This window comes from Desulfatitalea tepidiphila, assembly GCF_001293685.1.
Taxonomy (GTDB): domain Bacteria; phylum Desulfobacterota; class Desulfobacteria; order Desulfobacterales; family Desulfosarcinaceae; genus Desulfatitalea; species Desulfatitalea tepidiphila.
Map to the genome: position 1 here is coordinate 2,445,515 of NZ_BCAG01000003.1, position 57,671 is coordinate 2,503,185.

Here is a 57,671-nt window from a genome sequence, read left to right on the forward strand (position 1 = left end):
TCCGGACCTCTCCTTGAGCCTGGCATGGGTTTCATCCATGCGCTTCATCAGGGCATCGACTTTCTTAATCGACTCTTGGTTCGCCTTGATAGCCATCTCCACCATAGCCTCCACCTGCCAGAACCGATTCGCTGATGGACTCTTCCATGAATCCCTGGGGTGCAACGATACGGACCTTTTTATTATCCGCATCCTGCGCTGGAATGACTGCCGTGGCGTCCCCAAAATGATCGATATGGCTGTGAGTGAAGATCATGGCCACGACCGGTTTGGGTTCCAGATGCTTCCAGGCCAATTCAAGGGCCGCCGTTGCCGTCTCTCGACATGTCAGCGCATCAACGACGATCCACCCGGTTTTGCCCTCGATGAGGGTGAGGTTGGCCAGATCGAACCCGCGCAACTGATAGATGCCTTTGGCCACTTCGAACAAACCATGAATGTTGTTCAGCTTGGCCTGACGCCAGAGGTTGGGATGGACGCTGGGCGGCGCCTCGCCGTCGACGAATCGATAGGCCGTCTGGTCCCAGGCCGCGGTGCCCTTGGGATGGACGATTTTCAGGTCGGAGACACTTGCGATCCATCCCCGACGGGCATCTTCAAAGTCCTGAAGGTCATCCGCAGCAAGATCTTTTAGTGCCTGGGCGTTAATGTCGATGGTGGTTTGCGTCGGTGACGTGTGGCCGTAGACGTCAGCCTCATTGATGGTTGATCGTGACATCTTAATGACTCCATCTATGTTTTTGCATACGGCACGCTATTGATTTTGCGGGAGGCCTTTAGATTCCTTGAGCAGCGCCCGGACGATGGTATTGCGCTGGATCTCACTGGTGCCGACGACGATTCGATACATGCGCAAGGTCCTGAAAAGGACTTCTACCGGATGGCCCTTCGTAATACCGACATTGCCGTGAATCTGGACGGCCAGATCCGACACTTCAAAGGCCTTCTCAGAACAAAAGACCTTACACATGGCCGCCTCCTTCCGAATGTCTTGACCCGTGTCGGCTTTGGCAGCGGCCGCCAGAACCATGCTCCGCCCCGCATAAATCCCAATGGCCATGTTGGCGAGCATATGTTGGATGGCCTGAAAATCCCCAATGGACCGACCGAACTGCTTGCGGTTTTTTGCGTGGGCGATGGAGCGGTCCAATAGATTCTGGGCCAAGCCGATCATTGTGGGACAATGGAGAAGACGGTTGACGTTGATCCGGTCCATGGCCATCAGAAAACCGGCCCCCTCCTTACCCAACAGGTTGGCGGCCGGCACGCGGCAGTCCTTCAGGTAAATGTTGCAGTCAAAGTGTGTTCCGGACATGGGGATCACCGGGTCGCTCAACTCGTAGCCCGGTCGATCGGCCTCCACGAGAAACGCGCTGACACCACCAGGCCCTCGGTCCGGGTCCGTGACCGCCAGGATGATGGCAAAATCGGCGATGGGCGCCATGGTGATATACTGCTTGCATCCGTTGAGGACATACTCCTCGCCTTCCTTGACGGCGCTTGTCTGGATGCCTGTGGCATCGGAAACCGAGGCCCATCAACTGACCAACTACATCGGCTGGCAGCTGCACGGCACTTGGGGCGGCATTGCTGACCACCAATGTCACCTTTGTGCCCTGCTTTTTCTTCATCTTTGCCGGTGCGCCGTTTATCGAGGCCATGGCCGGTAACCAGCGGCTGCAGGCCGCGCTCACCGGGGTCACCGCGACGGTCGTGGGGGTGGTGCTCAATCTGGCGGTCTGGTTCGGACACAAGGTGATGTTACCTGACGGCAGCGCAGACATATTTGCGATTGTCTCCGCGGTCGTATCCCTGGTGCTGCTGCAGAAGTTTCACTCCCCAATCCATTATCTGGTCCCCATTGGCGCGGTGATGGGGGTGATTCGAAACCTATTTCTTTGACGTCTGGCCACATATATTTACCCAGCCTGAACTGTACATCCAGAGACGATGGCACGGTCCGCGGGTGCTCTGACCGAGGAAAACAACCGGTAAGAAATATGAGGTTGCATATGCGAATATGCAGCCAGGACCGTACAAAATGTGATTTAATGTGATCAAATAGTAAATTGATATCGACAACTTGCCGAATTCATGATCAATCTAGGAACTCCGGCCTTCGGCACCATCGATTTCGAAGCCTGCTATATCAATAGTAGGCTTTCGTTTTTGTTGGAAATTCCGCCTATTTTGACCCGATCCGTCTCTTACACACCAGGCTTACATAATCTGGCAGACGGAGGTGATCAAATGAAGCGCCCCACCCCTTCCCCGTTGCTAAGAAGCAAACTTGCAAAAGTGTGGCAGATGTCATGGAAACGCAATTCTCTGATACCGGCCCTTTTTAGCACCCTTTTGAATACCCTCCGGACATGATTTTGTTCCATGGGCTTTCCGTCGCGATGGAAAACGACCTCAATCGGTTCACCCTTCCCCAACTTACCGGAAATAAAGTTGATTAATCCCATGAACTCCAAGCAGAACCCCTGTGATTTCAAGATCGCTTTCCCGCACTCCAGAGATCAAGAAAGTCGATGGTGTTTTAGGTTCTGAGTGAGTTGCACGAGTCCGGTCTGGTGAATTCTACTGGCACCGCCCAGGGTAAGCAAAAAGGGGAAAAGGGTGCATATAGGGTGTAAATTGAAGCATAAAACTCGCACCCTTTCCGTTTTCACCATAATAATTTCAGCATGTTATAAGCCCCATAGCAATCCGACCTTCAGCACTATTTTTTAATAATATCAATTTGTTATTAGTTATCTCTGAGTGCCCAAACGGAAAGTGGTACCTTTTGATGATCCCAATCACTGGTACCTTTTCGGATGACACGAGGGGAGATACTAATGCCGGTTTATTTGTTTCAGAGGTCAACTCGCTATTACCTTCGGGCCCACATCCCGGGGGACCTTCAACCCCTATTTCAAGTCGCTGAATTCCGCTATTCCCTGAAAACCGCAGAGCTTCGGCAAGCCCGTCACCGTTGTCGGTTGATCATTCCCTTCATCCATTCTATGTTCACAACCCTAAGAGCAGCTGTTTTCAATACGGAGGATTCAATGCCCAGCTCGTTATCGCCTGAAAAGCTGAAACGAATGATTAGCAAGTATGTAATTGACTCGCTTGCCTGGGAGGATAGCTATGGCGGGGCGGCGGTTGGCTATGTCACCGCCATTCAAATGATCGGTGCGGCCAAGACAGTTCTGGTCACCACCACGGCTCCCATCCTTGTATTGCCGTTTTGGATCATATTTCTCAAAGAAAGGCCCGGCGACACCACCGTAGCAGGTGTTTTATCCTGCATTGTCGGCATATGTTGCGTAGCCTTATAGGCCGACCAAGGCTTCGACCCCTGGCCGGCACATGATCGTGCACGCTGACAGAGGATATAGTATGATGTCCAAGTCAGTTGCCGAACTGCAATTGGATCTGGTGATGATCGAATCCCTTTTTCGACCGCAAGTCAGCGATGCAAACCTTTTTTTCGAGGCTCAGTTCAAAACATTAAATTACTGCCGCAGTATACGGAATGCATCGACTCGATCCAGGATGTCTCATTTTTCATTGACACATTCCGGTTCAAGATAGATGCTTCACATACTGTAGAACGGCACCCTTTCAATGTCTTACATGAATTGAGGCATGGCGTCGATGCTGCGAATGATTGTAGTGGCGGTCGGGATGTCCATACTCACATTTCTCGCGGGCTGCGTGATGCATGAATCCTACGGTGGCCCCGAAGTACCAGGAGCCGACCTTGCTGTTGTTAAGGGATATTGGCGGTATATGGTCCTTTATGACGAGGAGTTGCATATCGTGTCGGTCGACGGGAGTCGTGAGGACCGGAAGAGCGGCTGGCCTTACGCCTACTCTATTAGCCTGCCATCGGGCCGACATTGGCTTCAACTTGCCATCCTGCGCAATAGTGGCCTGATTGCCCGGTGCGCATTCGAGTGGACATTCGAGGCAGGGCATCACTATAAGCTGCAACGCGTCCAGCATGATCAGCTCCTTCTGGCGCATCCCACTTCGGCACATTTCCCCGCCTCGATATCAATGGTTGTTACCGCCCCATCCCAACCAACGCAGCAGCTGAGCGCGCCTACAGTGTGCGGTAATGGGCCGTTTTGTCGCCGGGACTCGGACTGCCCAAAGCAGTCCTGCTGTCAATTTGACGAAGGCTTCCAGTTCGGAATCTGTGGACCCCGCGAACGCTAACATCATGCTTTGCTCGGACAGGTGCTCCGCTGCCGCCGCGCACCTGCCGGCAAGCGCGACCGTTGGGCTAATTGTCGGAAATGCATATGACACGGTACTTCATCTCAATTACAGCGATAGCCTTGTTGGGTTGCGCGGCGCTCTCGGCCTGCGGCACTACCGGAGTCACGTCGCACTTCACTTTGCGTCTGGACCTGCCCAGAGACGGGAAAGTCGCTGCCGATGTACATGTCGCGTCGGCTGCAATGGCTGAGGATGCCGCTTTTCTCAACGTTGTCAGGGTCCAACCATGGGGTAGGTTCGGACCCGATGACTTGAGGAATATTGAGCAGTCCCTACGGGATACGATCGCACCACACCTTGCGGAAACGTTGCGCCCCGGAGATGTAAAGATAGACCTTCATCTCGTGGTACGACGTTATGTTGTCAGCATTAGCAACACGGCCGGAGCTGTGATAGCCTGCGTGGTGTGGGCGGCAACGACCCCCAAAGGCTCCGTGATCTATGAGGAGCAATTCTATGCATCGGACGCAGCCTACTTAGTCACCACCATCGGGCTCATCAAAGACTCTGTCCACAAAGCCATTGTCCGTAGGATTGCGACAACGGCCTTGGCGATAGCTCAAGATTCTGCCGCTAACATACAGTCGATAAAGTTCGATAAGACCTCAACATCGTTCGAAGAGTCAGCTGCCCGCCTGCCGAAGACGATGGTGTCGCTGGGTGATCCGAGCCTTATGGTGTTCCCTGAACTCGCCTTAGGCGTGGTCGGGCTGCTTACCCCGTCGGGAGTCTCGACAGTTGAATGGAGGGTGGCTGACCCGTCTGGGGCTTTCGACTGGACTGGGTATTTGAATAAGCTCTACGGGCCATAGCATATCTGTAACTTCTGCAGGCAGCCAGGGCCGTGCCAATTTAGACAGGTCAAAGCAGGTTGAAATCAAATTTCACAAGGTCCACGGTAAAACTGGCTGCTGCTGACCTTAACGTTCGGCAATAGGAGGAAAAATGCGAAACGCGACTTCTATGAAGTGTTTATCGATCTTCTTCTTTGCCGCAGGAGGCGCGTTGTTGTGGACCTTCGCCGGGAGACCAATCGAACATCTCCTAATAGATTATGGTTTCTCTTATTCACCTGACTTCGGCCAGACTCTATCGCTTTTGGTGTTGTACTACATCCTTTGGTTTCCCACGATTTCCATCGGTATAATCCTCTTCCCAGCAGCTCTCTCCGGCGAGTGTCCTCTCATTCTCTATAGTACCAATGGTGCCTTTTGGGGATTCATAAGCTTCATGGCTTTGCGAATTTTTGGAAACCGGAGGAGAAGAAGGAACGTGAAGGAGTGAATCCTTAATGATCTCAGTGAGCAACCAATGCCGAACATAACGCTCCAGTGGGCGCCATAATGCCGTGCAGCTTAGGCAGAGCGTTCGGCCTATCCTGATATAAGCGCACCTAACTTATGCAGGGCCACTCTATTTGTCTTTCCCCCGGCATCACCTTGCGGTATGAGTGAAAGATCCAAGGAGGATCCTGATGCAGAAGCATGACTCAAAATTGGTCCGCGAGAAGATCCACATGCCGGCAATCCTGATAGCCAAGATCGATCGCATCGCCCGGGAGAAGGGCATATCGTTTTCTAAGGTCGTACGACAATCACGACAGCGTCCGTTTGAATAGCATGATGGCCGTAGACATCATCAAGGCGGTAAATATTAGAAGAAAAAGCAAATCGGCCCAGACGGCCCCTACACCAATCCCCTTGAAAAGAACCGACTTCAGGGCCGCTACTGCATAAGCTTAGGGATTAATTGTAGCAAAGAGTTTCAACCATTCAGGAAAGCTGGCAATGGGATACACCGCCCCGCTTGGGAAAAAAAGAATTACATTCATAAAACCGCTGATGATGCCCACGACTCTTGGATGGCGCAGGCGGCCCAGTAGGACGAACATCAAGCTTAGCAAACTCATGGTCGTTAACACAATTATAAGCAGCAGCAAAGCGAAGTGGCCGAAAGTTCGGGAAAAAGATATGCCGGTGATCAGCATGCCGACCGTCATGATGAAAACGGCAATAATTGTGGTCACTGTAAGCCCGCTGATGATGAGGCCTCCCACGATGTCGCCTTTGGACAACGGTGTCAACATATAGCTTTCATCGACGCCGAGAAAGCGATCCATCACCAGGTTAAAGGCTCCCGTGGTCTGGGTGCCCAGAAAAATGGCCATGATGATCACGCCTGGCACAAGGGACTGGCGGTAGTCCACCTGCTGATACAAGTTGATATCATTGAGTTGGGGGCTGCCGAAATCCTCCCTTAGGGGTACATAGGTCAAAGCGATTGCCCGCAGCGCGCCGGTCACGACATTGCGGATGGTTTCCGAAGAAATACCGTCTGTGTTGTCCAGGAAAAGCGCCACTTCCGGGGCGGCCTTGACCGCTTTTTTTTTGCTGAAATCCATGGGGATGATCAGGCAAGCCTTGTAGCGCCCCTGACGGACATTGCGAATGGCCTGGTTTTCGTCGCTGGTCTGATCCAGCGTCACTGTTTTAGGACCTTTGACCAAGGCACGCAGGTTGTCCATCAGGCGTTGCGACCATTCTGCTCCGTCTTGGTCGACCACTACTATCGGTAGGCCTTGCAGCTTGCCCTGGAAAGAATTGCCCAGAATAACCAGGTAGATAATCGGCAGCAGGATGCTCATGGCCAAGGTGATCGGATTGCGTCGGAATTTTTTCAAATCCCGTTCGATGACAGCCAACAATCGGATCATAGAGCCTCCCGGTATCTCGGCCTACGAAAAAAGTATAGAATTACATCATGCACCAGATGTCAATCTCATCTCCCCAACTTTTGGGGCAACCCCGCCCCGATGAGCCTGCTGACTTTGCGGGCTTCTTCTTCCCGGATGGATTTGCCGGTATAATGAATGAAAACATCTTCCAGGGATTGTTCATGGGCCGACACCGATGCAAGTTCACCCCCTGCCGCAAGAACGGTTTCGATAAGAGCGGGCAGGTGGCGGGCCGCACTATCTACAAACACACGAATGACACCGTCTTCTGGAGCGACTTTATGAACGAAGGGCAAGGCTGTAATGCTTTGCGCAAGGATGTCGGAAGAGTTTTCAACCGCCAGTGCGATTACATCGTTTCCCGGTATGGCTGCCTTGAGATCGGCCACCGTTCCAAGAGCGATGATTCTACCGGCATCGATAATGGCCACGCGCTGGCAAAGGCTTTCGGCCTCATCCATGTAATGGGTGGTCAGAAAAATCGTCATGCCTTCTTCCTGTTGCAGGTCGCGCACAAACTGCCAAACCACCCGCCTAGACTGGGGATCCAGGCCGATGGTCGGCTCATCCAGAAAGAGGATTTTGGGATGATGCACCAAAACACGGGCAATCTCCAGACGCCGGCGCATACCACCTGAATATGTGGCCACCAGGTTCCCGGCCCTGGCGGTCAACCCGACTTTCTCGAGCAAAACGGCGATCCGCTTGCGCCGCTCTTTTGCAGGAATGCTGTAAAAACGGCCGTAAATATCCATGTTCTCAATGGCGGTGAGATCCAGATCGCTGGTCATGGCCTGCGGCACCACGCCGATCTCCCGCCTCACCGCTGCTGCCTGCGTAAGGACATCCCAGCACCCCACCCGTGCTAAGCCGGAACTGGGCTTTAGCAGGGGTGTCAACATGCGGATCAAGGTGGTCTTGCCTGCCCCGTTTGGACCGAGAAAACCGAAAATTTCTCCGGCCGGTACTTCGAAGCTGATATTGTCCACTGCTTTCAGCGCACCGAATTTTTTGGTCAGGGCGGAGACCTCGACGGCTTTTGGCGGCTGGTTCATGGGCGTTCCTTTAGGGCAGTGTCCACCATCACACTCATGCCGGGCTCGAGGACCCCGTCATTGCGGTCGATGCCGATTTTAACCTTGAAAGTTTTGATGTCCTGCCGCCCTCTGGATACATCCCGCTGTGTGGCAAAATCGGCGAGCTGGCCGATCTCAACGACCCGGCCGGCAAATTCGGGTTCATCCTTTGACTGGACACGGATCACGGCATTGGCCTGCAATGTGAGGTCCGCCACAATGGATGCTTCGACATCCACACGAACGTATAGGTTCGCCATGTCGACGAGGGTCATCAACGCCACGCCAGGGGCGGTCGTTTCCCCAGGTTCCACAGCAAGGTAAACCACAGTAGCGTCCATTGGACATGTGATCAGGGCTTGGGCAAGCTTGGCTTGCGACACCGATAGTTGTGCCTCGATCACGTTCAGGTTCGCCCGGGCCGATGCCAGCAGGTCTACGGCGTTCTGCAGCCGGGCGGTCGCCTCCGTCTTAGCCGCTCTGGCGGCGGCCAATCCCGCCCTGGCGGCATCCGTATTGGCGGCGGTCTGGTAGGCCGTGTCGGATAGATCCAGGGCTGCCCTGGAGATCACTTGCCCCTTAAAAAGTTCTTGGGCGCGCGTCCACTCGCGTTCGGCGTCCTCAAGATTGATCCGAGACTTTGCCAAATCAGCGGCGGCGCTTTTTATCTTGGCCTCGCTAGCAGCAACCTCCGCTCGGGCACTCTCAACCGAAGAAGCATACACCTGGATGTCGACCCGGGCTTTTTCCAACGACGCTTTGGCTTGGGACACAGCGGCTTCCAGCTCATCGTTTTCTATCTCTATCAAGACCTGATTCTTGCGTACGCGGTTCGAAGGCCATTGATATAGAAGCGGTAAGTTGTATTGTTGTATTTAAAAGTCATTTGAGGCGAATTGAATACCAAAGATGACCGCAATGACGCTGTCAAAAGGATAAAAGATGTTAAAGATGCGGGCCATTTCAAATGGATCGCCGCAAAAAATTATCGGCCAACTAAAGGCATTTTTTGGAGATAAGGGATTGGGCTTGAAACTGGTGTTGGATACGGACTCTCATCTTGTTTTTAGAGATCCTGTAGGGTACGTCATCACTACATTGCACACCGCTGACAATCAGACCTCCGTGATAATTGAGACACGCGAATGGGAATACTTTGTACGCAGGTTTTTGGACCGCCTTGAATAATAGATTGCTGGACGATTCTTTTTTGCCTCGATCTATTGAATCCTAACCAAACGGTGACAAAACCGGAATATAGAGGCGCGCCTCAAGTTCAGATGCCGTCCCTGCCTTAGTAGATATTTAAAATCTAACGGTTCATTTGGTTTGCTGAGTTCAGACAGACTGGAACTGTGACACCGGTTTCTTTGATGCCTGGGCACCCCTAAACCGCAAACAGTCAGCGAAGAGCAAGGCGTTTATCCCCTGGGAACACAGCTCATTTGAAATACTTGGCCACTAACCGAAAAACCGACATGATCAGATACCCACCGTCCAGTGCATGGATGAAACTGTTGCAGATATCGGTATATGTTGCGCAGCCTCATAGGCCGGGTGGGCGCTTCGGCCGGTGCCAGACGACGTTCGTTGATCAAGGGAGCCAGTTGCATTTCTCATCGTTTTTGAATTAAATGGTGTCCCAATCGGTCCACCATGATTGTTTACCTCGTTTGGGATATGTCAAAGAAGGGATTCTTTCAGAGTTCAGAAAGGAAAACCGGTATGCCTACAGTACATGTCAATCACTGCGATATCTACTATGAAATCCACGGTCAAGGCGATCCACTGGTGATGATCATGGGCCTGCGCCGCAATATCGAGTGGTGGTACCGTCAGATCCCGACTCTGGAAAAACACTTCAAGGTCGTTGTCTTTGACAACCGGGGGGCCGGACGTTCCGAAAAGCCGGCCATGGACTATTCCATCGGGCTGTTTGCCGACGATACGGCGGCGTTAATGGAGGCACTGGACATCGATTATGCCCACGTGTTGGGTGTCTCCATGGGCGGGTACATCGCCCAGGAACTTGCGATCAATCATCCACAAAAGGTGAAGGACCTTGTGTTAGGGTGCACCGGTTGCGGTGGTGAAAAGGCGGTATTGATGAGTGCCGACAGAATGGAAAAGTTCACGGCCAACCAGAACCTTACGCCCGAGGAGATCCTCAAAAAGGACATGGACATTTACTTTTCCAATGAATACGTTGCCGGAAACCCGGCGGCGATGGCGCAGTTCAGTGAAATATCTATGCGATATTACCAGCCCGCCGATGCCTTTTTAAGACAGTATGCGGCTTGCCGAAAGCACGATACAGTCGCACGGATCAATCGAGTTACCCAGCCCACCCTGATCATGACGGGTGATGACGACCCCCTGGTTCCGCCGGAGAACTCTTTCATCCTCAAAGAGCTGCTTCCCCATGCGCAGCTGTCTGTTTTTCCAAAGGGGAGGCACTGCTTTTTCATGGAATTCGCCGATCGGTTCAACGAGGAGGTAGTCGATTTTTTCAGATAAGCCGCATGTTATGCTTTCATCACTTTCCGATGGCATACGCCTGCCGCCGCGGGTCGGCATCCGCTTTGAGGACGCCGTTAGCACGGTCGATCACGATGATCTGCGATCAACCCATCATTCAGGGTCCTTCTGACGAGCAGGTTCGACCTGAATATGATGGTATTCCTGGTTCAGCGCAGGACGATAGCTATTGAGTTTATCTGTGACGACCATGCTGCCGGTTTCAATGTTGTGGTTGATAAAGGTTTCCAGTGAATAGGCCGAACAGTCCAGGGCAACCTGCAAACGAACACGGCCAATTTGCCAACAAGAATTCAAGGTTTCAGGGTCTTGAGCAGTGTATCTTTCAATACCAGCCAGGACGATTGTTTTGCCTTCAGCCCCGCGACCCCGTTTGCCGGACTTTTGGCCGCCGATGAAAAACTCATCGACCTCGACACGGCCCGATAATTTTTCGCGATCTTTGCGAACGGTGCAGCGTCTTAGCTTTTGCAACCAGGACCATGCCGTATGATAGCTGCCCAGGCCAAGCAGCTCTTGCAGGTTAACGGAACTGACGCCGGATTTGCGAGTCGTAAACCACCACATCGCTTTGAACCAATAGGTGATCGGTTTTCTCGTTCCATGCATAATGGTACCGGCGGTCAGCGAAACCTGATGTTCACATCTTTTGCAGATGTAGAAGTTGTTTGAACTGAGCCAATAGGCGTTGTGACCACATTTTTCACAAATATATCCATCGGGCCATTTGATCCGGGCTAAATACTCGTAACAGGCTTCGGTGTTGCTGAAACGTTGGTCAAACTCGATTTCGGAATTGGGGAATTCCTCTGTAAAAGCAAAATTGGTCATGGCGACCTCCTTTGATTTAATTGAGGCCATTGTAGCAACCACCTGTGACAGATACGGTCACACCACGCCAGATTTTTTATCATTAGGGTTTTGTGGCTACCCGCATATCTTTTTATCTTTCAAGGTGAGGGAGACGCGGTGTGTCCCAAGATAGTTTTGGCTTTCTGAAGCTTTCTGTGTTAGGCTGCTGGACATATTACTTTTGCGTTTTGCCGCCAATTCTCTGGACAATCCTCTGATTGATTCATCGTTGTCGCGCGTTGTCACATCTTAAGCCACTGCCATTGACCGACCCTGTTCTGATTATCATTATTGAAAACAGTATTTAAACCGGCGATTGATGCAGGACGCAAACGAGTTAGGCTTTCTTACGATTGACACTTCGCCCATCCAGGGGCGCTCAACCATTTCCCGTACGCATGCCGGGAAAATCGGGAGAGTCGTCAATGGAGATCACGATATTGACATATGGCTTGCAACAGAGCCAAGACAACCCCATTCGGCAGGGTTTTGCCCCTCCCCGCTTTCGTGTAGTGCAAAGTTCCAATGACACCGATCTAGTTGATATGCTGAGAGAAACCCGAGCTCAGATCATCGTCTTGGGCCTTTCCGGTGCCGATGGGGACAAAGTCCTGGAGCAGGTGCGCCGCATTCGCGCCACCCATCACGATTTGCCCATTGTGGTGATCTCGCGCATGAGCAGTGAGGCGCGCGCCACGGCCGCCTTTCGCGCCGGGGTGGATGATTACTTCAAAGAGCCAATCTCCCGGGAACAGTTGCTGGGACGTATCGGTGATCTGCTTCTTCACCAAAGCGCGCCCGGGGTAAGACCGCCGCCTCAACCGCCCTTAATGATCGGCACCAGTGAGACCATTCGAGCCACCCGCGATTACATCATCAGGGCCGCCGCCACCCAGAGCACGGTCCTGATCACCGGCGAGACCGGCACAGGCAAGGAACTGGCCGCCCGTCTGATTCACCATTACAGCTGCCACGCCGCCAAACCCCTCATTGCCGTCAATTGCGCGGCCCTGCCCGAAAGCTTGGCCGAAAGCGAACTCTTCGGCTACGAACGCGGTGCCTTCACCGGCGCTTTGGAAGCGCGCAAGGGCAAGTTCGCCCTGGCCGAAGGCAGCACGCTGTTTCTTGATGAGATCGGCGATATGACGCCCTACATTCAGGCCAAGATCCTGCATGCCATCGAAGAGAAGGTGGTCTACCCCCTGGGCTGTAAAAAGCCCGTGACCCTGGATGTGCGCGTGGTGGCGGCCACCAATCGCGATTTGGAGCACCTGGTGGAGCAACAACAGTTTCGCGGCGATCTATACTACCGCCTCAACATCGCCCGGGTGCACCTGCCGCCCCTGCGCGACAGAAGAGAAGATATTCCCGACCTGGTACAACACGGTATTTGTGATCTCAACCGACGCTTCGGACGACGGGTGGCAGGCATGACCGATGATGCCCTGGGCTTTTTACATAACTACCCCTGGCCCGGCAATGTGCGCGAACTGCTCAATCTGCTGGAGTCCACCTACATCAGCCTATCCGGCGACGCGGCCAGCGAGAGGATCGGCTTGGACGATCTGCCTCCGCGCTTCAGACAGCAGGCGGCCCGGCGCTATGGTTCGCCTGAATCCGAAGTGCGCCAGGTGATCGTTTCGGCCCTCACCCAAACCAACTGGAACAAAAGCCGGGCGGCGCGCAAGCTCAACTGGTCGCGCATGACCCTTTACCGCAAGATGTCGCGGTTGAAGATCTCCGAAACCCGGCCCCCCGATCCCCATAAGACCTTCAGCTCCATGTAACAGTGTAACGCGAAGTGTAACATGTTCTTATCTGACTAAAATTATATGAATTTATTCATTCCTGGCTGAAGGCTTCGCTACGTTTTATCAAAACCAGCGCCATACCTACCGCGGGGCCGGCAAGATCGCACGCTTCACGTCGAAAGTCTGGTACAGATGATACACTTTTCCGCGGGTGGTTGGGATGCTTTTCTTCAGGTCGCAGGCCCTCAATGCTTTGCGACGCATGCGCCCGCTTGGCTTCGACGTGGGTGGTAGAAAAACTGGCATCGAAATTGCCGTACTTCTGGTCAGGCTTCAAACACAGCTGCATTGAATCCGCGTCAAATCCTCTTCTACCAGAGGCAGGGGGCACTGCGTCACATGGATGCCAACACTCCGGCCTTGCAAAAGGCGTGCACACCCACGGGCCATTACGCCAACAGCCTGCGCGTGGGCTATAACGCCTATGAGTTTGTCTTCGATTTCGGGCAGGCCTTTGGAGAAGAGGGCTGTATCAGCGGGTGCACCCGCATCATCACCAACCCGGGGTATGCCAAGGCCATGATCGCGGCCCTGCAAAACGCACTGGAAGCCTTTGAAGCGGAATTCGGACACATCGGAAGCGAGCGCCAGGACGCGGCCGAAGGGAGTCAAGCCAATAACGCCGAAAACGAGTGAATCGACGAGAAGAAGGAGGGCGAAAGATGCCTGTCACAACAACCTATCCGGGCGTGTATATCGAGGAGATCCCCAGTGGCGTGCGCACCATCACCGGGGTGGCCACCTCAATCACGGCTTTCATCGGCCGGGCCAAGCGCGGACCGGTCAACAAGGCTGAAACCATCAACAACTTCGGGGATTACGAGCGCATTTTCGGCGGACTTGACCTCAATTCCAGCATGAGCTTCGCCGTACGCGACTTTTTCCTCAACGGCGGCGCCCAGGCCATCATCGTGCGCCTCTACCACACCGACACGGCCGGCGGCGCCGATCCGGCCAAGACCTCGCTCACCGTTGGCAACGTGATCATGGAGGCGGCCAACGAAGGTTCGTGGGGCGTCAACCTGCGCGCCGAGACCGATCTCATTGTCTCCGAGGATGTGGCCGTCAACCTGGGGTTGGCCAAGTCCGATCTTTTCAACCTCACCGTGCGCGACGCGAGCACGGGGGCTTCGGAGAAGTATTTGAACCTCTCCTTTAAAGAGAGCCCCCGCCGCGTGGACCGCGTGCTGGCGGCTCAGTCGGCCCTGGTGCGCTGGAAGGGGTCTTATCCCGGGACACCCCCCACGCCGGCGGCCGATAAGGATGAGGTCACCGAGGGTGAAACCGACTTAAAGGCCGCCACCAACCAGACCGAAATCGACGCGGCCAAGGCCAAGATCGCGGCAGGCCTGGCGGCCCTCAAGGCTTCGGACGGTCTGGCCCTGACCAAGGCCGAGGACTTCACCCCGGCCAATGCCGAGCGGGATAAAAAGGGTCTCTACGCCCTGGCCCAGGCCGATTTGTTCAATCTGCTGTGCATCCCACCCTACAAAGACACCGCCGGCATTCCTAACCAGGACGTGGACGTGAGCCTGGTCTCGGACGCGGCGGCCTACTGCGAGAAGCGCCGCGCCATGCTGCTGGTGGACGCGCCCAGTGACTGGACCTCCAAGAGCACCGCAGTCTCCAAGTTCACCGACGCGGCCACGGACTACGTGGGCGCCCGCTCGCGCAATGCCGCGCTGTTTTTTCCGCGTTTGAAAAAGCCCAATCCCCTGCGCGACAGCCAGGTGGAGACCGTGGCGCCCTGCGGCACTATCGCCGGGCTCTTTGCCCGCATCGACACCCAGCGCGGCGTGTGGAAGGCGCCCGCCGGACATGATGCCTCCCTTAAAGGCGCACCCGAGTTGTCGGTGAACCTCACCGACGATGAAAACGGCGAACTCAACCCCCTGGGCGTCAACTGCCTGCGCGCCTTTCCCATCATCGGCCGGGTGGCCTGGGGATCGCGCACCCTGCGCGGTGCCGACGTGCTAGCCGACGAATACAAGTACATCCCCGTGCGACGCCTGGCGCTGTTCATCGAGGAGAGTCTCTACCGCGGCACCCAGTGGGTGGTCTTCGAGCCCAACGACGAGCCCTTGTGGGCCCAGATCCGCCTCAACGTAGGCGCCTTCATGCACAACCTTTTCCGCCAGGGGGCCTTCCAGGGCACCACCCCGCGCCAGGCCTACTTCGTCAAGTGCGATAAAGAGACCACCACCCAAAACGACATCGACCGCGGCATCGTCAACATCGTGGTGGGGTTCGCCCCCCTGAAACCCGCGGAATTTGTCATTATCAAGCTCCAGCAGATCGCTGGGGATCTCGAAGTTTAAAGGAGGGGGGCGACCATGGCTCAATTCAGCGTCAATCCACAACGATTCGATCCCTACAAAAATTTCAAGTTCCGCATCAAATGGGATGGCCGCTTCGTGGCCGGCGTGAGCAAGATCGGTGCCCTGAAGCGCACCACCGAGCTGGTGGAGCACCGCGAGGGCGGCGATCCCAGCACCGTGCGCAAGTCACCGGGCCAGTCCAAGTACGAGGCCATCACCCTGGAGCGCGGCGTGACCCACGACACCGAGTTCGAGAAGTGGGCCAACAAGGTGTGGAACTTCGGCTCGGGCCTGGGCAGCGAGGTGTCGCTTAAGGATTTTCGGAAGGACGTGATCATCGAGGTCTACAACGAGGCCGGCCAGCTGGCCATCGCCTACAAGGTTTTCCGCTGCTGGGTGTCCGAGTATCAGGCCCTGCCCGAACTGGACGCCAGCGCCAATGCCGTGGCCATCCAGATCCTGAAGCTGGAAAACGAGGGCTGGGAGCGCGACTACGAGGTGACCGAACCCACGGAGCCGCAGTTCACCGAGCCTGAAGGATAGATCAGAGCATGCGACCCCTCACAGCCGCGGAGTTGTTGACGGTGTGGGAGCGCGGACTGAATCAAACCCCTTTGGAGCGGATGTTGGGCTTGCTGGCGGCGGCCTGTCCCGAAAGCGATGGCGAGGCCATCGCGGCCTGGCCCATCGGCCGGCGGGATGCCGGTTTGATGCGGTTGCGGGAGTGGATGTTCGGCCCGCGACTGGCCAACACGGCCCAATGTCCCCAATGCGCCCAACGGGTGGAGTGGGAAAGCCGCGTCTCCGATCTTCTGCCGACCGAGGATGCCGCCCATGAAACGACGGCATCCTTTGAACTCTCCACGGCGGGCTACGAGGTGCACTTTCGTCTGCCCACCAGCAAGGACATGACCGAGGCTCTGGACGCACCTGGCGACGATGCCCTGCAACGTTTGCTCACCCGCTGCATCCTTTCGGTGCGCCAAGGTGATCGAAGTTGCGAGGCCACGGCCCTGCCGGAAATCGTGCTGGCGGCGCTCTCGGAAAAGATGGAGGCCCTGGATCCCCAGGCCGATATCCGCGTCGCCCTCACATGCCCCCAATGCGGTCACGGCTGGCGCGCCCAGTTCGATATCGCCGATTACCTCTGGGTTGAGATCCAGCACTGGGCCCGACAAACCCTCAACGCCGTACACCGCCTGGCCAGGGCCTATGGCTGGTCCGAACGCGACATCCTGGCGCTCAGTCCCACGCGCCGGCAACTCTATCTGGGATTGATGCATTCATGAGTGACTTCTTCAACCATCTACTGCAGCGCCACCAGGGGGAGAGCCCCAGGGTGGAGCCGCGCCCCCGGGCGCGTTTCGAGCCCGAACCCCTGGCACCGCTGCTTGGGTCGATGCCCCGATCCCTGGAGCCCGGATCGCCGGAGATCGAACAGGGAGAAGAGGTTTCCCCTGGGATGCGGCCCGACCACCGAAACGAACAGGGAGCGACACTATCTCCCAGGCCCTCGATCCCGCCCGACGCGGACGGCGGCCAAACTCGCTCCCCGAAATGGCCCATGGAATCCAACACCGCCCCAGGCACGGTTGAACAGCAGACCACACCCCTCACCGCGGTCTTGCCCCGACACCACGATGATGCAGCGACGCTGGTGGCAGCGCCATTTCAATCCACACCTTCCGCGGCCTCCGTTACCGATGCACCCGCACCCCGTCGCGGTGCCGCGCCCGACGAAACCCGTATGGTTGCTCGGGCCGTGCCTCAACCCGTGGACATGACGGAGGAAGCTCCCCAGCCAAGCAAACCAGCTGCCGGATCGCACCCCATGGCAGCGTCCGATGAGGGGCCATGGTCCCAAGCCTTTAAAGGCGATGGCCTTAGCGAGAGACGAGTGGAATCCCGGCACCGGGAGCAGGCCGACATCGAAGCCCTGTGGGAAACCATTCGGGCTTTGCCGCGTCAAGACCAAGAGCCGGATACGTCCTTCGACCTTTTGTCCCAACGTCCTGAAGCCCCTGAACCACCGGCACCCCCCGCTGCCATCCCACCCGGTCGCGAGAGGCTGCTGGTGGCCCCGGCCGGGTCGGAACAATTGCGGGCGGAGCTTGAAAGCCTGCGGGAGCTTGGACGGAGGGCCGAGGCGCCCGAACCCGTCATCCAGGTCACCATCGGCCGGGTGGAGGTGCGCGCCGAAGCGCCGACCGCGCTGTCCCAACCCAAGCCCAAGGCCAGGACGCCCGCCGTCATGAGCCTTGAGGATTATCTCAAACAGCGCAAAGGCAGGGGGTCCCTATGAGCTCACCCACCGCCATCGCCACGGTCACCGCCGTGCTGCAGCACCTTATCATGCAGGCCACGGCCGGGGCCAATGTCACCGCCAAACCGCCCTCGGCGGCGCGCAACGGGTCCAACGGCGACCAGCTCAACCTATTTCTATACGCCACCCACATCAATCCGGCCTTCAGCAACATGCCCCTGCCAGGGCAGGTGCGCAACGGCGAAAGCGCCGCGCCGCCGTTGGCCCTGGTGCTACACTACCTGCTCACGGCCTACGGCGCCAATGACGATGACATCGCCGGCCAGGGCCTGTTGGGCCAGGCCATGATCGGCCTGCACGACCACCCCCTGCTGGGCTCGGCAGATATTGCGGGCATTGTGCCCGACTCGGAGGTGCAAAATCAGATCGAACGCCTGCGCATCACCCCCGAGGTGCTCTCCCTGGACGACATGTCCAAGCTGTGGAGCAGCTTTCAGACCGAATACCGCCTCTCCACGTCTTACCAGGTCTCGGTGCTGCTGTTGGAGAGCAGCCGGGCCGCCAGTGCGCCCCTGCCCGTCTTGCGGCGCGGTGAGCAGGACCGCGGCGCCCAGGTTACCGGGGCGGCCACGCCGACCCTGTTCGGCTTGGTCTTTCCCAACGACGCGCCGGCGGCCCGCCTGGGCGATACGCTCATCATCCAAGGCGCCCAGTTGGCCGCCGACACCCTGATCGCGCGCTTCCGCCATCCTCTGTTGGATGATTTCCTGGATCTGGCGCCCGCGGCGGAGCGCAAGGCCGATGAGATCAAGGTGGTGTTGCCCGACCAGGGAATCGATCCGGCCGTGGGGTCCAAATGGCCCGCGGGTTTTTACACCCTGAGCCTGGTGGTCCAGCGCGCGGGGTTGCCCGAGTGGAGCACCAATGCCCTGGCTCTGCCCCTAGCCCCGCGCATCACCAGCATCAGCCCGGTTACGGCACCGGCGGGCAGCGCGACCCTGACCATCGAGTGCCGACCCCAGGTGCGCCCCAGTCAGCGCGTGGCCCTGCTCTTCGGGGCGCGCACCATCGCGCCCCAGCCTTTCGTCCTCCCAGGTGATCCCAACGCGGCCAGCAGCCTGACCTTTCAGGTCAGCGACGCCGCGGCGCGGCCCGAACCTTATGTGGCGCGCCTGCGGGTGGACGGCGTGGACAGCATTCCGGTGGATTTTTCGGGGGCCACGCCCCAGTTCTCAGACGATCAGAAGGTGACCATCACATGAACGACGCGGCCCAATGGAGCGAAAACAATGCCCAACACCTGAGCACCACGGTGACCTGGGTACGACTGCGTCTGCAGCGCCTGGCGCCGGCGCCCAAGGTCAAGGCCCGGGAAAAACGCGGCTGCTCCTGGTTCCGGGACCATACCCCGCCCGCCTTGGAGGAGACCGCCGGTCCCAAAAAGGCCTCGGACAAGGAGATCGCCAAGGCCCAACAGGCCATGGGCGAGCTGGAGGGCGCCCAGCCGCCGCCGTCTTTGATCCTGTTGAGCCGGTTGCTGGGTCTCTCGCCCTTTGACCGCAATGTGCTGGCCCTGTGCGCGGCCATGGAGCTGGACACGCGCATCGCGCCCTTGTGCGCCCGGGTGCACGATGATGGGGCCAAAGCTTACCCCACCTTTGCCCTGGCTTTTGCCCTCTTCGATGATCCCGACTGGAGCGCCCTGTCTCCCCAGGGCCCCTTGCGCTACTGGCGCCTGCTGGAGATCAACCAGCCCGACAGCCGGCCCCTGACGGCGGCGGCCCTGCGCGCCGATGAGCGCATCGTCAACTATCTCAAGGGGCTTAACTATCTGGACGACCGTTTGAGTCCCCTGGTGGACCCCATCGCGGCATCGCCCCAGGACGCCGCCCTGCCTCCCTCCCAGCAGCAGCGCGTGGAGCAGATCCTGCTGCAATTGAGCCGCAGCGGACCCCAGGAGACACCCCCCATCATCGAACTGCACGGAAGCGACAAGCAGAGCAAACGCCTGGTGTCCGCCCGGGTGACCCAGCCGTTGGGACTGAGCCTGCAAACCATGGCCATCAAGGCATTACCGGCCCAGGGCGCTGATTTTGACAACTTCGCCCGCCTGTGGCAGCGCGAAGCGCAACTGCTACCCATCGCCCTGTATATCCACGGCGAGGGCGCCGGCGACCCGGAACGCGCCCAGCTCCATCGCTTTTTAGATAAATATCAAGGAGTTGTTTTTATCGACGGACAGGAGGCGGGTGATGACGGGCTGCGTCGGCGGGCCGCCTTCGAGGTCGCCAAACCCCTGCCCGAGGAGCAGGTCCGCCTGTGGCAAGAGGCCCTCCAGGGCCGCGGGGGACCGGAGGTGGCGCGCTTGGCCGAACAGTTCGTCTTCAACCAGACCGAGATCGAGCATCTGGCAAAGGCCTTGCTGGAAGCCTATCCGCCAAACCAGCCCTTGCCCGTGGAGGCCCTGTGGCGGGTGTGCCGGGAGGCGGCCCGGGCCGACCTGGAGCAGCTGGCCCAGCGCATCGACGCCAAGGCCACCTGGACGCGCCTGGTGCTGCCCGATGAGCAGACGGCCTTGCTGCGGCGCATCACCGAACAGGTGCACCAACGCAACCGGGTTTACGAAGAGTGGGGCTTTCGCGAGGTGATGAACCGTGGATTGGGCATCAACGCCATGTTTACCGGCGAAAGCGGCACGGGCAAGACCATGGCCGCCGAAGTGATCGCCAACGACCTCAACCTGGATCTATACCGCATCGATCTTTCGGCCGTGGTCAACAAGTACATCGGCGAGACCGAAAAGAACCTGCGGCGCCTCTTCGACGCCGCCGAGGAGAGCGGCGCCATTCTCTTTTTCGACGAGGCCGACGCCCTCTTCGGCAAGCGCAGTGAGGTCAAGGACAGCCACGACCGCTACGCCAACATCGAGATCAATTACCTGCTGCAGCGCATGGAGAGCTACCGCGGCCTGGCGATCCTGGCCACCAATATGAAAAGCGCCCTGGACAAGGCCTTCATGCGGCGCCTGCGCTTCATCGTGGAGTTTCCCTTTCCCGACGCGGCCTTGCGCAAAAAGATCTGGCAAAGGGTCTTCCCGGCCCAGACCCCCCTCAACGACCCCCTGGACTACGATTTTCTGGCCAGGTTGCATCTCAGCGGCGGCGGCATCCACAATGTGGCCTTGAATGCCGCCTTCCAGGCAGCCCAGGCCGGCGGGCCGGTGACCATGGCCCTGCTGCTGGACGCGGCGCGCACCGAATTCAAGAAGCTGGAGCGGCCCTTGAAGGAGAGCGACTTCATCTGGCAGCCCGCCAGGGAGGTGCCGGCATGAATCTCAACATCACCATTGAACACCTCCGCCTGGAGGGTATCGCCTTGGCGCCGGATCAGCAGAACCTGCTGCGGACCCATATCGAGACCGCCCTTGGCCGTATGCTGACCCAAGGCGGCCTGGCATCCCACCTGCACGGCGGCGGAGCCTATCGCAATGCCCCGGCGCAGGGGTTCGCCCTGGGCCGGAACCTTGAACCGGCAGTTTTGGGGGAACGAATCGCCCAATCCATCTACAGGGGGATCGGCTTATGAGAAGAGCACCCACCCTGCCGGAAAAACCCGCGCGTGGGGGCGTGCCGCAGAATCGTCCGGCGACCCATACCGCTGTGCGGCCCGGCCGCGCGCCCCAAGCAGCGCAAGAGACCGCGCTCTGGACGCGCTTCGCCCATGACTGGAGCGGGGTTGCGGCCTACCCGCCGGCTCTGGAAATGCTGCCCCTGGCAGACACGCCCATCCAGCTCAAAGCCAAAGTCGGCAGGCCCGGGGATCGCTTCGAACAACAGGCCGACACCGTGGCCGAAAGGGTCGTGGGATCACCGGCCATCCGCCCCGCTACGGCCATTGCGCCATTGCATTGGCCGACCCACGCACAAAACGCGCAATCCACCACCCATTCGCCGGGGTCGATCGACCGGCCAACACCCCTGGCCCAAGGCAGCAGTTTCGGCCGGCCCCTGGATGCCGGGGTGCGCGATGCGATGGGGCGGCGCATGGGCTATGATTTCGGCAATGTACGCATCCATACGGATGCTATTGCCACACACTTCAACAAAGGGCTCAATGCCAGGGCGTTCACCCATGGATCGGATATCTTCTTCAACCAGGGCGAGTACCGCCCGAACACCAAGGGCGGCCGCAGGCTGCTGGCCCATGAGCTGACCCACGTGGTGCAGCAAAACAGCATGGCGGACAAAAGCGCCCAGCGGGAGATGATTCAGTGCACCACCATCGGCGAGATCCTCAATGAATTCTTCTCGCCCTTTTCCAGCGAGCACCTCTGGGTGATGCCCGAGGGCGACAACTACACACGCATCGTTCGCCGCTGGCAGCCCGTGATCGATGCGGTCAACCAGGCCAAGGCCGATCTTGAGGCCAACTGCGCCGCCTGGAGTGCCGGCCACCGCACCGACAGCTCCTGGACTCCCGGCATGACCGATCCGCCGGTCACCGATCCCAATGCCCACGGCATATGGGTCGCAAGTCCACCGGGAACCGATCCCCAGACCTGCAAGGACGCTTTCATCATCTATGTCGGCTCACATCTGTTGCTCGGTCCGCCGGTGCAGACCTTCGAGCTCTACACTTGCTCCATCGGCTCCTTCGGCATCTACGTTACCGTGGACAGCATCGATTGCGCGACCCAGACCGCCGACATGAACATCTGGATGTACAACGCCATGGACCAGGGCTCCTTCGGCCAATACGCCAGCCATCCGGCCTTTGCCTTAAGCGGCATGGAGCGCCAGTACATGTGGTGGAACTGGCACGAATCCCACAGCTGGGGCGCGGCTCCGGCCCCTGGTGGCGGGTCGGGTGGCGGCTCCAGTGAATGGTAGGAGAGGATGAGGAGGATGATCTACAGCCTGCTGTGTTCGATCCTGGCCGTGCAGGCCGCTTGCGGGCCCGAAGGCAACCCGAACGGAAATGTCGAGCCGGTCCTGGAACAGCCTGTGCTCACTCCCACCACCGTGGCCGTGGGGTCGCAAAAGATCCGTTTTTATGTGGATTATGGGAGCGACAGCGCCGTGCTCGGGTTCTTCGTGGAAAACAGTGTGGATCAGAGACGCTACTTCCCCATCTACGCCTCCACCTATCGCGGGGTGCCGGCGGTGACCCTGGAACTCTTCGTCGAAGCCCCCCATGCCCATGAAGATGCGCGGATGTGGGTACGCTCCTCTTGGGCTGGATATGAGATGCTGGCCTTTCATAAAGACGGCAGCGACCGCTGCCTGACACGCTTCGGCGAGATCCGCGCCCAGGAGCGTCCCACTCCCAAAACCCTTGGGGGAGAGACAAAGGCCTGGCCGGCCTTGGAACAGAGCCAAGCCGCTAAAATCGCCATCTTGACCTTCGACGGCAAGGCCTGGGCGGAGCAGAAATTACACGAGAAGTAACGAAGCTTCGGTTTGGGACCTCAATTCGAGGCATTCATAGATGATGTCTACCATGAGATACAATGCCTTTACTCCAAAAGAGAATCCGCTCGGCACCGGTGCCCTCATCCAACAGCGACCGGCGACTCTGCCGTTGCAGCGCAAGTGACCCGGCCGCAGCGGGGCCGGTTCGGCCCCCTGGCGCCGTGAAGAAGAGGAGCGCAAGCGCTTCCTGCAGCGTCGCGCGGCCCATCAGGGCACCCCCGCCACTGCGCCGCCCGTGGTCCATGAGGTGTTGAATTCGGCCGGCCGGCCCCTGGACAGTGCCACGCGTGGCTTCATGGAGTCTCGTTTCGGTCGTGATTTCAGCCAGGTGCAGGTGCATGACGATGCCCGCGCGGCCCGCTCGGCGGCCGCGGTCAATGCCCTGGCTTACACCGTGGGCCAGGACATCGTCTTTGCCCAGGGACAGTATACCCCTGCCAGCGCGGTGGGACGCGAGCTATTAGCCCACGAACTGGCCCATACCGTGCAGCAAGCGGGAGTTTCCAGCGGCGACGGGGCGTCCCGGAGTGTGGCCATTGCCGCTTCAGGATCAAGGGCCGAGCGTGAGGCGGACCGTGCCGCCGGAACGGCCATGCTGACCGGTGGCCCAACGGACGCCATTTCCCTGAGCAACCTGGGGCTCATGCTGGCCCGCACCAACTGCGCGTCCCTCAACTATCGGCAGTGCATCACCGGGGTGTACAAGTGCGGCTACGGCCTGTCCGGCACCTGCGGCTGGGGCGGCATCGCCAACGGCTGCCGCTGCATGGGCGCATCGCAGCCCAGCGCCTCGCGGGTACTGGAGGTGCTGGCCATCCTGGGACTCTCTTTGCTGCTGCTGGCCACGGTGATCGCCGCCCTTCTGGACCCTGAACCGGCCAGCAAGCTGCTGCTGGGCGGATTGACCGTGGCCGAGGCCGCGGCGCTGCTCTTGATGTTGGGCTACTCAGAACAAGAGGTGCGCGACATGGGTCTGGACCCCTCCCTGGCATCGGCGGCCATGGGCGGCGGGGAGGAGCGCACGGCTTAGTCTGATGGGCGGAGACGGCACAAATGCGCATTTGGGATCGGAATGAATCGTAAAAAGAGGATTACGGCAACGACGACGACAGCGATCCCGATACCGAGAACAAGAGGCAGATCATGACCACATTTCCACAATCTCCGCGTTTAATCAAAGGCGCCCTGGTGGGCGTCGATATCGCCAACCCGCTGGCCAGCGTGGTGGTATTCCAATACAACCCCGCCACCATGACCCGGCGCCTGGAGGCGCGCGCCGCGGGCGAGGGCGGCGAGGTGGGCGAGACCACGCGCCTTTCCGGGCCGCCCAAGGAGACCATCACCCTCACCGTGGAGATCGACGCCGCCGACCAACTCGAAAAGGCCGAGCCCCTGGCCGTGGGCATGGGGCTCTATCCCACCTTGTCGGCCCTGGAGATGATGCTCTACCCCAAGACCGCCATGGTGATTGCCAACTCGGTGCTGGCCGCCATCGGCTCCATCGAGATCCTGCCCATTGAGGGGCCCCTGGTGCTCTTTGCCTGGGGCATCAACCGGGTGCTGCCCGTGCGCCTCACCAGCTTCAGCATCACAGAGGAGGCCTACGATCCTATGCTCAATCCCATCCTGGCCAAGGTGGAGCTCTCCCTGCAGGTGTTGAGCTACCAGGACTTCAGCATGCTGCACCCGGGCTTCAGTTTGTTCATGGCCCACCAGGTGACCAAGGAGGTCATGGGCACGCTGAATGTGGCCAATAGCGTGCAGAATATCGCGCTGGGACTGAAACTGTGAGGATGGTCGGTATACTTGCCCTCGTTCCCACACGAAGCGTGGGAACGAGGGCAATGGACAGAGGGGACGTCGTGAACAAAGGGGACCGTCAACGCCGTCCACCAGGTCCATTCAGTCCATGTCGTCCATAGGGGTGACGGGCTTATGGACAATCGGGTAAACGGGCAACAACGACAAGGAACAAACTATGAATATTACAATAGGCAATCAGCTCTTCCCCCCCACCAGCCGCTACCATGGCATCGAGACCGCCACCCTGGAAACCGACGGCGGTCCCCAGGGGGCTTTTCAAATCCTTTACTTGAGACGCCGTTTTGTGCCTTCTCCCGAGCGCTTCGCCCTGCTGCAGGAGCACGCGGTGGAGGCCGGCGACCGGCTGGACAATATCACGGCGCGCTACCTGGGCGATCCCTTGCAGTTCTGGCGCGTCTGCGACGCCAACAACGCCATGAACCCCTTTGATCTGACCGCCGCGGTAGGGCGCCGTTTGCGCATCACCCTGCCCGAGGGGCTGCCGGAGATGCCCAATGTTGCTGGGTAACGCCATCCTCACCCTGCTCATCGGCCCGGCCGTGCCCGTGCCCGCGCCATTGCCGGTGATCGAGGCGTTGCAGAGCGTGCAGGTCACCAGCGCCCGGGACAGAAGCGGCTTCCAGCTGCGCTTTGCCATGGGCAAGCGCTCCTTGCTGCAGCTGGCCCTGCTGCCGGCGGGCTATTTCGATCCGGTGGTGACCCGGGTGGTGATCATGGTGACCATTAGCGGCATTCCCCAGGTGCTCATGGACGGCTTTGTCACCCGCCAGGAGTTGGCCCCCAGCAACACGCCGGGGGAGTCGACCCTGACGGTGACCGGCGAGGATCTGAGCGTGGCCATGGATATCGTGGAGAAGGTGCTGCCCTTGCCAGCCATGCCCGATGCGGCCAAGGTGGCCGTTTGCCTGGCGCCCTACGCGGCGTTGGGGGTGGTGCCCATGATCATCCCGCCCATCATCACTACGGTGCAGTCGCCCACCTCGCGAATCGAGACCCAGGCGCTCAAGACCGACCTGGCCTACATCAAGGAGCTGGCCACGCGCAACGGCTACGTCTTCTTCATCCAGCCCGGCCCCCTGCCGGGTCAGAGCATCGGCTATTTCGGCCCCGACATCAGCGTGCCCCTGCCCCAGCGCTCCCTGAGCGTGAACATGGATGCCTTCACCAATGTGGAGTCGTTGAGCTTCTCACTAGACGGCCTGGCCAAGAAGATCCGTATCTTCACCGTGCTGGACCCGGCCACGCGGCGCATCCCCATTCCCATACCGCTGCCCAACGTCAGTGCGGTGAAGCCGCCCCTTGGCCTGCGCCCCACGCCGCCGGCCAAGGTGGAATTTCACAACGGCGGCGCGCGCCTGGCGCCCGACGAGGCGGCCCGGGACATTCTGAGTTTTCTGATGAACAACTCCACGGCCATCAGCGGCTCCGGCACCCTGGATGTGCTGCGCTACGGCCAGGCCTTGCGCGCCCGCACCCTTGTAGGCGTGCGCGGGGCGGGCCTGGCCTATGACGGCCTCTACTACGTGGACAGCGTCACCCACGACATCAAGAAGGGCCAGTATAAACAGAACTTCAGCCTCTCCCGCGACGGGCTGATCGCAAATACACCGGTGGTGATTCCATGACCGAAGAGAGCAACACCCGTCAGTTCTGGGGCAAGTACCGCGGCACGGTGATCAACAACATCGATCCCGAGCTGCGCGGCCGTCTGCAGATCAGCGTGCCCGATGTGCTCAGCCTGGTGCCCTCCACCTGGGCCGAACCCTGCACGCCCCTGGCCGGCCCGCCCGGACCGGGCATGGGGGTCTACCTGGTGCCACCCATCGGCGCGGCCGTGTGGGTGGAGTTCGAACGCGGCGATCCCAACTTCCCCATCTGGGTGGGCTGCCGCTGGGGTTCCCAGTCGGATATTCCGCCCCTGGCCCACGCCGGGCTGCCCGTGTCGCCCAACATCGTGTTGCAGACCCTGGGCCAGCACAGCCTGGTGATCAGTGACCTGCCCGGCCCCACCGGCGGGCTGATGCTCAAAAGCGCCACGGGCGCCTCCATCATCGTCAATGACACGGGCATTTACATCCAGAACGGCAAGGGGGCGAGTCTGATCATGACCGGGCCCACGGTGACGGTGAACAACGGCGCCCTGGTGGTTACTTGATTGGCGTTGATTGGTTGAAGAATGGTTGATTCGGAAAGCGGCACCCTGCCGCCGTGATTGAAAATTTAAAGCAGATAGAATTCAACGTCCCAATCAACCCATAAACCAATCGGCCAATCAACCCATAAACGCCCCCCGAAAGGAGGCAACATGCCTGGATTCTTGCTCCACGTCGGCGCCCAGGTCACCTGTGCCCATGCCGGTCAGGCCACTCCCACGGCGCCCAACCCGCGCGTGACCGTCATGGGCCAGCCCACGGTGCTGCAGACCGCGCCCTATGTGGTGGCCGGCTGCACCTTTCCGCCGCCCACGGCGGGCAACGGGCCGTGTGTCACGGCCCAGTGGATCACGGGGACGACCCGGGTGCTCTCCAATGGCCAGCCCCTTTTGGTGCAAAGCAGCCAGGCGATCTGTACGCCCACGGGCACGCCTTTGATCATTGCCGTCACCCAGACACGGGTGAGTGCCATATGAGGTGTCTATGAACATCGACTATCCTTTTCGTTTCGACCATCGCGGCCGCACCGCGCTCACCGATTATGACGAGCACATCCGCGACATGATCGAGCAGTTTCTCTTCACCAACACCGGCGAGCGCGTCAACCGGCCCGATTTCGGCTCGGGCGTTTTGCAGCTGGTATTCGCCCCCAACAGCCCCGAACTGGCCTCCACCCTGCAGTTCACCCTGCAGGCCGGGCTTACCCAGTGGCTTGGGGATCTCATCGAAGTGCGCAAGTTGGAGGTGGTAAGCCTTGAGGCCACCATCCAGGTGGAGATCCAATACCTGGTGCGGCGCACCCAGGAGGCGCGCACCACCACCCTCGTACGGAGAACCGCATCATGAACGAACCGCTCTGCCAAGATCCGGCCCGGCGCGAAGCCGTGCGCCTGGACCGCCGCTTGTACGGCCTGGATTATCTGGAGGTGGGCGAGGACCAGCTCACCCTGACGGTCTATTTTCTGGGCAAGGCCCCCCGGGGGCTGGAGGCGCGCAATTTGCGCATTGACGGCGGTGAGCGCATCACCGGCATCGACGTCATCGCCATGCGCCTGGAACGCTTCCGCGACCCGGAGCTGGACGATTACATGGTGGTCACCCTGGACCGCTTCGGCGACTTTTCCACCTACACCCTGCGCGTGGTGGCTCAGGACGAGGGGGGCGATTGGGGGCCCCACCCCGATTTCGACCCGCGTTTCGACCGCCTCGCCTTCAGCTTCAAGGTGGACTGCCCCACGGGCCTCGATTGCCGGACCGATCAGATTTGTCCGCCCGAGGAGCGGGAGACGCCCGAGATCAACTACCTGGCCAAGGATTATGAGAGCTTCCGGCGCCTGATCCTGGACCGCCTGGCCCTGGTGATGCCCGAATGGCGCGAACGCCATGTGCCCGATATCGGCATCGCCCTGGTGGAGCTTCTGGCCTACACCGGCGACTATTTGAGCTACTATCAGGACGCCGTGGCCACCGAGGCCTACCTGGACACGGCCAGACAGCGCATCTCGGTGCGGCGCCACGCCCGGCTGGTGGACTATCGGCTGCACGAGGGCTGCAATGCCCGGGCCTGGGTGAGCATCGAAACCGACAGCGACTTTTCCCTTTCAGCCGACACCTTCTATTTCATCACCCGGCCGGCCCAGGCGCCCCAAACATTAGGCCCCGTGGTCTCATCGGAGGAGTTGCGGCCCATTGCCGGCCATCTCTACGAGCTCTTCGAGGCCCTGCGGCCCCGGGCGCTTCAGCTTTACCGGGACCACAGCCGCATCTCGTTCTACTCCTGGGGCGATGCCGAGTGCTGCCTGCCCAAGGGCGCCACCCGAGCCACCCTGCTGGGCCAACTGGTTCGACATCAGCAGCCCCCGGCCGAGGCATACGGCCCCCCGGCAGGAGGCGATCCTGCCCCTGATGCGCCACCCGATGTGCCGGTCACGGCGGCCCATCACGTGGAGCGCGCGCCTTCGGCCATGACGGCGCCCCAGCTGCACCTCAAAGCCGGCGACATCCTGATCTTCCAGGAGATGATGGGGCCCCGCACCGGTCATCCCGGCGACGCCGATCCCCATCACCGCCACGCCGTGCGCCTCGCCTCGGTGGCGGCCGGCTGCGACCCGCTCACCGGCCTGGCCGTGGTGGAGATCGCCTGGGATGAAGAGGACGCGCTGCCCTTTGCCCTTTGTATGTCGGCCGTGGGGCCGGCCCCGGCCTGTGAGCTGCTGGAGGATGTGAGCATCGCCCTGGGCAACGTTGTCCTGGTGGACCACGGCGCGGGCCGGGACGAACCCCTGGGGGAAGTGCCCGCGGGCGAGATCCGCGATTGTTGCCGAGATGTCGGCCTGCCCGCCGATGAGCAGCTGATCCCGGGCACATACCGCCCCATGCTCGGGGGTGCTCCTTTGACCTTCAGCCAGCCATTGGATCATGCCGCGCCGGCGGCGCGCCTGCTGTCGCAAGACCCCCGCAAGGCCCTGCCCCTGGTGAAGCTCAAGGGCGAACCCGCCTTTTCCGGTGATCCCTGGTGGCAGGCGCGTGCCGACCTGCTGTCGAGCGGTCCCGACGATCCCCACTTCGTGGCCGAAATGGACGAGGCGGGCCGTGCCCATCTGCGCTTTGGCGATGACGCGTGCGGCGAGCAGCCCGATGTGGGCACGGCCTTTACCGCCTTCTACCGCGTGGGCAACGGCCTGGCGGGCAACGTGGGGGCCGAGGCCATCGTCCACCTGGTGCTGCGCGACGCCACCCTGGACGGCGTGACCCTCAAGGTGCGCAACCCCCTGCCGGCCCGAGGCGGCACAGCGCCCGAACCCATCAACGAGGCCAAGCGATTTGCGCCCCACGCCTTTCGCACCGAGCTGCAACGCGCCATCACGGCTGACGACTATGCGGCCATCGTGGTCCGCGATTTCGGCCGGCGCATCCAGCGCGCCGCGGCGCGCCTGCGCTGGACCGGGTCGTGGTACGAGGTGCTGGTGGCCATCGACCCCCTGGGCAGCGACACGGCAGCCCCCGAACTGCTGGCCGAGATCGAGGCCCACCTGCACCGCTATCGCCGCATGGGCCACGACCTGGTGGTGGCCGCGGCCCAACGCGTGCCCCTGGAGGTCGAGCTGCTGGTGTGACGTGAAGGAGCATTACCTGCGCGGCCACGTCAAGGCCGCCCTGTTGGATCTCTTCAGCAACCGGCGCCTGCCCGACGGCAGCCTGGGCCTGTTCCATCCCGACCGGCTGAGCTTCGGCGACGGCGTCTACTTGAGCGCCCTGGCCGCCGCGGCCCAGGCCGTGGAGGGGGTCCAGAACGTGGAGATCCGGCGCCTGGAGCGTCTGCAGGAAGGCTCCAACCAGGAGCTGCAAAACGGCGTGCTGCCCCTTTCACCCTATGAGATCGCGCGCCTGGACAACGACCCCAGCCGGCCCGAAAACGGCCGTTTGACCCTTGAGATGAGAGGTGGACGATGAACAACCGCTGCCCCGACTGCTGCCACCCCGAACGCATCGATGCCCGCTTCTGCGGCTGCTGCGAGGGCATCGCGGCGGTAACGCCCCTGGCCCTGTTCAACCGGCCGGGGCTGACCCGGTTGCGCTACCGTATGGGCACTCATGGCGAAATTCTTTCGAGCATGCTCGCGCGCCTGTCGAGCCGTGATTACCCGGCCCTGGCCGAGCTCACCACCCGCGATACCGATGACCCGTCCATCGCCCTGCTGGATGGATGGGCCGTGGTGGCCGACGTGCTCACATTCTACCAGGAGCGCATCGCCAACGAGGGCTACCTGCCCAGCGCCATCGAACGGCGCTCCATCCTGGAGCTGGCGCGCCTGGTGGGTTACAAGCTGCATCCCGGCGTGGCGTCCAGCGTCTTCGTGGCCTACACTCTGGATGAAAAGTTCGAGGAGGAGACCACCATCCCGGCGGGCAGCCGCAGCCAGAGCGTCCCGGCGGCCGGAGAGCTGCCCCAGTCCTTTGAAACTTCGGAGGATCTGAAGGCGCGGGCCCTGTGGAACAACCTCAAGCCGCGTCTGAGCCGGCCCCAGACGGCAAACGCCATCCGCAACTATGATGCGAACAACACGCCCCGGCCGCAGGTCTGGCTGGCGGGCGTCACCACCAACCTCAAGCCCAACGACCCCCTGCTCATCGACTTCGGCGGCGGCATCCCCGAGTTTTTCCGCGTGCACCGGGTGACCCCCGACAACGGCGCGGACCGCACACTGGTGAATCTGGCCCAGCCCGTGGCCGCGACGCCCGGGGGCTCGGCCCAGCAGCGCGAGATCATCACGGCCCTGACCCAGAGAGCCTCCCTGCAGCCGCGCAACGCCCTGCGGCTGCCGCGCGCCCTCAAGCAGCAGTTCCGCTCCAGGGCCGAGACCGGCTACGCCGCGGTCAAGGCCTTTGCCCCGGTACTCAAACAGACCCTTTCCAAGGCCGCGGCCAATGCCCGGGTCTCTTCGCCCAGCCCCATCCGGGTCTGGGCCCTGCGGCGCACCCTGTCGCTCTTCGGCCACAGCCATCCCGGCACGCCCAACTACACGCCGGGCGAAGGCGGCACGCTCTCGGTGACCAGCTACACCCAACCCACTCTGGGCACGATCTGGCCCGGTGCGTTCATCGGCAGCCAGAACATCCCCACCCTGGCCGTGGAGCCCCAGGATGAAAACATCGCCGAAGCAAGCTGGATCGCCGTGCGCTACCCCGTGCTCAACGCCAACTGCGAGGTGACGGGATGGACCCACTCGGTGCACCGTGTGGACGGGGTGCAGCTCACCTCCTTAAGCGCGCTGGGCACCTCGGGCAAGGTCAATCTGCTGGAGCTGGCCGCGGGCAACGGCTGGCTCAGGGAGCTTTCTGCCGGAGATTTCGACCGCTACATGAGCTGCGAGCCCCTGCTGCGCAACACGACGGTGCTGGCCAAGACCGAGGCCCTGGAACTGGCCGAAGCGCCCATCGAAAATCTGATATGCGGTGGCATGGAGGACCTCATCGAACTGAACGGCTTTTACGAGGGTCTGGAATCGGGGCGCTGGGTGATCGTCGCCGGCGAGCGCGACCTGCCCGGCACCGAAGGCGTGCGCTTCAGCGAGCTGGCCATGCTGGCCGCCGTGACCCAGGATGTGGACTGGTCCCTGTCCAGCAGCGGTGAGCAGACTCACACCTTCATCCAGCTGGCCGAAGCGCTCGAGTACTGCTTCAAACGCGACACGGTGACCATCTATGGCAACGTGGTCAAGGCCACCCACGGCGAGACGCGCCGCGAGGTGCTGGGCGGCGGCGACGGCGCCAAGGCCATGCAGCGCTTTGCCCTCAAGCAAAAGCCGGTGACCTATACGGCGGCGGCCAATCCCAGGGGGGTGGACAGCTCCCTGGAAGTGCGCGTCAATGAGGTGCGCTGGCACGAGGCCGAGGCCCTGTCGGGCCTGGCGCCCACGGACCGGCGCTTCGTCACCCAGACCGACGACGAAGACCAGACCACGGTGATCTTCGGCAATGGCCAGCAGGGGGCGCGCCTGCCCACGGGTACGGAGAATGTCAAGGCCCGGTACCGCACGGGCATCGGCCGGCCCGGCAATGTCAAGGCCGGCCAGATCAGCCTGCTGGCCGACCGGCCCCTGGGGGTCAAGGAGGTGATCAACCCCTTGCGCGCTTCGGGCGGCGCGGACCGCGAAAACCGCGACCAGGCGCGCAAGCACGCGCCCCTTGCGGTCACGGCCCTGGACCGCCTGGTGTCGGTGCGCGACTACGCCGACTTTGCGCGCACCTTCGCCGGCATCGGAAAGGCATGCGCCGTGGAACTGAGCACGGGCCGCAAACCCCTGGTGCATGTGACCATCGCCGGCGCCGACGACATTCCCATCGACGAGACCAGTGATCTCTTCATCAACCTGGAGCGCGCCCTGCGCAGCCTGGGCGATCCTTTTCAGCCCGCACAGGTGGCCGTACGCGAGCTGCTGTTGATGGTGATCAGCGCCAGGGTGCGCATCGATCCCGACTACCTCTGGGAGGATGTGGCCGCGCGCCTGCGGGCGGCTCTTCTGGCGGCCTTCGGCTTCGAGGCCCGGGAGCTGGGCCGGCACGTATTTCTGAGCGAGGTCTACGCCGTGACGCAGGCCGTGCGCGGGGTGGTCTACGTGGACATCGACAGTTTCGGCGGGGTGCCCGAAAAGATCAGCGACTACACCGGTGAGCGCCGCCTGCTGACCCCCGACGAGGTCACCGATGCGGTCTTCTGCATCGCCGATCCGGCCGCCTGCGAATACGAGGGCCACACCACGGCCGCCCTGCGCGTGACGACCCGACTACGTGGCCCAGGCGCGGGCATCGCGGCCCAGGTCCTGCCGGTCAATTGCGCCGGCTTCGATGGTCTCCGGACCTATCCGGCCCAGCTGGCCCTGCTGTCCGCCGAGCTGCCGGATACCCTGATCCTTAACCCGATAGCCGATTGAGGACGCTGGGACGGCACTGTATTGCATTCTTCTTCGTGCCCTTCGTGTCCTTCGTGGTTCGCGTCATATGGATTCAAGCACCACGAAGGACACGAAGGAAAAACTGCTGCCGAAGCCCGAGCGGAAAAGGAAGGGCAAGCCCTATGAAGGACGACCGTATCAACCGATTGTATGATCTGCTGCCGCCCATCTATCGCATGAAGGACGCCGAACAGGGAAGGCAGCTGGAGGCCCTGCTGCAGGTGATCAGCGAACAGGTCGACCTGTTGGAAGATGACATCGGCCGGCTCTACGACAACTGGTTCATCGAGACCTGCCAGGATTGGGTGGTGCCCTACCTGGGGGCCCTGGTGGGCTACACCGCCGTGCCCGCCGCCGGCCTGCCCGCCAGGGCCGACACGCCCCAGGCGCGCCGGCTCAACCAGGTGCTCATCCCGCGCCGGGAGGTGGCCAACACCATCCGCAACCGCCGCCGCAAGGGCACATTGGCCCTGCTGGAGGAGCTGGCCCGGGACGTGGCCGCCTGGCCGGCCCGGGCCGCGGAGGGATACCGCCTGCTGAGCTTCACCCAGGCTCTCAACCACCAGCGACCCCATTGGGGCCGGACCTTGGATGTGCGCGACGGCGAGCTTTTGGATCTGCTGCACACGCCCTTTGATCGCAGCGCCCACACGGTGGATGTGCGCCGGGTCAACTCGGCGCGCACCATGGGATACCACAACCTGCCGGCCGTGGCCCTGTTCGTCTGGCGTTTAAAGTCCTATTCGGTCACCGCCACCCCGGCCTACTACCTGGAGGCCGTCAGCTCCACGGCCGGCCCCCACTGCTACAGTTTCAGCATCCTGAGAAACGACACGCCTTTATATATCGCGCCCGAGGCCGAGAGCGACCCCGCCCACATCGCCGATGAATTCAACCTGCCCGTGCCCATCCGGCGGCGGCTGCTGGCCGAACAGAAAGGGCGTCTATACGGCCCGAACAGGAGCCTGCAGCTCTTTCGCGGCGTCAAGCAGGGCGACCAAGTGGTGCAGGAACCCATCCCGGCCCATCAGATCGTGGTGGCCGATTTGAGCCATTGGCACGTTTACGCCCCCCGGCCGCGCACCGTGGCCGTGGACCCCGAACTGGGACGCATCGCCTTTCCCGAGCGCCAGTGGCCCGAACACGGCGTGTGGGTGCGCTACCACTACGGCTTCAGCATGGACATGGGCGGCGGCGAGTATGAGCGGCCCATCTTCCAGCCCGATGCGGCCAAGCTCTATCGCGTGGGCCGCCAGGAGATGCACAAGACCATCAACGCGGCCCTGACCCAGTGGCGCCAGGACTCCAATGAAACCGCCGTGGCCCACGCCGTCATCGAAATCAACGACAGCGGGGTCTACGTGGAGCCCATCGCCATCCGCTTCAAGCCGGGACAGCAGAGCCTTACGCTGCGCGCGGCCAACCGCAGGCGCCCGGTAATCCGCCTGCTGGACTGGCAGACCGATCAGCCCGACGCCCTGACCATCACGGGCGCCCAGGGCAGCCGCTTTACCCTGGACGGCCTGCTGATCACCGGCCGCGGCGTGCGCGCCCATGGGGATCTGGCCGAGCTGACCATCCGCCACACCACCCTGGTGCCGGGTTGGAGCCTGGGCCACGACTGCAGCCCCCAGCGCGCCACCGGCGCCAGCCTGGAGATCGAAAGCCCCAAGGTCTGCGTGCGCATCGAACACAGCATCGTGGGCGCCATCCAAGTGGACCCTGATCTGGTGCGGCCCCTTGAACCTGGGGATTCAGACGACGCCGACGACACGCCTTCCCCCGACGACGACAATGTGGAAATCCCCGTGCGGCCGGCCGCCGAAACGGCTCTTGCGGCGCGCTGCAGGGGCATCGGCCGGGGCGTGCGTCTTGATCCCATCCGCATCTGCATCGCCGACACCATCGTCGATGCCACCGATCCCGAACATGAAGCCCTGGGATCGCCGGGATGTCCCGTGGCCCACGCCGTGGTGACCATTGTGCGCAGCACCATCTTCGGCCGCATCCAGGCCCACGCCGTAGAACTGGGCGAAAACAGCATCTTCATGGGCGTCATGAGCGTGGTGCGGCGCCAGATCGGCTGCCTGCGCTTCAGTTACGTGACCCCCGGCTCGCGCACCCCGCGACGCTACAACTGCCAGCCCGATCTGGTGGTGCAGGCCAAAAACCGGGAGCTGCTGTCCCTGGTCCCCACCCGGCCCCTCACGGCCCGGCAGCGCGCCCAGATCCAGCAGGCCCAGGAGATGGAGATGCGCCGCGTGACGCCCCACTTCGACAGCGTGCGCTACGGCCAGCCCGAATACTGCAGGTTATCGCGCTATTGCGTGGATGAGATCATACGCGGCGCCGACGATGAATCGGAGATGGGCGTCTTCCACGATCTGTTCCAGCCCCAGCGCAGCGCCAGCCTGCGGGTGCGCATGGATGAGTACATCCCGGCGGGGATGGATGTGGGGGTGGTTTTCCCTTAATCCGTTGGCACGTCTGCCCGTGGCCCGTTCAGCCCGTTGGGCGGAAATGACCAGAGCAAGCAATTGGGCGAAAACCCAAAAGGCTGACGGCGAAAAAGCGAACACTGGATGCGCTTCACAAATCGCGGTGTAACATCGGCCAATCCGTAAACAGGTGTGGCAAGACCCAAGACTATGAATAATTAAATTATAAATACAGATAGTTAATCCAATTCACCCGACAGCCCGCCCATGTAGACGCCCAGGTGAAAAGCCAACGGGCAACGGGCCAACGGAGACACGGGCTCACGTACAAGGAGGCAAGCATGGAAGACTACAGGATTCGGATGGCCACGATGCGCGGCGAGTTCCGCGGTGATGTGACCCGGGACACTTTCGATTTTCAGCATCGCTTTTCCCGGGTGTTGCTGCAGCAGGGCCGCGTGCAGCTGGATGCGGATTTCAACGAGCAGGTCTCCATCATGGCGCACTTCCTGCGGGGCCTGGCCGTGGACCTCATGGGCCCGCACGCCGCGGCGGCCGGCACCGACGGCGAGCGGACCAATCACTTCCAGGTGAGCGTGCCCGAGGGTGATGAGCATCTGGCGGTGGCGCCGGGGATCTACTATGTCAACGGCATTCGCTGTGAAAATCTCGAAGAAATCCAGGTGCTGATCCCCGACGAGCCCGCCGTGCACTTGGTTTACCTGGATGTGTGGGAGCGCCACATCGCCGCCGTGGAGGAGGATTACATCCGGGAGGCGGCGTTAAACGGCCCGGATACCGCCACCCGGGCCAGGATCGAGTGGCAGGTGAAGCTGCTGCCCAACGTCACCCTGGAGGATCGGCGCTATGCCACCTTCCTGGCCGCCCTGGAGGAGATCTCCAGGCCCGGCACTGGCCACATCCGCGCCCGGGCCCGGCTTCGGGACGAAACATCTCTGGAGCCGTGCCTTACCGATCCCGAGGCGCGCTACCGCGGCCCCGAAAATCAGCTCTACCGCGTGGAGATCCACCGGGGCGGCCAGAGTCGCACGGCCACCTTCAAGTGGTCCCGGGAAAACGGCTCGGTCTACTTTCCCATCGTCAAGCCCGTGGCCGGCCGCATCGTCACCCTGGCCCATCTGGGTCGCGACACGCGCTTCGGACTCAAGCCCGACGACTGGGTCGAGATCATGGACGACGAGGAGGCCCTGACCCCCGAGCGGCCGCCCCTTTTGCAGGTGGAGTCGGTGGACCCCGACACCTTCGAGGTGACCCTTAAGGAGGAGCCCTCCTCGGGGCGCATCGGCACCGAGATGCACAAACATCCCTACCTGCGGCGCTGGGATCACAAAAGCGACTCGGCCGACGGCGTGGCCGTCACCGAAAGTTCCGAGCGAACGCCGAAGTGGATCGATTTGGAAGACGGCGTCCAGATCCAGTTTTTGGCTTCGGGGCGGGGACAAGCTCCCAAACGTTACGGCGTGGGCGATTACTGGATCATCCCGGCGCGCACCATCACCGGCGACGTGGAGTGGCCCGGCCCGGTCAATGATCCCCAATTCCTGCCGGCCCACGGCATCGTGCACCACTACGCGCCCCTGGCCACCATTACCAGAAGCCCCAATAACACCTTCAGCGTCGACGACCTGCGGCGCTGGCTCACCAAGATCTGGCAGGATGCCGGTGATATGTAGGTTTGGAGGTGATCCACCGGCTGCATCGCGGTGGCCGTCGGTGAAGTGGCGCGGCCGACAATATTGGCAACTGGTAGTGACCCCCGTCGCCGGGACCTGAATGAGAGGACCGACTCAACATGCATCGATTCAGCCCCAAGGCAACCCTCAAAGACCGGCCCCACTCGAAACTCTTCGCAGGGTTGGGCAGGCGCCGGAGCCATAACCTGCGCCTGAAATTGTCGCCGGACGCCCAAGGGGCGTGGGCCGCCCATCAGAGTGTGCGGTCGTCAGGGTCACGTGCATCGATCCACGCTCCCCATGCCCCGGCCATTCCTGGCTTTGCCCACGACTTTTCCATGATGCCGCCAAGCGTCGCCGAGACCGATGCGGTACAGCCCAAACTTGTGATCGACACTCCCGGGGATCGCTTTGAAAAAGAAGCAGACCAGGTCGCGGACAAGATCATGGCCCTGGCCCAGGACCCCGGTGCCCCGGAAGAACTGGGCCGCGGCCACGCCCCAGAGGCACCATTCCAGATGCGTCCGACCCCGCTCATGCCGGGAAACAACTCGCTGGGGGGCGGCGGTCAGGCCGTGCCCAATCCTGCGCGCAGTCGCCTTGAGCAAGGGTTTGGATACGATTTCAGCGCCGTGAGGATTCACACCGACCAGACCGCGGCGCAGTCGGCCGCTGGGCTACAGGCACGGGCCTACACCACGGGATCCCACATCGCCTTTTCCACGGGGCAGTTCGCGCCTCACACCTCCGCCGGCATGCGGCTTTTGGCCCATGAACTGGCCCATGTGGTGCAACAGTCCCAGGCAGGATCTGCCTTGACTGCCTCTTCTCAGGGCGGATATGGGCCACCCTCCCCGGCGGCGCCTGCCCTGCGGGCGCCTCTGGGCATCCAACGACAGTGTTTTCCCACCAATCGCTATCCTGGAAACCTCCCCCACGAGTTGATCGAAGACGACTATCAGGCCCGCATCAATCCGGTTTCCGCCACCGAATACGCCATTCCGGGCTCGGGGCCCACCGGCGGCACCGGCTATGCGGACATCGCCGATCTGGCCCTGCATCATATCTACGAGATCAAAACCTATCCGGGCGGCCCCCAAGGGGTCATCGAAGCGGCGCGCTACGCGGCCCAGGCCACCATCCACTGCGGCACCCCACCCGATTGGTTTCCGGGACTGTTGTATCCCGATTCGGTCATCCCGGTGAACTCCACCACCGAATTGGTGGCCAAACAGTACCTCGGCGTCGGACCGGGGCACCCCACCTGGCCGGGTGTCGTGGTCTACTACACCCGGCGCAGACGCCGCCGTCGCGTGCCCCAGCCCGTGCGGATTCCCGTTTGGGTGATTGTTCTGTTGTTCCTGTTGTTTTTGATCGCCCTGGCCATCGCGCTGCTGGAGCCCACACCGGCCGGAGAATTGATCTGGGCCGCGGCCCTGATCCTGGTATTGCTCAATCTGGGCGTCATCGGTGGAGATGACGGGTCGACCGTGGCCGCTTTGTCGCCCGATATTCCGCCTCCACCCATGGAGGTTGCCGCCGGCGGCGACCTGGAGGCAGGGTTGCGAGGCCTCATCACGGATAACATCGACCTCATCGCCCGCATGCCCAGCGCCGTGGAGGGCGACTTTTCCGAGGCGGATGTGCGCCGTGTCAAACAGATGGGCGAGGCCGCCTACGCCCGCATCCAACGCGCCGATCCTGATGATCCGCTCCTCGCCGGAGTCAACAGCGCTTTGGAGGGCCTGCTGCCTTATGTGCGTCAGGCGGAAACCATGGCCCGGGCGCGACGATGGATATCATGACGACCATCATCCACTGGCTCGATCCACTCATCGACTTCTTGGGCGCCGATACCGCACTACGGCATGCCCTGGACACCCATCTGGCGGCGGAGCTCAAGCACCAGGCCGGGATCGAGGCCCACGCCGGCTTTGTCCTGCTGCCGGAGAACGACCATTTTGAAACCGAACAGCGCCCCGATGGGGTGATGGCCGTGACGGCCATGCTGGTGGGGCCGGATGCCTGGGCCGAGCCCGTTGTGCTATGTTGGCGCGGAATGGCGCCGGCAAAGGATGCGACGCCGGACACCCCCCGAATGTTTCAGGCCTGGTGGGAAGAGCTGCCGGCAAGTGCCTTACGGGAGCGATACGGCGGGGTGATAGAGCACCGCCAAGAGGCCTCGGTGCCCTTTGCGGTGACGGTCACTGCCCTGGCCTGGCCCGATGCCTGGATCGAGATCCGGACGGACCGCCCCTTGACGGAGCGCGCCGTGAAGCGCCTTGAAAAACACCTGGAGCAGCGGCGCGCCGGCTGGAACGTTGCCCATCCGGACCAGCTGATCCATAATTTCGGCGGCTACCGGCACATCGGGCCGCGGCGCCTTGAATTCTACATCGACTTCGGCAAGGCACCCAAGGAGGAATTGACAAGCTGGATCCAGGCTATCGCAGATGCACCCTTGGGCGCGGAGATTCTCCAACTGCTGGTACGTGGGTATCCCACTGAAGCCGAAAACGGAAACCAATGAAATAAAGGAAGAGGGGTCATCATGGCCGACTTTCAACCCGCCTTTGAATAGATGATTCGCAACGAAGGCGGCTACAAACTGCACACCGTCGCCAGCGACCGCGGGGGTCAGACCTTTGCAGGCATCGCGCGCAATTTCCATCCCAACTGGCCGGGATAGCGCTTCATTGACGCCAATGACCTGGACAATGCGGAGCTCACCCAGCGCGTGCGCGAATTTTACAAGGCCCAGTTCTGGGACAGGACAGGATCAGCCGGGACGGCATTCAGAACCAGAGCATCGCCGGCATGCGCAGCTTCGACGAGGTCAAGGGGACCCGGACCGACAGCATCAAATCGCGACAATAAAAGGTCGCGCATTGGTCCGCCATGACGAAACCCCATGGTATGTGTGGCGGCCATTCCCGGCAACCTCTGATCCTCTAAGCATTTACCATGGTAAGGCGTACCCTGGAGGCAGCCCATGCAACGTTTAAAAGCGCGTCGCAACCCGCGCAACCCATCGGTACCTGCCGGCGCTGAGCACACGCGGGGGCTGATCCGCCGGGTTAACCACGGGTCGACCCCCGAGACTGAAGTGTCCCACGGCGCCCAGATCCCGGCTGCCGAGGCAGCGGCGCAAGACAACTCCCATGACATGGGCATCACACGGTTCAGCTTCGACCTCAGTGCGGTGCGTGCACTCCCGCATCCGCGCGCGATTCAGATGAAACGCCGTGGCCGCGCTCCGGGCGACGCCTTTGAACAAGAGGCAGAGCATATCGCAGGGCAGGTCATGGGCATGCCCGGAGCCGTTCAGCCAGTGAACGCCGTCACCGGGATGCCGGCCCAAACGTGTGGGAGCCCGCTTCACCCAAAGGCACTGCCGATCCGCGGGCTCAATCCAAACTCCCCATCCCCGACAACATCGCCCCCCACCGTGCCTCCGTCCCAAGGCCGCTCCCTGAGCCCGGCCGCCCGCGAATTCATGGAGCCGCGCTTCGGTCATCCATTCGGCCAAGTCAGGGTCCACACCGATGACCAGGCGGCCCAATCGGCCGATGCCCTTTCGGCCCGTGCTTATACCTTCGGCCGGCACATCGTATTCGGAGCAAGCCAGTATGCGCCGGAAACCATCATGGGGCGGCACCTGCTGGCCCATGAGCTGGTGCACGTGCTCCAGCAGCAAAATGTGTTTCCGCGCGTTCAGCGCACCCTCAACGACGGCCACGACCTGAACTCCAATCGCTTCAGGGGCAATATCGAGCTGGAGAAGGCCTATGATGACGAGACGGTGATCGAAAACGGCGATACCGGCCTGCACGTTACCATCCTGCAGCAGGCCCTGGTGGACGCCGGCTTCCCCCTTGTGATCCATGGCGTGGACGGCCGTTTCGGCGATGAGACCGAACAGGCCGTGGAGGACTTTCAAACCTCAAAGGGTCTGACAGGTCCCGATGTCGACGGCGAGGTGGGGCCCATCACCATGAACCTGCTGGACCAGCACTTTCTCCACCATGCGCCCGAGCGCGCCATTGCAGCCAATCCGGCCCGGCCCCTGATGGAGGGCACGCGGGCGCTTTCGGCCACGGAGCAATCCGCCGCGACCCGCGCCATCACCACCGAGGTACGCACGCCCACCGGCGCTCTGCCGACCTTCAGCCGCACCATCGTCAGCCATGCGGACCCCTACGAGGTGCGCATTCGCAATCGCTTGAACACGGCCATCACCAACCTGCATACCAACCTGGTGGCGTCGCGCCCGGCGCGCACCGCGGCCAATATGATGACCTCAGCCGATGTGGACCGCCTCTCCCAGCGGGCCAAGGGGGTCACCGACGCGGTCTACGGCCGTTACCGCACCGGTCCCGCCATGGCATTCGGGGTCAACATCTTCGATCAGTTTTTACAGCGCCAGGCCCAGATCGCCGCCTCCACCACCAATGCGGACTGGGCCGCCAATTGGCGCGTTTTGAAGCTGCTCAACGGCGACCGGGGCATTGCCCGCATCGATGAAGAGCATGGCGCCGTGCAGACGCGCGCCGCCGAGTGGGCCCTCATCGCCGGCATCACCGGCTTTCCCAACACGCCGCCGGGGGTCTTGGACTACAATGCCAGCCCGCCCCACGTCACCACGGGTATTGTGGGCACGCGGCGCGCCGAACTGTTGGACATTCACCGCAACTGGCCGGCCTCCGCCGGCGGCGGCCGCATCTTCCTGCAGATGTACCTGGGCGCCACCAACACGGCCAACCGCGACATCATGTACGAGACCTTCGCCACCATCATTCACGAATATATCCATACCCTGGAGCACCCCAATCATGTTACCTATCGCAGGGGCCTGGCCGAACAGCGCGGCGGGTTCGTGCTGCGCGAAGGCATGACCGACTACCTGGCCAAAGTGGTCTGGGACAACCTGAGCTTTGACCCGCCTTTGCGCGCCGCCATCGAAAACCGCTTCCAGGACCCCTTGAATCCCAACGGCCACCCCATCCCCGCGCCGCCGCGCTACCGGGAGTGGGCCAATGCCGAACGCGCCGTGGGCATCGTGGGGATTCGAAACGCCATGGCCGCCTTCTTCCTCGGGCACACCAACTTGATCGGTGGGCCGTGACGCGGATGGCGCCATGATCTTGCACAAAACACCTTGGCGGCGGTGCATCGGAGGCCTGGTGCTCGCCTGCCTGCTCAACTGCGGAGGCAACATGACCCGAAACCAACCCAACGACCCTTGCGCGACGGCCTGGCAGGCCATCAAGGCCCGGGAGTTCCGGGACTGGCACGGCCTGCCGGAGGGGTGCGCCTATGAAAATTTTGACTCTGAATTCAGTCGCTTAAGAGATGAGTACGGTCAGGGAGGACTGGGGCGCAAGTATGTCCCGGCAAGGTACCGTATCCATCTGGCAAAAGGGTATGACCACCATCTCAAGGTGTGGTTTCGGGAAGAGACTATCTCCCTGATCGAGATCGCATATCCAACACTTCCCTATCCCGCCGGGGAGCTGTTACGTCGCCTCGGGGCGCCGGGACTCGAGCTCGATTATCATCTCGATATCATGCCCGTGACCAAGGGGGCATGGGTCTATCCATCCAGGGGTTTAGCTCTTTTTCTTGATGCGGGCCACGGCGCGGTCATGAGCATTGCCCTCTTTCACCCTTGTGATCCAGCGCAATACTTGGATGAGATTCATCCCGACAACCAAGTGAGCGAGTTGTCCCTGCATGAGTGAACCGGCCGGCTATTTGCCCGAAGGTCTCGGCGACCTCGCCGACCCCATGGGCCTCCCACGCCGGGTGCCGCACCCGTTGGGATCAGGATTGGGTCCTCCGGCCACAGCCTGACCCGTGATCTCGTTGCCATTGCTTTCAGGGGTAAAACACAGCCAACCAAATGGTGACACGGTTTGGGTCCGTCCATGAGACCCAATGTTTCATATGTTTTGGAATATTGAGGTTTTTACGCTTCTTGAGGAAGGCGGCCAGGACCACCATCTTGTCTTCCATGGCCGTGGATAAATGGGATTAATCGTCAAAAGCTCTGTAAAGTGCAAGCTGGCCAAAGTTGCCCAAATTCGGATCCAATAATGGCGCTTCGTCCGATTAATTGGGAACTCATTGAAGAACAACTCGATACAATGGTACCCAAGATCAACGGCAGTGAAACCGTGTAGGGGCATGTAAGCGAAATCATGTTCCGGGCCTTGGACACCCGCAAACTGCTGCATAGGGGCCTTGGTTTTGTTGGAAAGGTACAAGGTACCCGTAGAGTTTCTGACCTCCTTTATAAATCCCGTATCCGACGCCAGCCGCCGCCGCGGCACTGCCAGCCGCTATACCCACAGCCACGATCCGGGAATACCCCCCTGGCGTGCATAAAAAGTGTGTACCAAGACTATGCCGCGGTATAATTCCGGCTATTTGGAATTGCCTGGCCCGCGGCATCGTCTCTGGATGCGCGGTTCAGGCTGGACCTATGAACGGGAGCCCGCATCGATGTGATCTGATGTTGCCCTGGGCCTTCCAAGCCCCCCGTAGTCCTTTCACAGGATATTATTCCGCATGGATAAATATTAGACAACCGTCATGGACGACGCGTTTCAGTATGCAAAAAATCACTTACCCCTCGATCGGCTCGAGGTCTTGGCCGTGGACTGCCAGGCAAGCGCCGCCAATCCCGAAAAGGGCCGTCTGCTGGAAATCGGCTTCATGGCCGGCATCGCGGATAGTCCTGTCGATCCCGCAACTTGCCGGTCCTATCTGATCCGGCAACCTGGAGGTCTATCCATCCCGGCGCATGTGGCGAAGATAACGGGCATTTCGGAGGCGGACCTGGATCGGGGCATCACCGACAGCGAGGCGGGCCATATGCTTTTTGAAGCAGCGCGCCGTGTGGCCGCCCGCAATTCATTTTCTCGCTGCCCGACGATCATCCATTATGCGCGCTTTGAACTCCCCTTTTTGTGCCGGCTGCACCGCGACAACGAACCGGCATGTCCTTTTCCACTGGACATTGTTTGCACGCACCGCATCGCTCAACGGCTGCTGCCCGATCTTCCCCGAAAAGGGATCCGTGCATTGGCAGGGTATTTTGGCCACAGTGCACCTATTCTCAAACGCAGCACCGGCCATGCCGTTGCCACGATGGGCATCTGGCAAGATTTAGTGGCCCTGCTCTCTGAAGGATTCGACATTACCACCTATGGGCAGTTGCAGGATTGGCTTACCGTGACCCCGCAGCCCGTGCGCGGAAAAAGGGTATTTCCCATGCCCGCAGCGATCCGCCAGGCCCTTCCAGACCATCCGGGCGTCTACCGGATGCGCAGCCTCGGCGGCGACCTTCTTTATATCGGCAAAGCCAAATCGCTCAAAAAACGGGTCAACGGCTATTTCAGAAGCAGGACACCGCATCCGGAACACATCCTGGAGATGCTCAGCCAGGCCCGGGATATCGATTTTTCCGTGACAGCATCGGCCCTGGAAGCCGCGGTTGTAGAGGCCGATGAGATCAAACACAACCATCCGCCCTACAACAAGGCTCTGCAACCGGGTCAACGCAGCCTCGTCTTTTTCAGCAGGGATCTCAAACGGTATGGCCCCGACAGCAACCCGCAGCTGTGTATCGGGCCGTTGCCCAGCGGCCGAATGGCCGATGCGCTCGCTGCCTTTGATCGCTGGTGGACCAGGCGAAAATCAATCCGGGGGCACGACCTGTTGGCCATCGGCGGCCCTTTGCTGGCGCGGCCCCCGGACCGGCTGCCCGATGTTCAATGCCTGCGAGAAGGATTCGACCTGTTTTACAAAATCCACCAGAGAAGCATGGAGAATCGCACGCCCCTTCGCATGGTCACCGAACTGGGGGCTAAGCTTTGGCGCGAGCGGTTGAACACCAGCACCCTTGAATCGAGAGTACATTTGCAGGTCGAGTGCGACGATGATCCTGAACCGGCAAAGGAGGCAGCCGGCGACGAGGGCGCCTGGACTCCGGAAACAGTCGCCGCCACCCTGGCGGGCATCATCGTGCACAGTGCTCACCTGATCCGGCGCGGCCGCTGGTTTGGCCTGTTGAGCGAGTCGTCGCTGGCATGGGGCTCCGGGGAGGAACCTGACCAGCTCAAGCATCTGGTGGTGTTCGAGCATGGGCGCCTGAGCCATCGGTCGGTGTTACAAATCGGGCAAAGCCCTCCAGTACCGCCGGGGTATCTTCGCTCCTGGAGCGATCGACGAAACAGCCTTGATCTCGCCGCTTATGATCGGATGCGCGTGGTCACGACCGAGCTGCGCAGGCTATTGGACAAGGATCGCAACATCCTCTTGCGATTGGGGCCGAAGGTGAGTTTGTCGTGGTCGGATTTGCACAGGGCTCTTCGGTGGGTATAAACTTCCATCCAAAGTGGGGGTAGGCATACGATAAAGGAGAAGATCATGGCATTTGATTGGACACCGATGAGGGCAGCTCGCCGGCGGCCCTCATTTCTTGACATCGATCGCTTTTTGAAGTTAATTGCGCTCATTGGAACCACCTGTTTTGAAATGATTCTTGATTGGGTGGGCCTTTAGCCCGGAAGATGTGACTCACGACGGTGGTACGCACGATTATCAAATTATCTAAGGGGGTAGACCGAATGGATATCAAAGATAAAGTGGTGGTTGTAACCGGCGGCGCTTCGGGGATCGGCGAAGCGCTGTGCAGAAGATTCGCCCAGACAGGTGCAAAGGGTGTCGTCGTTGCGGATGTGAACGAGGCAGGCGCAACCCGTATTGCCAATGGGATCGAGGGCGCGCTTGCCTTCCGGTGCGATGTCCGCAAAGAAGAAGATATCATCGACCTGGTCCGTTTCACGGAAGAGAAACTCGGCCCCATCGATCTGTTCTGTTCCAATGCGGGTATTCTCGCGATAGGCGGCTACGAAGTCTCCAATGAGGAATGGCAGCGCATCTGGGAAATCAACGTGCTTGCCCACATTTTCGTGGCCAGGGCCGTGATTCCCGGAATGATCGCCCGGGGAGGCGGCGCCATCATGATCACGGCATCCGCCGCCGGGCTGCTCAGCCAGATCGGGTCCATTCCCTACTCCGTTACCAAGCACGCGGCCGTCGGTCTGGCCGAAAGCCTGTCTATCACCTACGGAGACCAGGGGGTCAAAGTCTTTGCACTCTGTCCTCAGGCGGTCCGCACGGCCATGACGGCCGATACGGGCGGCGGAGTTGCCGCCGTAGATGGGATGATGGAACCCGATCAACTGGTCGATGCAGTGGTCGCGGGTCTGGAAAAGGAGGAATTCCTCATTCTGCCTCATCCGGAAGTCAAGCAGTACATGCAGAGAAAAACCGCCGATTATGATCGGTGGCTGTCGGGCATGCGGCGGCTGCAGGCGAGGTTTCTCACGGGAGCGCCGCTGAAGACGAATTGAGGCACTTTTTCTTATGGATGGACTACAGTTTTTCAGTCACGGATGACACTTTGCTCTCCAGACGATTGGATGTCCCTCTACGATAGTCTGCCTTCAAGCTCAGGTGGATGCGGGTGCAGTCCTTTTACATGTGTCAAGTCTCCTTTACCCCATCCATACCACAGGCCGCACTCGATCCAAAAGACCCTACCTTGGATCATCCAGAAACTCGACCGGCTCGATGGTCTCGGGCCGGTCGTTTTTTACCAGGTTGACCGCCCTTGCGCCGAAGCCATCACGATATACAGTGAGAGGGAACCCAACCACGGAGATTGAGTGATGGGGATTCTTCCACGATTCTGGTGGGTGCCTTTGGGAAAGGTGCCTGAGATTGATGCTTCTGCATTGTACCAGGCGCTGAGTGCGGCCCGACGCCCTCAGATACTGGACGTAAGGACCCGGCTGGAGTTCAACAGAGGACATATCGAAGGGGCGGTCCAGGTTCCAATGAGGGAGCTCCGATCACAGGTGGAAACTCTGCCCTTCGATCGACAAAGACCAGTGGTCGCAGTGTGCCTCAGCGCACATCGGAGTATCCCTGCAGTGAGACTGCTGAAGGCACACGGATTTACGGATGTCGCTCAACTGGCGGGCGGCATGATCGCTTGGCGCAGAAAGGGCCTGCCCACACGTTCGCGGGTGTGAACCATTCCTTCGACTGCCGTCACCGTACCGGTTTCTCATGTGGATTCCATATGGCATCGGGTTGCCCCTCGGGATCAGGTACGAAGGACTTCTACAAACTGATCATGTCCTGCCAACACATAATGACCACAGCGCATTATGGGTCATCGCTCAGCCTGAAGACCTTGACAGGGTCTATCTATTCGCAACTGACACCTCGCATTTCAGAACGCCGCCGTGGAATGAGCAGTGCGCCCTGATGGCCCCCTATCATTCGAATGGTGGTTTTGCCCTATCAATACCCATCCAATCGGTCCACATTGCATAACTTCCTTGCGGCCGCATTTTATCGTCAAATGGGAAACGAACAAACAATCGAAAATGCAACCGGAGAGGTGACATATGGACGAGAATACAATTCAAGACTACTTTGACGACAGGAACGACGGACACGTTGACACACGCGAAGCCAATTTCAAATGCGACGCCCCTGATGAGCATCTGGGATGTGATATGGGGATCGACGTCCAGGGATAGATAGGAAAGCATTTGACGGCAGAGCTTCATCATAGGGGAAAAGAGATGCGGTACGCAGATAAAGCGGCACGTATGAAAGGCAGATTCTCAATTGAGGCCCTGCCTTTTTGACCACAAGGGGGGCTGATACCATGCTTTCAAAGCAGGTGCCCAAAATGGGCACCAGGTCTATTGATTCCTGGACTGTTTTTCGTTAAAGCACTGTATTAAACCCTATTTTACTGGATATTTAATCGGGGTAGGTATTCCCTTATGGATCATTCAAGACCAAATAATGGGAATAGACCCAAATCACCGGACGACAGAAAGCCTGCTTGTCCTTTTGACGCGGAAAGCTATGAGAACCATAAATCCGCGATCGCGTTGATCATGGGACACTTTCTGCTTCGGCATCTGAATCTGCTTTACCAGGCCTTCGATGGTGATTTGCTGATGCCCATCGTACTCGGTGAGATTGCTCACCACAATGTCGTCAGATTCTACTCCGGCAAGGGTGACTGTATGGCTGTACGGGATCGCGTAGGACCTGAGTATGAGCCACTGAAGAACCTTGAGCCCAGCAACGCCTTCTCCATCAGTGAGGCAACAGGTATACCCCGGGAGACCGTCAGACGGAAGATTGACAAGCTCATCCAAAGGGGCTGGTTGGTCAAAAACGCCGGAGGAGAGGTTACCATTTCCGACAGCGTGAGTCACCATTTCACGAAGGATTTTAACAAAATTTTGCTCAAAGAACTGCTCGAGGCAAGCGCCTGCATCAACAGGTTGCTGGCTTCAAAATAACTAGCTTTCCCGTTGGACTGATCCATACAATATCGCCTGCCTTACATTCAACCACCAAGTTTGTAGGAGTTCACCCGTGAATTGCATCAAATGGTTGCCCCATGGTGTCCTGTTTCCGAAGGCGGTCTGCTTGAGCTTTGCATTCGGCCTTTTTGTCGGTGTGTTGGCCGGGTGCGATGATCCGAAGGATCGTCAGACGTCGGTTATGGCCGCCGAGGTGACAGTGATGACCCTCGCACCGAAGAATGTGCCGCTGGCACCGGAGTTCGTGGCGCAGGTCAGAAGCTCGCACCACGTCGATGTGGTCGCGCGGGTCAGCGGCTTTCTCGACCGCATCGCCTACAGGGAAGGCAGCCTGGTGAACCCGGGTGATGTGCTGTTTGAAATCGATCCGAAGCCCCTGAAGGTGCAACTTGATGCGGAAAAAGCGGAGTTGGCGCGCACCCGAGCCGAACACTGGATCGCCAGGGTGGAACTGGATCGTATTGGGCCGTTGGCCGAAAGAAACGCGGTGAGCCGGAGCGACCTCGACAATGCCACCAGTCGATTGAGAATCGCTGACGCCATGGTGGACCGGGCTCGGGCAAGGGTCGAAAAAGCGGCGTTGGACCTGGGCTATGCCACCATCAGGAGTCCAATCCGCGGTGTGGCGGGAGAGGCCCTGGTGCGGGAAGGGGCGTTCCTGACCGCCGGGTCGCCGGATGCCAGGCTCACCAGCGTGACCCGCATGGATCCCATTTGGGTGGAGTTCAGCGTCACACAGAACCAATACCTGGGCATGCGCGATCAGTCGAAGCGCGGCAAGGTGGTGTCGCCCGACATGAGCGACTTTGAAGTGGAAGTCGAATTCAGCGACGGCCAGATTTATGCTCCAAAAGGACGCTTCTCTTTCGCCGAGCCGACCTTCAACCAGAATACGGGCACGTTTCAGGTCCGTGTGGAACTGCCCAATCCGGATGGCGCGCTCGTACCGGGCATGGCCGTGCGCGTCAACGTGAAAGGGGCCTTCCGGCCCAATGCCATCGTCATTCCCCAGAGAGCGGTCCAGCAGACCGCCAACGGCCACATGGTCTACGTCGTCAACGACCAGAACGTGGCCGAGGTGCGGCCGGTGGCGATGGGGGCGTGGATCGGCCAGGACTGGGTCGCCGATGAGGGTCTTAAAGCCGGAGACCGTTTGATCGTGGATGGTTTTCAGCGCCTTGCGCCGGGTGCCCTGGTGAAGGTCAGCGAAATGGAAGCTTCTGTGCAAACGGCCGTGCCGGCGGAAAGCAACTGAGCCATGGCAGGATTTTTTATCGACCGACCGGTTTTTGCGACGGTGATCGCCATCGTGATCACCCTGGGGGGTTTCCTGGCCATGCAGGCCACACCAGTAGCCCAGTTTCCGGACATTGCGCCGCCCACCGTTCAAGTGGCGGCGTTTTATCCCGGCGCCACGGCCGAAGTGATCGCCAATACCGTGGCAGCGCCCATCGAACAGCAGGTCAACGGGGTGGACGGCATGATGTACATGTCTTCCACAAGCTCCTCGTCCGGTGCCATGGCGCTCACCGTCACCTTCGAACCGGGCACCGACCCGGACATCGCCCAGGTCAACGTCCAGAACAGGGTCAATCAGGCTTCGGCCAAACTTCCCGAGGTGGTCAGCCGTCAGGGGGTCAACGTCGAAAAGCGCTCCCAGTCGTTCATGATGGTGATCAGCTTCTTCTCCCCCGACGATCGATACACCACCGCTTACCTGGCCAACTACACGAATCTCAACATCCTGGATGCCATCAAACGCATCCCCGGCGCCAATCTGGCCAGTATGTTTCCCCAGCCCGACGTGGCCATGCGAATCTGGCTCAAGCCCGACCGCATGGCCCAGCTGGGCATCACGCCCCAGGAGATCTCCACGGCCATCGGACGCCAGAACCGTGCTTTCGGTATCGGCCAGATCGGACAGGCGCCGATCACGGCGGGAACGCAGCAGAGCTTCGTGGTGACCGCCCAGGGGATGTTGACCACTCCCGAGCAGTTTGACGAGATAATCGTTCGCGCCGCACCCGACGGGACAGCCCTCGTCACATTGAAAGATGTGGCCCGTGCCGAGCTGGGTGCCAAGGACTACTCGATCGTTTCCAAGATCAACGACCGGCGGGCCGTGGCCATCGTGGTCTACCAGCAGCCCGGAGCGAATGCGATCCAGACGAGCCGGCAGGTGCGCGACCTGCTCGCGGAGCTGACACCCAACTTCCCGCCGGGATTTACGTCGCGCATCGTTCTGGACACCAGCGCCTTCACCCAGGCCTCGATCAACAAGGTGGTGACCACCTTCTTCGAAGCCGTCGTGCTGGTGATCCTGGTGGTCTTCATCTTCCTGCAGAGCCTGCGCGCCACGATCATTCCCATCATCGCGGTACCGGTGGCCATCGTGGGCACTTATATCGGCATCAAGGCGCTCGGTTTTTCCACCAATATGCTAACCCTGTTCGGAATGATACTGGCTATCGGGCTGGTGGTGGACGATGCCATCATTGTGGTGGAGAACGTGGAGCACAACATGGCGGAATTGGGCATGCCGCCCATGGCGGCCACGCGCAAGGCCATGCAGGAGCTCTACGGGGCCCTGGTGGCCATCGTGCTGGTGCTCTGCTCGGTCTTCCTGCCGGTGGCCTTCCTGGGAGGCATGACCGGGACCCTTTACAAACAGTTCGCCGTGACCATTGCCATTTCCATGGTCATATCCGGCGTGGTGGCCCTGACCCTCTCTCCGGCCATGGCGGCCCGCATCCTCAAACCGGGCCATGGCGAGAAAAAGGGATTTTTTCGCTGGTTTGAAAATGGATTCACGCGGCTGACCAATGTCTACGTGGCCGGCGTGCGCTGGCTGATCGGCCATCCGGTCATCGGCATGCTTCTCTTCGCTGCAGTCATCGCCGGCACGGTTTTTCTCTTCCGTATCGTGCCAGGCAGCTTCGTGCCCCAGGAAGACCAGGGGTATATTCTGACCGCCAACCTGATGCCCGATGCAGCCAGCCTTGAACGCACGGTGGCCGCCAGCGACAAGGCGGTGGCCATCTTGAAAAGCCATCCGGCCATGGGCGACGTCGCCCAGATCGATGGCTACAGCCTCATCGACGGCGGCGTGAAGGAGAACGCCGGGTTGGCCTTCGCGGCCTTGAAACCCATGGAAGAGCGCAAGGGGCAGCAGAACAGCGCCTTCGCGGTCATCGCCGATACCGGGCGCCAAATGGCCGGCCTCAAAGAGACCATCGCCTTTCCCATCAATCCGCCCTCCATCCCCGGCCTGGGAACCACGGGCGGATTCGAGTTTTACATTCAAAACCGCGGCGGTCACTCCGCCCAGGACCTTCAACGGGTGGCGCGCCTGTTCATGGCCAAGAGCCGGGAACGCGCCGAGCTGAGCGCCGTCTCTTCGACCTTTTCAGCCGCCCAGCAACAGATCTTTCTCGATCTGGACCGCCAACGCGCCGAACTGCTTGGAGTGCCGGTCTCAACCGTGTTCGAAACCCTGCAAACCTATTTCGGCTCTTCGGCGGTGGGACAGTTCGTCGAATACGGCCGCATCTGGCAGGTCATTTTGCAGGCCGATCCCCAGTTCCGCGATTCACCGGCAGACTTTGCGCAGATCCATGTCAACACAACGGGCGGCGATACCATCCCGCTGTCGGCGGTGGCCCGGATTCAATATGTGGCCGGCCCTAACCTGTTGACCCGTTTCAACGGATTTCCAGCGGCCAAACTCACCGGCAGCCAGGCACCGGGATACAGCTCCGGCCAGGCCATCGCGGCCATGGAGCGTGTGGCCCGGGAGGTGTTGCCTGAAGGATATGGATTCGCCTGGTCGGGCCAGGCATTCGAAGAAAAGAAGGCCGGCGGCGCTTCGGCGATGGCCTTTGTGTTCGGCATCGTGATGGTGTTCCTGGTGCTGGCGGCCCAGTATGAACGCTGGTCGCTCCCCCTGGGCGTCGTCCTGGCGGTACCCTTTGCCGTGGGTGGCGCGCTGCTGTTGACCTGGCTGTTGAAACTTCAGAACGATGTCTACTTTCAAGTGGGTCTGGTCACCCTGGTGGGCCTGGCGGCCAAAAATGCCATTTTGATCATCGAGTTTGCCTCAGAGAACCTGCGCTCCGGCATGCCGACGGGCGAGGCGGCCATCGAGGCGGCGCGGCTCCGCTTGCGGCCCATCGTGATGACCTCCCTGGCGTTCATTCTCGGTTGCGTGCCCATGGCCTTGGCTACCGGGGCCGGCGCCAACAGCCTGCGCGCCATCGGCACCGGCGTAATCGGCGGCATGCTCGCCTCCACGGTGGTGGCTTCACTATTCGTGCCGCTGTTCTTCGTTCTCTTGACGCGCCTTTCGGGCACCGGCAAGAGATCCGCTCCCGCCGCTAAAGACGCGGAGCCTTCCAAGGAGGTCGCCTCTCATGCGTGATGCTTTCATCCTCATCCTGGTGCTGGTGCTGACGGCCTGCACGGTCGGTCCGGATTATAAACGGCCCGAGGTGGCGGTGCCGCAGCAGTGGACCATCGACTACCCGGCCGCCGTCGAACTTTCCAACATGGCCTGGTGGCGCCAGTTCGATGACCCGGCGTTGGACGAGTTGGTTGAGCGCGCCGTGCGCCAGAACCTGGATCTGCAAGCCGCTGCGGCCCGAGTCGATCAATACCTGGGCGAGTTGGAAACGACCCGCTCGCAGTTTTTCCCCCAAATCGGCGCAGGGGCCAATCTATCCGCACAGCGTTCAGGCGGTATTTCCAGCGACGCGGCCCAGGTCGGCCTCAACGCCACCTGGGAATTGGATTTATGGGGACGGATCCGGCGGGCCAATGAAGCGTCGCGTGCCAGGCTGCTGGCCAGCGAACAGGGCCGCCGGACCGTGCTGATGACACTGGTGGCCAATGTCGCTGCCAACTACATCGCGCTGCGGGGGCTCGACCGCCAGCTCTCCATCGCCCGCCAGACCGAGAACGCCTTCTCCGAAAGCTACGAGATCTTCAAGCTGAGATACGAATACGGCGCCATCAGTCAGTTGGAGCTCAGCCAGGCCCGCTCCCTGTACGAATCAGCCCGTAAAGCCGTTCCGCGCTACGAGTCGCTGATCCGCCAGCAGGAAAATCTATTGTCGGTGCTCATCGGCCAGTTGCCTGGAGAGATTCCGAGAGGAAGAGAGATCGACGATTTGCCGGCCCCCCAAATCCCGGCCGGCCTGCCCTCGACCCTTCTGGAGCGGCGCCCCGATATCCTCCAGGCCGAACAGAATCTCGTAGCAGCCAATGCCCAGATCGGTGTGGCCCGGGCCGCCTATTTCCCCACCATCAGTCTCACGGGGCTGCTGGGAAGTGTGAGCGGCGACCTGGGCGGCCTTCTCAGCGGCGGCTCGCAGAGTTCCTCACTGGCTGCCGGGATTGCGGGCCCCCTGCTCAATTTTGGAGCCGTCTCCGGGCAGGTGGCCCAAAGCGAAGCCCTGCAGCAACAGGCGCTGTTGCAGTATCGCCAGACCGTACTGGAGGCCTTTCGCGAGGTAGAGGATGCGCTGGTGAGAACCACCAAGGGCCGAGAAGAGTCCGTTGTCCAGAAGAATCAGGTCGATGCGCTGACCTCGACCGCCGAACTGGCACGCCTGCAGTTCGATCAGGGCAGGGTCGATTATCTTCAGGTGCTCGATGCGGAACGCTCGCTCTTTTCCGCCGAGCTTGAAATGGTCCAGAAAGAGATCGATCTCCTGGGGTCTCTGATATCTGTATACAAAGCCATGGGGGGCGGGTGGATCGCCCAGGCCGACCGCCTGGGATCACATACCGGTACAAACAGTGGGACTGAATCACAGCCCACAACGCAAGGAGGTGCACAATGAAACGATTATGTGTTCTAGTAGCAGCGATTGGGTTCCTGTTGGCTTTGGGTGGATGCGCAAGCATGCCCACCTGGGAAGGCATGTCCGAAGCCGAGATTTCCGAGTGGCAAAAGCTCGGTATAGATGCTGAAACCGCAAACACCTTCCGGGAAGCCGACTTGAATCCTGAAAACGTTAAGGGCTGGTACGCTGCCGGGATAACCGATGCGAAGACGATTTTGAGCTGGCACGGTGAAGGCTTCAGCAGCAATGAAGCAGCAGAATGGAGCCAGCGGCAATTCAGCGTACGGGAAGCCGCCCGGTGGAAACAAGAGAAGTTCTCGGCAGATGAGGCCGGCAGATGGAAAGCCGCTCAATATGACTTAAACGATGCGGTTAGACACCGTGCAAAGGGATTGCAACCTATCCGTTAGCTGATATGGAAAACATCCAGCTGCTTTAGCGCAGTACGCGTCCCAGCGGGCCAGGGATCAGGTCTGCTGGTCAGGCGGTTTAAAAGAAGGCAGGGCCTCGATCCAGGCCCTGCCTTCTTTAATATGCATGAAGGATCATTCATCCTTTTTTGCATTCCCACACCTAAGGCTTATAGTTTTGTATGAGTTTGATGTGCCTGTGACCTGCCGTTTTATGATGTCAGGTACGTGGCGTTTATGAACATGATACAACCGTAAAAAGTCGCAGAGGCGCCATGCCGGCGAACGCCGGCATGACGGAAAAAACGAATTCCGGTTTTTCTACGGTGACGTCATCCGTATCTCAATAAAAAGGAATGGGCGGCCAATGGATTCAGTCACCCAAATAGCGCTGGGAGCGGCCCTGGGCGAAGCCGTCCTGGGAAAACAAATCGGCAGACGTGGCCTTTTGTGGGGTGGCGTGCTGGGCTTGTTTCCTGACCTGGACATCCTGATACCGTTTGGCGATGCGGTAAAAAACTTTACCTATCACCGGGGCTTCAGCCATTCGATGTTTGTGCTGACCGCCCTGACGCCGCTTTTTGTATGGATCGCGCTTAGATTGCACCCGCAAACGATTCAATATCGCAGAAGATGGTCTGCTCTGGTTTTCCTGGCACTGATGACACATATTCTACTGGATTGTCTTACCGTTTATGGCACCCAGATATTCTGGCCGTTGCCCACACCGCCGGTCATGTGGTCCTCTATTTTCATCATCGATCCGCTGTATTCTCTGCCCTTGATTGGCGGCGTGCTGGCGGCACTCTTGTTGCGTCGAACGAGTTTGAAGGGCCATACGGTCAATGCCATCTGCCTCGTGATCAGCACCCTTTACCTTGCATGGAGCGTTGGTGCCAAGCTGCATGTCAATCACATCGTCACGCAATCTCTGGAACGAAAAGCCATTGCATATGAACGGTTTTTAACGGTTCCCGCGCCGTTCAACACCGTGCTGTGGCGCGTCCTGGTGATGGTCGACGACGGCTATTATGAAGGATTCTATTCTCTGCTCGATAAAACCGGGGATATCCCCTTCACACACTATCCCAGCAACGGCAAGCTATTGGAGCGTCTCGAAGAACACTGGCCGGTCCAACGCCTGCAGTGGTTTACGCATGGTTTTTATTCGGTGAAAGAGCTCGATGGGGCCATTGTCCTATCGGATTTGAGGATGGGGCTGGAACCGGATTATTTCTTCCAATTCAAAGTCGGAGAAATTGGAAATCCGCACCCTGTCCCCACCCAGAGCGCTCGGATCCGCGCCGATCGGAGATTGGACAGGTTAGCTTGGGTCTGGAAGCGAATATGGGACCCCGGCGTACTGATCCCATAGAGTTTTACAGTCTGATTTCCCGGGTGAAACAGCTTGATGAACCTGGTTGCCCTGACGGGATTGTCCATTCGTATCACATACCCATCTACTCGGATCAGGTCCGCGGGCGAGTGTGAGTCCAACGTCTTGCCATCCCTGTCCACTCTTTTTTCTTGACAGCGAACCAGCTTCCTGGATAAATGCGATTAGGTATTCACATTCCGATTGGGTAATCATATTTTCGCATCGTTCCATCATTTCAGGGGGTTGGCTTGGTTGACATTCCCACCACCATTAAAAACAGGGAACTGGTCGAACGCCGCCGCCGCCAGATCATCCTGGCGGGCATCAAGCTTTTCGCCAGCCATGGCTTTCACAAAACCACCTTAAAGGATCTGGCCGAAGAGGCAGGCCTGAGCTATGGCAACATCTACGACTATGTGGGCAGCAAGGAAGATATCTTCTTTCTGATCCATGATTTTCTGGCCGGCTCGGCCATGGAGATTCTCAATCGGAGCATCGAGGATATCCAGGATCCCGTCGAAAAGCTGCGCCGCATGATCCACAGCGAGTTCAACCTCATGGATCAATGGGCCGATGCCTTGCTGCTGATCTATCAGGAAAGCCACATCCTGAAAGGCACCTTTCTGAAAAAGCTTCTCGAGAAGGAGCGGGCCCACCTGGAAATGTTCGAAAGCGTCCTGAACGAATGCATGGCCCGGGGACAGAT

Annotated in this window: 56 protein-coding genes and 1 pseudogene (1 of these 57 cut by a window edge); 47 read left to right on the plus strand and 10 right to left on the minus strand. The window is 60.3% G+C overall.

All coding sequences use genetic code 11. The features are described from left to right. Positions 1-64: 64 nt before the first annotated feature. The 3 genes and pseudogenes from DFT_RS15435 to DFT_RS26995 all read right to left on the minus strand — a co-directional run. Positions 65-718, minus strand: coding sequence for an MBL fold metallo-hydrolase (locus tag DFT_RS15435; RefSeq protein WP_054032042.1), 654 nt, complete (start codon positions 716-718; stop codon positions 65-67). A 36-nt stretch (positions 719-754) separates the two neighbouring features. After that, positions 755-1,267, minus strand: coding sequence for an acyl-CoA dehydrogenase family protein (locus DFT_RS15440; protein WP_268750694.1), 513 nt, complete (start codon positions 1,265-1,267; stop codon positions 755-757). Between the two features lie 15 nt (positions 1,268-1,282). Next, positions 1,283-1,513 (minus strand): annotated as a pseudogene (locus tag DFT_RS26995) (acyl-CoA dehydrogenase family protein); the annotation flags it as partial. 74 nt (positions 1,514-1,587) lie between these two features. Between DFT_RS26995 and DFT_RS15445 the strand changes: the two are divergent. Beyond that, a complete protein-coding gene (locus DFT_RS15445) occupies positions 1,588-1,902 on the plus strand; it encodes a chromate transporter (protein WP_054032043.1) in 315 nt (104 codons plus the stop codon). A 344-nt stretch (positions 1,903-2,246) separates the two neighbouring features. Here DFT_RS15445 and DFT_RS27325 read toward each other — a convergent pair whose 3' ends face one another. Next, positions 2,247-2,468: a tyrosine-type recombinase/integrase gene (locus DFT_RS27325; protein WP_152972014.1), complete on the minus strand. Its 222-nt coding sequence runs from the start codon at positions 2,466-2,468 to the stop codon at positions 2,247-2,249. A gap of 375 nt (positions 2,469-2,843) precedes the next feature. Here DFT_RS27325 and DFT_RS27535 point away from each other — a divergent pair, with 375 nt between their 5' ends. The 3 genes from DFT_RS27535 (at position 2,844) to DFT_RS26295 (ending at position 5,896) form a co-directional block, all read left to right on the plus strand. Then, entirely contained in the window at positions 2,844-3,329 is a 486-nt protein-coding gene (locus tag DFT_RS27535; protein WP_054032045.1) for a DUF6538 domain-containing protein, read from the plus strand. A 972-nt stretch (positions 3,330-4,301) separates the two neighbouring features. Further along, positions 4,302-5,090, plus strand: coding sequence for a hypothetical protein (locus DFT_RS15465; protein WP_054032047.1), 789 nt, complete (start codon positions 4,302-4,304; stop codon positions 5,088-5,090). A gap of 662 nt (positions 5,091-5,752) precedes the next feature. Then, positions 5,753-5,896 (plus strand): hypothetical protein, encoded by a 144-nt coding sequence (locus DFT_RS26295; protein WP_161807178.1) that lies wholly within the window; start codon positions 5,753-5,755, stop codon positions 5,894-5,896. A 120-nt stretch (positions 5,897-6,016) separates the two neighbouring features. Here DFT_RS26295 and DFT_RS15475 read toward each other — a convergent pair whose 3' ends face one another. The 3 genes from DFT_RS15475 to DFT_RS15485 form a co-directional block, all read right to left on the minus strand. Beyond that, positions 6,017-6,922 carry an ABC transporter permease gene (locus DFT_RS15475; RefSeq protein WP_161807179.1) on the minus strand — a complete coding sequence of 302 codons (906 nt, stop codon included), beginning with the start codon at positions 6,920-6,922 and terminating at the stop codon, positions 6,017-6,019. A 134-nt stretch (positions 6,923-7,056) separates the two neighbouring features. Further along, positions 7,057-8,067, minus strand: coding sequence for an ATP-binding cassette domain-containing protein (locus DFT_RS15480; RefSeq protein ID WP_054032050.1), 1,011 nt, complete (start codon positions 8,065-8,067; stop codon positions 7,057-7,059). After that, positions 8,064-8,897 (minus strand): HlyD family secretion protein, encoded by an 834-nt coding sequence (locus DFT_RS15485; RefSeq protein ID WP_054032051.1) that lies wholly within the window; start codon positions 8,895-8,897, stop codon positions 8,064-8,066. The genes DFT_RS15480 and DFT_RS15485 overlap by 4 nt, the downstream gene beginning before the upstream one ends. A gap of 133 nt (positions 8,898-9,030) precedes the next feature. Here DFT_RS15485 and DFT_RS15490 point away from each other — a divergent pair, with 133 nt between their 5' ends. Next, positions 9,031-9,276: a hypothetical protein gene (locus DFT_RS15490; protein ID WP_054032052.1), complete on the plus strand. Its 246-nt coding sequence runs from the start codon at positions 9,031-9,033 to the stop codon at positions 9,274-9,276. A gap of 537 nt (positions 9,277-9,813) precedes the next feature. Continuing rightward, on the plus strand, positions 9,814-10,605 hold the full coding sequence (locus DFT_RS15495; RefSeq protein WP_054032053.1) for an alpha/beta fold hydrolase: 792 nt from the start codon (positions 9,814-9,816) through the stop codon (positions 10,603-10,605). Positions 10,606-10,719: 114 nt separating this feature from the next. Here the strand turns inward: DFT_RS15495 and DFT_RS15500 are convergent, their stop codons facing one another. Continuing rightward, positions 10,720-11,457 carry an IS1595 family transposase gene (locus tag DFT_RS15500; protein ID WP_054032054.1) on the minus strand — a complete coding sequence of 246 codons (738 nt, stop codon included), beginning with the start codon at positions 11,455-11,457 and terminating at the stop codon, positions 10,720-10,722. A 179-nt stretch (positions 11,458-11,636) separates the two neighbouring features. Then, complete coding sequence (locus tag DFT_RS27335; RefSeq protein ID WP_152972057.1) at positions 11,637-11,705, minus strand: hypothetical protein; 69 nt, start codon at positions 11,703-11,705, stop codon at positions 11,637-11,639. 198 nt (positions 11,706-11,903) lie between these two features. Between DFT_RS27335 and DFT_RS15505 the strand changes: the two genes are divergently transcribed. Continuing rightward, a complete protein-coding gene (locus DFT_RS15505) occupies positions 11,904-13,265 on the plus strand; it encodes a sigma 54-interacting transcriptional regulator (RefSeq protein ID WP_369688313.1) in 1,362 nt (453 codons plus the stop codon). 55 nt (positions 13,266-13,320) lie between these two features. Here the strand turns inward: DFT_RS15505 and DFT_RS15510 are convergent, their stop codons facing one another. Continuing rightward, positions 13,321-13,578, minus strand: coding sequence for a hypothetical protein (locus DFT_RS15510; RefSeq protein WP_054032055.1), 258 nt, complete (start codon positions 13,576-13,578; stop codon positions 13,321-13,323). A gap of 50 nt (positions 13,579-13,628) precedes the next feature. On the opposite strand from DFT_RS15510, the gene DFT_RS15515 reads away from it, so the two are divergent. From DFT_RS15515 to DFT_RS15690, 40 genes are all read left to right on the plus strand, one after another. Further along, positions 13,629-13,925 (plus strand): DUF3467 domain-containing protein, encoded by a 297-nt coding sequence (locus tag DFT_RS15515; protein WP_054032056.1) that lies wholly within the window; start codon positions 13,629-13,631, stop codon positions 13,923-13,925. A 26-nt stretch (positions 13,926-13,951) separates the two neighbouring features. Then, a complete protein-coding gene (locus tag DFT_RS15520) occupies positions 13,952-15,607 on the plus strand; it encodes a phage tail sheath family protein (RefSeq protein WP_054032057.1) in 1,656 nt (551 codons plus the stop codon). 15 nt (positions 15,608-15,622) lie between these two features. After that, positions 15,623-16,150, plus strand: coding sequence for a phage tail protein (locus DFT_RS15525; protein ID WP_054032058.1), 528 nt, complete (start codon positions 15,623-15,625; stop codon positions 16,148-16,150). A gap of 8 nt (positions 16,151-16,158) precedes the next feature. Further along, entirely contained in the window at positions 16,159-16,896 is a 738-nt protein-coding gene (locus tag DFT_RS15530; RefSeq protein WP_054032059.1) for a T4 family baseplate hub assembly chaperone, read from the plus strand. Further along, positions 16,893-17,909 (plus strand): hypothetical protein, encoded by a 1,017-nt coding sequence (locus DFT_RS15535; RefSeq protein WP_054032060.1) that lies wholly within the window; start codon positions 16,893-16,895, stop codon positions 17,907-17,909. Before DFT_RS15530 ends, DFT_RS15535 begins: the two co-directional genes overlap by 4 nt. Beyond that, positions 17,906-19,132 (plus strand): Pvc16 family protein, encoded by a 1,227-nt coding sequence (locus DFT_RS15540; protein WP_054032061.1) that lies wholly within the window; start codon positions 17,906-17,908, stop codon positions 19,130-19,132. Before DFT_RS15535 ends, DFT_RS15540 begins: the two co-directional genes overlap by 4 nt. Next, positions 19,129-21,201 carry an ATP-binding protein gene (locus DFT_RS15545; RefSeq protein ID WP_054032062.1) on the plus strand — a complete coding sequence of 691 codons (2,073 nt, stop codon included), beginning with the start codon at positions 19,129-19,131 and terminating at the stop codon, positions 21,199-21,201. Before DFT_RS15540 ends, DFT_RS15545 begins: the two co-directional genes overlap by 4 nt. Next, positions 21,198-21,455 carry a hypothetical protein gene (locus DFT_RS15550; RefSeq protein WP_054032063.1) on the plus strand — a complete coding sequence of 86 codons (258 nt, stop codon included), beginning with the start codon at positions 21,198-21,200 and terminating at the stop codon, positions 21,453-21,455. Before DFT_RS15545 ends, DFT_RS15550 begins: the two co-directional genes overlap by 4 nt. Next, entirely contained in the window at positions 21,452-22,759 is a 1,308-nt protein-coding gene (locus DFT_RS15555) for an eCIS core domain-containing protein (protein WP_054032064.1), read from the plus strand. Before DFT_RS15550 ends, DFT_RS15555 begins: the two co-directional genes overlap by 4 nt. Before the next feature lie 15 nt (positions 22,760-22,774). Beyond that, positions 22,775-23,317 (plus strand): hypothetical protein, encoded by a 543-nt coding sequence (locus DFT_RS15560; protein WP_054032065.1) that lies wholly within the window; start codon positions 22,775-22,777, stop codon positions 23,315-23,317. Positions 23,318-23,636: 319 nt separating this feature from the next. Beyond that, positions 23,637-24,371, plus strand: a complete 735-nt coding sequence (locus tag DFT_RS15570) for a DUF4157 domain-containing protein (protein ID WP_083453596.1) — start codon at positions 23,637-23,639, stop codon at positions 24,369-24,371. A gap of 113 nt (positions 24,372-24,484) precedes the next feature. Beyond that, entirely contained in the window at positions 24,485-25,132 is a 648-nt protein-coding gene (locus DFT_RS15575) for a hypothetical protein (protein WP_054032068.1), read from the plus strand. Between the two features lie 187 nt (positions 25,133-25,319). Further along, positions 25,320-25,673: a LysM peptidoglycan-binding domain-containing protein gene (locus DFT_RS15580; protein ID WP_054032069.1), complete on the plus strand. Its 354-nt coding sequence runs from the start codon at positions 25,320-25,322 to the stop codon at positions 25,671-25,673. After that, on the plus strand, positions 25,660-26,790 hold the full coding sequence (locus DFT_RS15585; protein WP_054032070.1) for a hypothetical protein: 1,131 nt from the start codon (positions 25,660-25,662) through the stop codon (positions 26,788-26,790). The genes DFT_RS15580 and DFT_RS15585 overlap by 14 nt, the downstream gene beginning before the upstream one ends. Continuing rightward, positions 26,787-27,320 carry a phage baseplate assembly protein V gene (locus DFT_RS15590; protein ID WP_054032071.1) on the plus strand — a complete coding sequence of 178 codons (534 nt, stop codon included), beginning with the start codon at positions 26,787-26,789 and terminating at the stop codon, positions 27,318-27,320. Before DFT_RS15585 ends, DFT_RS15590 begins: the two co-directional genes overlap by 4 nt. A 150-nt stretch (positions 27,321-27,470) precedes the next feature. Then, a complete protein-coding gene (locus DFT_RS15595) occupies positions 27,471-27,794 on the plus strand; it encodes a hypothetical protein (RefSeq protein ID WP_054032072.1) in 324 nt (107 codons plus the stop codon). Between the two features lie 7 nt (positions 27,795-27,801). Further along, positions 27,802-28,164 carry a GPW/gp25 family protein gene (locus DFT_RS15600; RefSeq protein WP_054032073.1) on the plus strand — a complete coding sequence of 121 codons (363 nt, stop codon included), beginning with the start codon at positions 27,802-27,804 and terminating at the stop codon, positions 28,162-28,164. Then, the gene (locus DFT_RS15605; protein WP_200907064.1) at positions 28,161-30,434 is read left to right on the plus strand and encodes a putative baseplate assembly protein; all 2,274 of its coding nucleotides are present in this window, start codon (positions 28,161-28,163) and stop codon (positions 30,432-30,434) included. Before DFT_RS15600 ends, DFT_RS15605 begins: the two co-directional genes overlap by 4 nt. Position 30,435: 1 nt before the next feature. After that, complete coding sequence (locus DFT_RS26535) at positions 30,436-30,771, plus strand: hypothetical protein (RefSeq protein ID WP_200907065.1); 336 nt, start codon at positions 30,436-30,438, stop codon at positions 30,769-30,771. Further along, positions 30,768-33,752, plus strand: a complete 2,985-nt coding sequence (locus DFT_RS15610) for a putative baseplate assembly protein (protein WP_054032074.1) — start codon at positions 30,768-30,770, stop codon at positions 33,750-33,752. Before DFT_RS26535 ends, DFT_RS15610 begins: the two co-directional genes overlap by 4 nt. A 143-nt stretch (positions 33,753-33,895) precedes the next feature. Continuing rightward, positions 33,896-36,247, plus strand: a complete 2,352-nt coding sequence (locus tag DFT_RS15615) for a right-handed parallel beta-helix repeat-containing protein (protein WP_054032075.1) — start codon at positions 33,896-33,898, stop codon at positions 36,245-36,247. Positions 36,248-36,552: 305 nt separating this feature from the next. Further along, positions 36,553-37,905, plus strand: a complete 1,353-nt coding sequence (locus tag DFT_RS15620; RefSeq protein WP_054032076.1) for a DUF6519 domain-containing protein — start codon at positions 36,553-36,555, stop codon at positions 37,903-37,905. Positions 37,906-38,024: 119 nt separating this feature from the next. Further along, the gene (locus DFT_RS15625; protein WP_054032077.1) at positions 38,025-39,710 is read left to right on the plus strand and encodes an eCIS core domain-containing protein; all 1,686 of its coding nucleotides are present in this window, start codon (positions 38,025-38,027) and stop codon (positions 39,708-39,710) included. After that, positions 39,707-40,435, plus strand: coding sequence for a hypothetical protein (locus DFT_RS15630; protein WP_152972017.1), 729 nt, complete (start codon positions 39,707-39,709; stop codon positions 40,433-40,435). The genes DFT_RS15625 and DFT_RS15630 overlap by 4 nt, the downstream gene beginning before the upstream one ends. A gap of 51 nt (positions 40,436-40,486) precedes the next feature. Then, positions 40,487-40,594, plus strand: a complete 108-nt coding sequence (locus DFT_RS27340; RefSeq protein ID WP_076750588.1) for a glycosyl hydrolase 108 family protein — start codon at positions 40,487-40,489, stop codon at positions 40,592-40,594. A 303-nt stretch (positions 40,595-40,897) separates the two neighbouring features. Beyond that, positions 40,898-43,030 (plus strand): eCIS core domain-containing protein, encoded by a 2,133-nt coding sequence (locus DFT_RS15635; protein ID WP_054032079.1) that lies wholly within the window; start codon positions 40,898-40,900, stop codon positions 43,028-43,030. A gap of 13 nt (positions 43,031-43,043) precedes the next feature. Beyond that, on the plus strand, positions 43,044-43,646 hold the full coding sequence (locus DFT_RS15640; protein ID WP_054032080.1) for a hypothetical protein: 603 nt from the start codon (positions 43,044-43,046) through the stop codon (positions 43,644-43,646). A 282-nt stretch (positions 43,647-43,928) separates the two neighbouring features. Further along, positions 43,929-44,087 carry a Tn3 family transposase gene (locus DFT_RS27345; RefSeq protein ID WP_152972058.1) on the plus strand — a complete coding sequence of 53 codons (159 nt, stop codon included), beginning with the start codon at positions 43,929-43,931 and terminating at the stop codon, positions 44,085-44,087. A 412-nt stretch (positions 44,088-44,499) separates the two neighbouring features. Continuing rightward, on the plus strand, positions 44,500-46,293 hold the full coding sequence (locus tag DFT_RS15645; protein ID WP_054032081.1) for a hypothetical protein: 1,794 nt from the start codon (positions 44,500-44,502) through the stop codon (positions 46,291-46,293). Positions 46,294-46,338: 45 nt separating this feature from the next. Then, positions 46,339-46,473, plus strand: coding sequence for a hypothetical protein (locus DFT_RS27000; RefSeq protein WP_268750677.1), 135 nt, complete (start codon positions 46,339-46,341; stop codon positions 46,471-46,473). Positions 46,474-46,538: 65 nt separating this feature from the next. After that, a complete protein-coding gene (locus tag DFT_RS15650; RefSeq protein WP_054032082.1) occupies positions 46,539-47,327 on the plus strand; it encodes an SDR family oxidoreductase in 789 nt (262 codons plus the stop codon). A gap of 318 nt (positions 47,328-47,645) precedes the next feature. Continuing rightward, positions 47,646-48,011 carry a rhodanese-like domain-containing protein gene (locus DFT_RS27350; RefSeq protein ID WP_054032083.1) on the plus strand — a complete coding sequence of 122 codons (366 nt, stop codon included), beginning with the start codon at positions 47,646-47,648 and terminating at the stop codon, positions 48,009-48,011. A 381-nt stretch (positions 48,012-48,392) separates the two neighbouring features. Further along, positions 48,393-48,527 (plus strand): hypothetical protein, encoded by a 135-nt coding sequence (locus tag DFT_RS27005; protein ID WP_268750678.1) that lies wholly within the window; start codon positions 48,393-48,395, stop codon positions 48,525-48,527. 252 nt (positions 48,528-48,779) lie between these two features. Continuing rightward, positions 48,780-49,310 (plus strand): helix-turn-helix domain-containing protein, encoded by a 531-nt coding sequence (locus DFT_RS15660; protein WP_054032084.1) that lies wholly within the window; start codon positions 48,780-48,782, stop codon positions 49,308-49,310. Between the two features lie 76 nt (positions 49,311-49,386). Beyond that, positions 49,387-50,589, plus strand: a complete 1,203-nt coding sequence (locus DFT_RS15665; RefSeq protein WP_054032085.1) for an efflux RND transporter periplasmic adaptor subunit — start codon at positions 49,387-49,389, stop codon at positions 50,587-50,589. 3 nt (positions 50,590-50,592) lie between these two features. After that, positions 50,593-53,751 carry an efflux RND transporter permease subunit gene (locus DFT_RS15670; protein WP_054032086.1) on the plus strand — a complete coding sequence of 1,053 codons (3,159 nt, stop codon included), beginning with the start codon at positions 50,593-50,595 and terminating at the stop codon, positions 53,749-53,751. After that, positions 53,744-55,174 carry an efflux transporter outer membrane subunit gene (locus DFT_RS15675; protein ID WP_054032087.1) on the plus strand — a complete coding sequence of 477 codons (1,431 nt, stop codon included), beginning with the start codon at positions 53,744-53,746 and terminating at the stop codon, positions 55,172-55,174. Before DFT_RS15670 ends, DFT_RS15675 begins: the two co-directional genes overlap by 8 nt. Next, positions 55,171-55,587, plus strand: coding sequence for a hypothetical protein (locus DFT_RS15680; RefSeq protein WP_054032088.1), 417 nt, complete (start codon positions 55,171-55,173; stop codon positions 55,585-55,587). The genes DFT_RS15675 and DFT_RS15680 overlap by 4 nt, the downstream gene beginning before the upstream one ends. A 367-nt stretch (positions 55,588-55,954) precedes the next feature. Then, the gene (locus tag DFT_RS15685) at positions 55,955-56,962 is read left to right on the plus strand and encodes a metal-dependent hydrolase (RefSeq protein WP_054032089.1); all 1,008 of its coding nucleotides are present in this window, start codon (positions 55,955-55,957) and stop codon (positions 56,960-56,962) included. A 251-nt stretch (positions 56,963-57,213) separates the two neighbouring features. Next, on the plus strand, positions 57,214-57,671 hold the 5' portion of the coding sequence (locus DFT_RS15690) for an SDR family oxidoreductase (protein WP_054032090.1). It continues 913 nt past the right edge of the window; the window shows 458 of its 1,371 coding nt (coding positions 1-458); the start codon lies at positions 57,214-57,216; its stop codon lies beyond the right edge, outside the window.

Excerpts from the sequence above, each read along its gene's own strand:
- DFT_RS15435 (WP_054032042.1), bottom strand. The coding sequence starts at position 718 with ATGTCACGATCAACCATCAATGAGGCTGACGTCTACGGCCACACGTCA.
- DFT_RS27325 (WP_152972014.1), bottom strand. The coding sequence starts at position 2,468 with ATGGGATTAATCAACTTTATTTCCGGTAAGTTGGGGAAGGGTGAACCG.
- DFT_RS27535 (WP_054032045.1), top strand. The coding sequence starts at position 2,844 with ATGCCGGTTTATTTGTTTCAGAGGTCAACTCGCTATTACCTTCGGGCC.
- DFT_RS15465 (WP_054032047.1), top strand. The coding sequence starts at position 4,302 with ATGACACGGTACTTCATCTCAATTACAGCGATAGCCTTGTTGGGTTGC.
- DFT_RS26295 (WP_161807178.1), top strand. The coding sequence starts at position 5,753 with ATGCAGAAGCATGACTCAAAATTGGTCCGCGAGAAGATCCACATGCCG.
- DFT_RS15475 (WP_161807179.1), bottom strand. The coding sequence starts at position 6,922 with ATGAGCATCCTGCTGCCGATTATCTACCTGGTTATTCTGGGCAATTCT.
- DFT_RS15480 (WP_054032050.1), bottom strand. The coding sequence starts at position 8,067 with ATGAACCAGCCGCCAAAAGCCGTCGAGGTCTCCGCCCTGACCAAAAAA.
- DFT_RS15490 (WP_054032052.1), top strand. The coding sequence starts at position 9,031 with ATGTTAAAGATGCGGGCCATTTCAAATGGATCGCCGCAAAAAATTATC.
- DFT_RS15495 (WP_054032053.1), top strand. The coding sequence starts at position 9,814 with ATGCCTACAGTACATGTCAATCACTGCGATATCTACTATGAAATCCAC.
- DFT_RS15500 (WP_054032054.1), bottom strand. The coding sequence starts at position 11,457 with ATGACCAATTTTGCTTTTACAGAGGAATTCCCCAATTCCGAAATCGAG.
- DFT_RS15505 (WP_369688313.1), top strand. The coding sequence starts at position 11,904 with ATGGAGATCACGATATTGACATATGGCTTGCAACAGAGCCAAGACAAC.
- DFT_RS15510 (WP_054032055.1), bottom strand. The coding sequence starts at position 13,578 with ATGCAGCTGTGTTTGAAGCCTGACCAGAAGTACGGCAATTTCGATGCC.
- DFT_RS15515 (WP_054032056.1), top strand. The coding sequence starts at position 13,629 with ATGGATGCCAACACTCCGGCCTTGCAAAAGGCGTGCACACCCACGGGC.
- DFT_RS15520 (WP_054032057.1), top strand. The coding sequence starts at position 13,952 with ATGCCTGTCACAACAACCTATCCGGGCGTGTATATCGAGGAGATCCCC.
- DFT_RS15525 (WP_054032058.1), top strand. The coding sequence starts at position 15,623 with ATGGCTCAATTCAGCGTCAATCCACAACGATTCGATCCCTACAAAAAT.
- DFT_RS15530 (WP_054032059.1), top strand. The coding sequence starts at position 16,159 with ATGCGACCCCTCACAGCCGCGGAGTTGTTGACGGTGTGGGAGCGCGGA.
- DFT_RS15535 (WP_054032060.1), top strand. The coding sequence starts at position 16,893 with ATGAGTGACTTCTTCAACCATCTACTGCAGCGCCACCAGGGGGAGAGC.
- DFT_RS15540 (WP_054032061.1), top strand. The coding sequence starts at position 17,906 with ATGAGCTCACCCACCGCCATCGCCACGGTCACCGCCGTGCTGCAGCAC.
- DFT_RS15545 (WP_054032062.1), top strand. The coding sequence starts at position 19,129 with ATGAACGACGCGGCCCAATGGAGCGAAAACAATGCCCAACACCTGAGC.
- DFT_RS15550 (WP_054032063.1), top strand. The coding sequence starts at position 21,198 with ATGAATCTCAACATCACCATTGAACACCTCCGCCTGGAGGGTATCGCC.
- DFT_RS15555 (WP_054032064.1), top strand. The coding sequence starts at position 21,452 with ATGAGAAGAGCACCCACCCTGCCGGAAAAACCCGCGCGTGGGGGCGTG.
- DFT_RS15560 (WP_054032065.1), top strand. The coding sequence starts at position 22,775 with ATGATCTACAGCCTGCTGTGTTCGATCCTGGCCGTGCAGGCCGCTTGC.
- DFT_RS15570 (WP_083453596.1), top strand. The coding sequence starts at position 23,637 with ATGGAGTCTCGTTTCGGTCGTGATTTCAGCCAGGTGCAGGTGCATGAC.
- DFT_RS15575 (WP_054032068.1), top strand. The coding sequence starts at position 24,485 with ATGACCACATTTCCACAATCTCCGCGTTTAATCAAAGGCGCCCTGGTG.
- DFT_RS15580 (WP_054032069.1), top strand. The coding sequence starts at position 25,320 with ATGAATATTACAATAGGCAATCAGCTCTTCCCCCCCACCAGCCGCTAC.
- DFT_RS15585 (WP_054032070.1), top strand. The coding sequence starts at position 25,660 with ATGTTGCTGGGTAACGCCATCCTCACCCTGCTCATCGGCCCGGCCGTG.
- DFT_RS15590 (WP_054032071.1), top strand. The coding sequence starts at position 26,787 with ATGACCGAAGAGAGCAACACCCGTCAGTTCTGGGGCAAGTACCGCGGC.
- DFT_RS15595 (WP_054032072.1), top strand. The coding sequence starts at position 27,471 with ATGCCTGGATTCTTGCTCCACGTCGGCGCCCAGGTCACCTGTGCCCAT.
- DFT_RS15600 (WP_054032073.1), top strand. The coding sequence starts at position 27,802 with ATGAACATCGACTATCCTTTTCGTTTCGACCATCGCGGCCGCACCGCG.
- DFT_RS15605 (WP_200907064.1), top strand. The coding sequence starts at position 28,161 with ATGAACGAACCGCTCTGCCAAGATCCGGCCCGGCGCGAAGCCGTGCGC.
- DFT_RS15610 (WP_054032074.1), top strand. The coding sequence starts at position 30,768 with ATGAACAACCGCTGCCCCGACTGCTGCCACCCCGAACGCATCGATGCC.
- DFT_RS15615 (WP_054032075.1), top strand. The coding sequence starts at position 33,896 with ATGAAGGACGACCGTATCAACCGATTGTATGATCTGCTGCCGCCCATC.
- DFT_RS15620 (WP_054032076.1), top strand. The coding sequence starts at position 36,553 with ATGGAAGACTACAGGATTCGGATGGCCACGATGCGCGGCGAGTTCCGC.
- DFT_RS15625 (WP_054032077.1), top strand. The coding sequence starts at position 38,025 with ATGCATCGATTCAGCCCCAAGGCAACCCTCAAAGACCGGCCCCACTCG.
- DFT_RS15630 (WP_152972017.1), top strand. The coding sequence starts at position 39,707 with ATGACGACCATCATCCACTGGCTCGATCCACTCATCGACTTCTTGGGC.
- DFT_RS27340 (WP_076750588.1), top strand. The coding sequence starts at position 40,487 with ATGATTCGCAACGAAGGCGGCTACAAACTGCACACCGTCGCCAGCGAC.
- DFT_RS15635 (WP_054032079.1), top strand. The coding sequence starts at position 40,898 with ATGCAACGTTTAAAAGCGCGTCGCAACCCGCGCAACCCATCGGTACCT.
- DFT_RS15640 (WP_054032080.1), top strand. The coding sequence starts at position 43,044 with ATGATCTTGCACAAAACACCTTGGCGGCGGTGCATCGGAGGCCTGGTG.
- DFT_RS15645 (WP_054032081.1), top strand. The coding sequence starts at position 44,500 with ATGGACGACGCGTTTCAGTATGCAAAAAATCACTTACCCCTCGATCGG.
- DFT_RS27000 (WP_268750677.1), top strand. The coding sequence starts at position 46,339 with ATGGCATTTGATTGGACACCGATGAGGGCAGCTCGCCGGCGGCCCTCA.
- DFT_RS15650 (WP_054032082.1), top strand. The coding sequence starts at position 46,539 with ATGGATATCAAAGATAAAGTGGTGGTTGTAACCGGCGGCGCTTCGGGG.
- DFT_RS27350 (WP_054032083.1), top strand. The coding sequence starts at position 47,646 with ATGGGGATTCTTCCACGATTCTGGTGGGTGCCTTTGGGAAAGGTGCCT.
- DFT_RS27005 (WP_268750678.1), top strand. The coding sequence starts at position 48,393 with ATGGACGAGAATACAATTCAAGACTACTTTGACGACAGGAACGACGGA.
- DFT_RS15660 (WP_054032084.1), top strand. The coding sequence starts at position 48,780 with ATGGATCATTCAAGACCAAATAATGGGAATAGACCCAAATCACCGGAC.
- DFT_RS15670 (WP_054032086.1), top strand. The coding sequence starts at position 50,593 with ATGGCAGGATTTTTTATCGACCGACCGGTTTTTGCGACGGTGATCGCC.
- DFT_RS15675 (WP_054032087.1), top strand. The coding sequence starts at position 53,744 with ATGCGTGATGCTTTCATCCTCATCCTGGTGCTGGTGCTGACGGCCTGC.
- DFT_RS15680 (WP_054032088.1), top strand. The coding sequence starts at position 55,171 with ATGAAACGATTATGTGTTCTAGTAGCAGCGATTGGGTTCCTGTTGGCT.
- DFT_RS15685 (WP_054032089.1), top strand. The coding sequence starts at position 55,955 with ATGGATTCAGTCACCCAAATAGCGCTGGGAGCGGCCCTGGGCGAAGCC.